Consider the following 57,671-nt stretch of genomic DNA (forward strand, 5'->3'; position numbering starts at 1 on the left):
CAACGATTTCAGGCCAAACTCAAACAGCGCGCGCCGATTGAGTACCGGCACGCGCTGGCTGCTTAGCCTTTTTTCACTTGTCTACTTGACAGGGGTATGACCATAAAGCAAGCCTTTTAAATCATTGCAGCTTAAGCCAAGTATTTTTACATCGAGGCTGCTCCGTTAAGTCCAACTGGACCGGAGCAGTCTCTTTTCCTTTGCTTGTCAGCAGACTTCCATGTAAACTAGACAACAGATGAAATGAGTAATTAGAGGTGACAACGGTATGAACAAGCAGACGAAAACAAGAGTGGCCATTGCAGGGCTGGGAGGTATTGCTCGCAAGGTGTATTTGCCCTTACTGACTGCACACGAAGGTGTAGACATTATAGGTGTCATGAACCGTTCGCAGGAGCCGGTTAGTTCTATTATGGAGCAGTACAGGCTGCCGAGAGGGACGACAGATGTAAAGGAGCTGCTGGCGTGGGAGCCGGAAGCTGTATTTATACATGCCGCGACTGAAGCTCATTTTGATCTGGTTATGGCGTGTATTGAAAAAGGAATTGCGGTGTATGTGGATAAACCGTTGTCCTATGATGTTCGTCAAAGTGTGGAGATGACTGCGTTTGCGGAGGCACAAGCCGTACTGCTGGCGGTAGGTTTTAACCGACGTTTCGCCCCGCATTATGTAGCTGCTAAAGCGTGGCTGGAGGAAGTGGGCGGTTTCAGTCAATGTGCGGCAATTAAACATCGAACGGGATATGATCGGAGACCTGCGGAACAGACGGTCTATGATGATTTGATTCATATGCTTGATTTGCTATTATGGCTGGGCGGCGATGATTATGAGCTGTTGCATAGTAAACTGGATACGACGAGTGAAGGATACATGGACGCTTCGTTCGGTTCCGTACGTTTGGGAAATGCCTTTGGCAGCTATAGTATGAGCAGACAGGCCGGGGCTGACATAGAGAGAATGGAGCTGCATGGGGCGGATCGATCTGCTGAAGTAACCAATATGGAACAGGCTGTTTTTATGGAAAAAAGCAAGCTGCCACTAACGAAAGCTTTCGGAAGCTGGGACACAATTTTGGAAAGACGAGGATTCACCGGAGTTGTAAATCATTTTCTGGAGCATATTCATCGTCCGGAGGAGTGTGCTATAAGTGCTGGAAAGGTGCTGGAAAGCCATATGCTGGCAGACGAACTAATTAGTCATCTGAATGACTAGTGCCCAACTGACTGAACGAAAAACAGCGATCATAACGATCCAGACATCAAGAAACAGATTGAAGGAGAAATGAATGAATGGTAGAGGATAACCGTGGTAAGCAGCTAGAGGAAGCCATCATCGAAAATTATAAGCAGGAAGAGGACATGATGATTCTGGTGTTTGCGCAATGGTGCATCAATCATGGGCTGGAGCCGGAGGAATTATATCGTGCAGCGTATCCGCAGCAGGATAGCAACGAGCGTCTGCTACGAGTACGCAAGCTGACTGTATCGCGTGAAGAAGCGGGCGATATTCCGCTCGATACGGTATTGGGGGTACTATCCATGTTCGGAAACGAGGACTTGGCCATGGTTGTATCTGAGGCGGCTGCCCAGCTTCCGCAGGAACGAAAATAAGGCCAGCCGGAATAAAGGAAGTACTATAATAACAGTAATATGGAATCAACTGCTTGATTTAGGATCTTGTTGATAGGAGGGTAAACTGACGATGGAAGATGTAACGGTGCCAAGCACCTGTAAAGGCTGCGAAAGAGACATCACGATATCGGAAGAACAAATTACCAGAATTCTAAATAACATGAGACCCAAAGTGGAATGTGTGAACGATGAGGTGTATGAGGCCAGACTGTTGGCCTGCTCACAATGTAAAGACTTAATGGCTGGGCATACATGCGGCATTAGCGGTAGCATTGTCCGTGTCCGTGCCTTGGCAGCCACGCAAAGCTGTCCCAGTTACAGTGGTTCACGCTGGTAGGGAACAGCCTAATCGAATAAAAGCAATCACATCCCAGTCTGCCTTAATGGCAGGCTTTTTGGTTTGATTGAACCTTTTGCTTAAGATTGACAAATAATAGACAATAAAATATATTAAACGTGTAAAATGACTTTGTTTAGTTATTAATGTTTATATTAATCAAATGATTGCTGGACTTGATGAAAACGCAAAGATTAAGTTGTAAAGAGATCGGCAGAAGGAGCTATATTTTTGTTATTTTGAAAGCGTAGTCATGTATGCGAATGATGCGGGAATTTTTAATATTTTGAGGGAGGGCTTGTTGTGAAGGGTTCTATTATTGTCAATATCGATGAAGAACAAGGCGTTATTAACAAGAATATCTACGGGCAATTTGCCGAGCATCTTGGAAGATGTATTTATGAAGGCTTATGGGTTGGACAGGAATCTCCGATTCCGAATACGAACGGAATTCGTAATGATGTGGTAGAAGCGCTTAAAAAGCTAAATATTCCTGTGCTGCGTTGGCCAGGGGGCTGCTTTGCTGATGAATATCATTGGAAAGACGGTGTCGGACCGAAAGAAAACCGTAAGAGAATGGTAAATACGCACTGGGGCGGTGTGGTTGAAAATAATCATTTTGGTACTCATGAGTTTTTTCAGTTGTGTGAGCTGTTAAATGCAGAGCCATATATTTGTGGAAATGTAGGCAGTGGTACAGTGCAGGAAATGTCGGAGTGGGTAGAGTACATAACCTTTGACGGGGAATCGCCTATGGCTGCATGGCGTCAGGAAAACGGTCGTGAAAAACCATGGAGGCTTAAATATTTTGGAGTGGGCAACGAAAACTGGGGCTGTGGCGGTAACATGCGTCCAGAATATTATGCCGATCTGTATCGCCGCTATCAGACATATGTTCGTAACTATGGCGATAACCGCATTTATCGGATTGCAGGCGGGGCAAATGTGGATGATTATCGCTGGACCGAGGTGCTGATGAAAGAAGCTGGTCATCTTATGGATGGCTTGAGCCTGCATAACTACACGGTCCCGGGTACCTGGGAAGCGAAACGGCAAGCACTCGGTTTTGATGAAGCGGAATGGTTTGAGACGATGAAAAAATCATTACGTATGGATGAATTGATTACCCGCCATTCTGCCATCATGGACCAATATGATCCTGACAAACGAGTCGGACTGATCGTCGATGAATGGGGAACCTGGTTCCTGACCGAGCCGGGTACCAATCCGGGCTTCCTGTATCAGCAAAATACGATGCGGGATGCGCTTGTAGCCGGGCTGCACCTTCACATTTTCCATCATCACCATGACCGTGTGCAGATGACGAATATTGCTCAAATGGTCAATGTTTTGCAAGCGATGGTTTTGACCGAAGGTCCTGCTATGCTGTTGACGCCGACGTATCATGTATTTGAAATGTTCAAGATGCATCAGGATGCACAAGCACTTGCTACTCATACAAAGCTAGGAAATTATGAATACGACGGGGATTCCATCCCACAAGTAAGCGTGTCCGCTTCTAAGGCACAGGATGGCTATATTCATGTTAGCTTATGCAATGTCCATCCGGGCGAGTCGGCAAATTTAAATCTGGAGCTGAGAGGACTGCAAGAGGTTAAGGGGATCAGTGGTGTTGTCCTTGCCAGTGATGAAATGCAGGCACATAATACGTTTGACCAGCCAGAGCGTGTAAAAAAGGAAACTTTTACGTCCTTTCAGCAGCAAGGCCAGCATTTGGATGTTACATTACCACCGATGTCGGTAGTAATGCTGACGATTGCTCCGTAACAATGGCTGTGATATGTAAGCAGGTCCCGCTTTATAATTGAATTTTTGATAAAGAGAGCGTTCAGCGAACGCTCTCTTTTAGCTATAATTGCTCGCGGTGAATCACCCTGAATTCCTTGGGCGACATACCAAAGCGGGAACGGAATACACGGTGAAAATAGGTGTAGTTTGCAAATCCGGACGATTCTGCGGCTTGTTCCAGTGACATAGGGCTGAAAATAATTCGCTCTCTCGCCATGTTGAGTCTAATGTCCAGCGTGTACTGCATAATACTTGTATCGAATGTTTCCTTGAACAGATGCACGGCTCGGGATACACTGATACCGACGTGAGAGGACACGTCATCCAGTTTGAAGTTGGATGATGCATTTTCCTCAATATAATTTTTAATCTGATAGGCGAGATAGTTATGATGTGTAGCAATAGGATGCTCAGACAGCATACGGTCGAACTCCAAACATAAAATGCGCATGTAATAGCTTGATATTTCCGAGTAAGGATTGGACATACGTCGCTGCTCTATTACAAGTTGGCGAAATAGGCCGAGTAGGGCTTCTGTGAGTTGCACCTTAATTCGGTTCGGCCGTTTGTGATGATTCCACCACTCATCTACCCAGGAGCCACCGAAAAAAATGTGATAATCTCCGCTTTCCACGATCTGTTCACCCATGGAATTCAACTCACTGTGAATATCCAGTTCATAAGGCTCGGTAGGACTGAACAGCAACAGGTCTCCTGCCTCAATTCGTGTCATTTTTCCATTAATGCGGGCCTGGCAGCGCCCGTCTGTCTGCAGACGAAACAAATAATTTTTAATCCCATCAGGCTGGTTTGAATAAAAGGGTTTACGATGGAAGGAATAGCCTGCGGTAAGAACCTGACAAGACTCAACGATAGACATGAAGACGACTCCTTTGGGCATTTGGCTGTTTCAAATATTGACCAGATTGTTCATGTTTTAATCATATTATTCATTTTAAACGAAACCAAAATAGAATACTATGTGAACTGTAAAGCTTACATGCTAGATCAGAAAGCACATGTTGGAGGCCAAGGAGTGTGAAGGCGTGGAACGAATGAAGGCCGGGATTATCGGTTGCGGTAACATTAGCTCCGTATATCTTGAAAATCTCCAATACAGCCCGCTTATTGAAGTGATAGCTGTCGCTGACTTGCTGGAAGAGAGGGCCGATGAATTCAACATTGAAAACGTATACAAAGTTGTGCTAATGCCGAGCTGGCTTACCGTGTGTTAGAAAGCCATGCATGCTTTTCAACGCTCTTCATTTGGAAGGAAAGCATATTACGCTGGAGAGCATGTTCGAGCCAGACGAGGCTTTGTATTATGGAGCAGATATAACGGTAAAACCATCTTAATAAAAGAGGTGAAGGCAATGGCTAAAGTAGGATTGCAATTGTACACAGTAAGGGAAGATCTTGAACAGGATTTTGAAGGTACGTTGCGCAAGGTAGCTGAGCTTGGCTATAAAGGGGTAGAATTTCATACCTTTTTCGGACGCAGTGCCAAGGATGTCAGAGCGCTTTTGGATGAACTGAATCTGGAAGTTGTCGGGACTCATATCCAATATACCCGCTTGCTGGAGCATTTGGATGAGGAGATTGCTTATCACAAGGAATTGGGCAATAAGTACCTGATCGTTCCTTATTTAACTGACGAGCAGCGCCAGTGGGATGAACTTTTTGCTAATCTGAATCGTATTGGTGAAAAAGTAAAGGAACAGGGTCTGATTCTGGCTTATCATAATCATGATTTTGAATTGACGGAGAAAATCAGTGATCGCCCGGTATTTGATGCTTTATATGATGCAGTACCCGCTGATATGTTACAGGTCGAAATGGATACTTGTTGGGTATACTATGGAGGCTATGATCCTGTGGAATACATCGGACGTTATCGTGGGCGCTTGCCTATCATTCACTTAAAGGATATGGCACGTGACGAACAGCAAAAAGCAGTTACCGTAGAGCTTGGCAAAGGAGAAGTACAGCTTCAGGCTATTACAGACGCCGCTATTCAGGCAGGTGTGGATTGGATCGTCGTGGAACAGGATTTCAGTTCAAATCCTCCAATCGAAAGCATTGAAACTAGCTTTAAATGGCTCCAACAATACGCAGCTCAGGGAGGAAATATTCATGTCTAAAACACTCAAAATCGGGATTATTGGTTGTGGGGGCATTGCGAGCGGCAAGCATTTGCCGAGTCTTGCCAAGCAAAAGCGTGCAGAGATCGTCGCTTTCTGTGACATCATTCCGGAACGCGCTGAGGAGGCCGCAGAGAAGTTTGGTGCTGAAGGCTCCCAGGTTTATAGTGATTACCGTAAGCTGCTTGAAAATAATGACGTTGAAGTCGTACATGTATGTACGCCCAACGACTCGCACTCGGAAATTACGGTCGCTGCACTTGAGGCAGGTAAGCATGTGCTGTGTGAAAAGCCGATGGCCAAAACTGCCGAGCAGGCACGGGAAATGCTTGCTGCGGCCAACCGTACAGGTAAAAAGCTGTCCATTGCGTATCAAAACCGTTATCGCGATGATAGTTTGTATCTGAAGCAATTGGTTGAGCAGGGAGAGCTTGGTGAAATTTATCTGGGCAAAGCCATCGCTCTGCGTCGACGCGCGGTTCCGACATGGGGAGTATTCTTGGATGAAGAGAAGCAAGGCGGTGGCCCGCTTATTGATATTGGTACGCATGCACTCGATCTGACACTCTGGCTGATGGATAATTACAAACCTAAAAGTGTAATGGGCTCAACCTTCCATAAGCTGGGTGATCGTAAAAATGCGGCGAATGCCTTTGGACCTTGGAATCCAGAAGAATTTAAGGTGGAGGACTCTGCTTTTGGTTTTATTACAATGCAAAATGGAGCTACGATTGTATTGGAATCCAGCTGGGCATTAAACGTTGTGGAATTTGGCGAAGCCAAGACACTGCTATGTGGTACTGAAGGCGGAGCCGATATGCAGGATGGATTGCGCATTAACGGAGAAAAGAATAGCCGCTTGTTTGACACGAAAATAGATCTGGACGCAGGAGGTGTGGCCTTTTATTCCGGAGAAACAGAAAATGAAGCGGACCGCGAAGCCCGTCTGTGGATCGAATCCATTCTGGACGACAAAGAGCCGCTTGTGAAGCCGGAACAGGCACTGGTTGTTACTGAAATTTTGGAAGCCATCTATGAATCGGCACGTACGGGAAAAGCAGTTTATTTTGATTGAACTCGTAAGTATCCCGAAATAGGCCATCATTATAATGAAAGCCGCTTTTTTCACATATGATACAGGGAGGGATTTCTTTTGAAACTTGGAGTATTTATGGTGTTGTTCGGCGGACGCTCACTGGAGGAAGCGCTGGATTATGTAGCTTCCCAAGGACTGGATGCTGTAGAAATCGGTACAGGAGGCAATCCAGGGGATAAGCACTGCAAGCCGGATGAGCTGCTGGGCAACGAAACGGCGCTCAAAAACTTCAAAAAAGCAGTAGAGTCCCGCGGACTCACGATTAGTGCGCTTAGCTGTCATGGCAACCCTCTTCATCCACAAAAACAATTGGCCCAGGCAGATCATGAAACGTTTCTTAAAACCGTTCGATTGGCGGAAAAGCTGGAAGTTCCCGTTGTAAACACTTTTTCCGGCTGTCCAGGTGATCATGAGGATGCGAAGTATCCGAACTGGCCGGTGGCTCCGTGGCCCAATGATTTTCAGGAAGTACTGAAATGGCAATGGGAGAACAAAATTATTCCTTATTGGAGTGAAGCGGGGAAATTTGCCGCAGATCATCATGTGAAAATTGGACTGGAGCTACACGGGGGCTTTTCCGTTCATACGCCAGCAACCTTGCTTCGGCTGCGTGAAGCGGTCGGAGAGGTCATTGGTGCCAATCTGGATCCGAGCCATATGTGGTGGCAGGGTATTGATCCGGTGCAGGCGGTTCAAATTTTGGGTAGAGCAGGAGCCATTCACCATTTTCATGCCAAGGATACGACGATTGACCCGATCAATGTGAATAAATACGGTCTTACCGATATGCAGGAATATACAAACATGTTGGATCGCGCATGGCAGTTCCGTACTGTGGGTTATGGGCATGATGTTAAAACTTGGGCGGATATTATCAGTGCTCTCCGTCTGGTGGGTTACGATTATGTGGTAAGTATTGAGCATGAAGATGGTCTGATGTCTGTAGAGGAAGGTTTTACTAAGGCCGTCCACAACCTCCGTCAGGTTCTAATTGAAGAGCCGCTGAGCGAGATGTGGTGGGTCTAACCTAGTAGGGGGAAATATTAATGATTAACGTCACCATTTGGAATGAATTTCTGAACGAGAAGCTGAATGATGAAGCAAAACAGGTGTATCCGGACGGGATACACAAGGCATTGGCAGACGGCCTGGCCGGTGACGGATTTGTTATCCGAACGGCTACTTTACATGATGATGCTGAGCATGGTTTAGGAGAGGAAGTCCTGAATTCCACAGATGTGCTGCTGTGGTGGGGGCATAAAGCCCACGAACAGGTGAGTGATGAAGTTACAGCTCGTGTTGTAAAGCGAGTACAAGAAGGCATGGGCTTGATCGTGCTGCACTCGGGCCACTTTTCCAAGCCATTCAAAGCTCTAATGGGGACCAGTTGTAATCTGAAATGGAGAGTTGCAGGCGAACAGGAGATTATCTGGTCCGTAAATCCGTCACACCCCATTGCAGAGGGAGTAAATACCAAAATTTTGTTGGAGCACGAAGAGATGTATGGGGAGTTCTTTGATATTCCTACGCCGGATGAACTGGTATTTATTAGTAACTTTGAAGGCGGTGAGGTATTCAGAACAGGCTGTACTTTCCGTCGAGGCAGCGGTAAAATATTTTATTTCCGACCTGGTCATGAAACATATCCGACCTATTACCAGCCTGATATTTTGAAGGTCATTGCCAATAGCATAAGTTGGGCCTGCTCGACAGGCATTATAAATCCAATATATGGTAGAAGCGAAGCGGTGAGATCTCTCGGTGGAGTGTTGGTATAATGACATTCATCATGTCACGATAAGCTCTATAATGAAATTGATCGACAGGCGGAATCCCAAAGAGATTCCGCCTATTTTTTATTTAACGATTTAGACATATACCTGTTGCTTTTGTTGTTGTATAATCAGCTTTGGTCATGGCAACTTTATCGGAGCAGGTATTTAATTTAAGAAGAAAGTGTTTTCTTTCGGGATAAAGTATGCTAAAATGATATATACTAACAAAAGGAAAGCTTTATCAAACCGAAATGCAAAAGAAGGTGAAAAATTTGGAGGGTCAACCGCAATTTACAAAAATGTGTCCGCGTTTTGAAACCGCCTTTTCATGTTTGGGAAAGCGCTGGAACGGATTGATTATTCAATCCATGATGAGCGGCCCCAAGCGGTTTAAGGATATTTCCAATCTGATTCCCACAATGAGTGATAAAATGTTATCAGAGCGGATGAAAGATCTGGAAAACGAAGGGATTCTTACGCGTCATGTATACCCGGAAACTCCTGTCCGTATTGAATATGAGCTTACAACCAAAGGCCGTGCACTTCAGCCAGTAATGGAGCAGATTCAATTTTGGGCCGAGGAATGGATTAGATGAGTACCAAACTAAATAAGCGTTTTTCATAGCAAAACAGCCTTTTTCTAGAAAAAGGCTGTTTTTATTTTGTGAGTAGGGTTATTTACGCTTCACGGTAATGATCAATATAGATAAGCAAGTACGCTTAATAGCTTTTGGCGTGTCCCGCAATCGAAAATAATCCGGTTGCCGAGCGGCGTGGGATCCGAGTTTGAATATCGAGTGCGGCTGTACGGAATGTACCTAAACAGGAATAGCACAGTCTTCCCGCATAAATGGGGGATTGGCAGGATTCGCAAGGATAATCAAGCTGGTTGTATGTGGAGGGAAACTTGCCTGCTCTTACCCAGTCTGTGAGCAAATTCATGGGTGTTCCGGTTGCATCACTAAGTTGGTGGGTGTGTGTAGCAGGGTGCTTCCACAAATAGTTGGAACAGCGGTCAAAGAATACATTTTCTTCTTGGATACAAGTATTGCACAGGTTTCTAAGATTTTGACGGAAAACCGAACCGCATTTTGGGCAATTAGAAGTATGTATCTCCATAGAAACCAGTCCTTTGTATCAAAATGTAGTGAAATCTTAAAATTTATTAGTTATATATTACTATGACTTTATACCTATATCAATCTTTATTTATCAATGGCTGATTTTTAAGTGTATGCAAAACTCTTTATTGACATGACCTTGTTACTTATGTATTATCGCTTACATAAAGTTACTTATTGAAAAAAAATAAACCGATGAATGATAAGGGGGCTTTTAAATGATACCAGCTTTATTTTTGGCCCACGGGTCACCGATGCTTGCTATTGAACAGACCGACTATACTGCTTTTTTAGAGAGATTAGGGAAGAGTATTCGTCCGAAGGCTATTGTTATTTTCACTGCCCATTGGGAGACGCAGGTACTGACAATCAGCTCGATGGATGACGTATATGATACAATTTATGACTTTGGCGGGTTCCCGCCGGAACTGTATGCGGTGAAATATTCTGCACATGGTTCGATAGAACTGGCTAATAAGCTGAAAGAATTATATGAACAAAAGGGCGTTGACGTACAGACGGACCAAGTAAGAGGACTGGATCATGGGTCCTGGACACTATTGCATCGTATGTATCCTGAGGCAGACATCCCGGTCGTTCAGATTTCTGTAAATCCATATCTCTCGCCCAAAGCACAATATGCCATTGGTGAAGTACTCCGCGGGCTCGGAGAACAGGATATTCTGGTCATTGGCAGTGGTGTAACTGTTCATAACCTGCGTATCGTCAAATGGGGAGAAACCAAAACAGAGCCTTGGGCCATTGATTTTGATGACTGGATTATAGATAAGGTGCAAAATGGGGATATAGAAGCTTTGGATCGTTATGAAAGTGAAGCGCCGTATGCCCATCAGGCGGTACCAAGAGCAGAGCATTTTGTGCCTTTGTTTATTGCAATGGGGGGTGGAAATCCAGCGAACAAGGCTAAGGTCATCCACAGAAGCTATGAGATGGGTAATTTAAGTTACCTGTGCTTTCAGTTCTAAAGGTGGGATGGAGCATGGAGGCACATCGCTAGTTGCTTTTTGGGGAGAATAGGAAATAAAATAAGGGAGTGTTTTATAGCCAAAATGGCATAGAACACTCCCGTTTGCATTAGAAAAGATTAACTAAATCCGGCAAATCTCACGTGGACACAATTCACAATGACATACGCCTTGCAGCATTTCCAAATCCTTGACAACAATCATGCCATTATCATACTCAACTGCATTTTTCTTGCGCAGATCGCTTAGCATCCGGTTTACACTTTCCCGGGTGGCACCGATCATATTGGAAAGGTCAGTATGAGTAATTTTTTTATGAATCAGGATATAATCACCGTGAGGCTCACCATAGGTGTTGCATAATCGAATAAGTGTTGAGCAAAGAGCTCCGGGCTTACCATACATCATCAGGTCGCGGAACTTGGTCTGAGTAATGCGGTGATGCGACCCCATCCATTTCATAAAATCAATGGCAAAATCACAATGCTGGCAAATGAGCAGCTCCAGGTCTGTATGATCAATTACGCCAATATCGCTGTCTTCCAGTACCTCAGCAGAAAAGGAATGTTTAGTGCCGAAAAATGGATCAGCTTGACCCACAAGATCGCCACTTTGGTACATATATAGAATAAGTTCCTTACCCTCATCCGTTGTTTTCGTTACTTTCACGCGTCCGCGTTTGATATAAAACAGCTTATCCGCTGTATCTCCTTCCCAGAACAGATGCGAACTTTCTGGCATAACTCGATCTTTCATCATCACTTGCAGCCGGTTGAAGCTGGCCTCCGAGAAGCAACAGGTGTTACCGCGAGCTTCCATTACGTTAGTAGGGTTTCTCATCGTCCATTTCCCCTTTGTTTCCTATGTTTTTTTATCTGCAACTTGATCAATTCAAATTCATTATATACCTGCGCTATGAGTTTTTGGGGCAAGAAGAGGGGGTAAAAGTGGCAGAATTTCAAACTTTGTGATTTAATTCACTTCATCAAATAAAATTTTAAATAGATTGTGAAAAAAATCACAAAATATCTTGGAAAGCTGTGTTACGATCAGTGCGTGAACAAGAGATAGTACACGAGATAACAGGAGGATGAGGGAAATGGCTGTTAAAAACGAGGTTATCCAAAAAGAGCAAAGCGCAGAGCAGTATATTCAAACACTGATTGACCGGGCGAACCGGGCACAGCAAGCTTTCATGAGTATGAATCAGGAACAGATTGATGAAATCGTACAAGCTATGGCACTCGCAGGGATGGATAAACATATGCATCTGGCGAAGCTGGCTGTTGAAGAAACAGGACGCGGTGTGTATGAGGACAAAATCACCAAAAACATGTTTGCAACAGAATATGTCTATCACAGCATCAAAAATGAAAAAACCGTCGGTGTCATTGAAGATAATGATTTTGACAGTTTTCAAAAGATAGCAGAGCCGGTCGGCATTATTATGGGGATCACTCCAGTGACAAACCCGACTTCGACTACCATGTTCAAAGCGTTGATTGCCATTAAAACACGTAACCCAATCATTTTCGGTTTCCATCCATCCGCTCAATCGTGTAGTGCGGAAGCGGCCCGCGTCTTGCTTGAAGCAGCCGTTAAACACGGGGCTCCGGCTGATTGTATTCAATGGATTGAAGCTCCTTCGATGGATAAGACAAATTCACTTATGAATCACCCGGATGTGGCGCTGATTCTGGCAACTGGTGGATCAGGCATGGTTAAGGCGGCATATAGCTGCGGTAAACCTGCTCTGGGTGTAGGTCCTGGTAACGTACCTTGCTTCATTGAAAAGACAGCGGACATCAAGCAAGCTGTGAACGATCTGATCCTCTCAAAATCTTTTGATAACGGTATGATCTGTGCTTCCGAGCAAGCGGTTATTATCGAAGAGCCAATCTTCGAGCAAGTGAAAAAATTGATGATCGCTAACGGTTGCTACTTTGTAAATAAAGAAGAAGCAGCTAAGCTCACTCAAGGAGCTATGAATGTAGAAAAATGTGCAGTGAACCCGGCTATCGTCGGACAGTCCGCTGTAAAAATTGCTGAAATGAGCGGTATCACTGTACCGGCAGGAACCAAAATTTTGGTTGCTGAGATTGAAGGGGTAGGAACAAAATTCCCATTGTCTGCGGAAAAATTGAGTCCCGTATTGGCTTGCTATAAAGTTAAAAATGCTGAACAAGGTATTCAACGCGCTGCTGAAGTCGTGGAATTCGGGGGCATGGGCCACTCGTCCGCTATTCACTCGAACGATGAGGATGTTATCGCTCGCTTCGCAAACCGTTTGCAAACAGGCCGTATCATTGTAAATGCACCTTCCACGCATGGTGCGATTGGTGACATCTACAACACCAACCTTCCATCGTTGACGCTCGGTTGCGGTTCGTACGGACGTAACTCAACTTCGTCGAACGTATCGGCAGTCAATTTGATTAACGTGAAAAGGGTGGCGAAGCGGACGGTGAATATGCAATGGTTCAAAGTACCTTCCAAAGTTTATTTTGAAAAAAATTCAACTCAATATCTTGCTAAAATGCCTGATATCACACGTGTAGCCATTGTCACAGACCCTATGATGGTGAAACTCGGCTACGTGGATCGTGTCATTCATTATTTGCACCAACGCCAAACGCCGGTAGCTATCGAAGTTTTCTCTGAAGTAGAGCCAGATCCATCGACAGTTACGGTAGAACGTGGTACTGAAATGATGAGACGTTTCCAACCGGATTGCATTATCGCACTGGGCGGCGGCTCCCCAATGGATGCAGCTAAGGGCATGTGGCTGTTCTATGAATATCCAGATACAGATTTCAATAACCTGAAACAAAAATTCATGGATATTCGCAAACGGATTTACAAGTACCCACGTCTGGGCCAAAAAGCACAATTTGTAGCTATTCCTACAACCTCGGGTACAGGTTCGGAAGTTACTTCTTTCGCGGTAATTACAGACAAAAATCTGGGCAATACCAAGTACCCGCTGGCTGACTATGAGCTGACTCCTGATGTGGCAATTATTGACCCTGTGTTTGTATATTCGCTGCCTAAAACGGCTGTAGCGGATACAGGTATGGACGTTTTGACACACGCTATTGAGGCTTATGTGTCCGTGATGGCAAATGACTACACAGACGGTCTGGCAATTAAAGCCATTCAACTGGTGTTCCAGTATCTGGAGCAATCGGCTCTGTCCGGCGATAAGCTGGCTCGTGAAAAAATGCATAATGCTTCCACGCTCGCAGGGATGGCGTTTGCCAATGCATTCTTGGGTATTAACCATAGTCTTGCGCACAAATGGGGCGGACAGTACCATACAGCACATGGTCGTACAAATGCCATCTTGATGCCGCACGTCATTCGCTACAATGCGAAAAAACCGACAAAATTCGCTTCGTTCCCTAAATATTCGCATTTTGTTGCGGATGAGCGTTACGCAGAGATTGCTCGTATACTGGGATTGCCTGCTCGCACCACTGAAGAAGGAGTTAACAGTCTGATCGAAGCAATCCGCAAGATGAACAAAACACTCGGTATTGAGGAATCGTTCCAACAACTCGGTTTCGATCCGAAGGATTTTGAAGCACGTGTAGACTATTTGGCAGACCGCGCCTTTGAGGATCAATGTACAACTGCGAATCCAAAATTGCCGCTGGTTAGTGAATTGGCTGACGTATACCGCAATGCCTTCTACGGACGTTTTGACCAATAATATATAGGTACGAAGAGGCTTGTAACAAAGCATTTTCCCGTTCAATACTAATGCAGGCTCTCTATAATAGAGGGCCTGTTGGTTTGGGAAGGGAGGTGAGCGGCAAGGCTAAAGATATAGGCGTGAAGCTAGGGAAAATAAAGTGATAAAAATCACTAGTATTGTGATTTATATCACATACTACACCCTGTCATTATTCTACAATAAGGGTGTAAGAAAGGTCCCGACACTGAGCGTAAGGCATCGGTGAAAAGGCCGGGCTCAAGAGATTAATTTATAGTGAAAAAAATCACAAGTCCGGAAGACCAAACAATTGGAGGGATTTACATGTCGGTGATTGAGAGAGATTTACAAGAGCAACAATCTGGCTGGAGAGGTTTTAAAAAAGGAAAATGGACTAAGGAAGTCAACGTCAACGATTTTATTCAAACTAATATTTCACCTTATGTTGGCAATGAAGAATTTCTGGTTGGTCCTACCGCTAATACTACTGCACTGTGGGATATCGTATCCGATCTTACTAAAAAAGAGTTGGCAAACGGCGGCGTACTCGATGTAGATGTAAATACGCCATCTACTATTACTTCACATAAACCGGGTTATTTGGACCGGGATAAAGAACAAATTGTTGGTGTGCAAACTGATGCACCATTCAAGCGTTCCTTGCAACCTTTCGGTGGAATTCGGATGATGATTGATGCATGTAAAGCCTATGGCTTTGAAGTGCCTGAAAGTATTATCGATATCTTTACGCATATCCGTAAAACACACAACCAAGGTGTGTTTGATGCTTACACAGATGAGATGAGAGCAGCTCGTAAAGCTGGTATTATTACTGGCTTGCCAGATGCATACGGCCGTGGTCGTATTATTGGTGACTACCGTCGTGTAGCTCTGTATGGAGCAGACTTCTTGATCCAAGATAAAAAGCTTCAATTAAAGAGCCTCGAAGTTGACTCTATGGAAGAGGACGTAATTCGTCTTCGTGAAGAAATTTCCGAACAAATTCGTGCTTTGAATGAATTGAAACAAATGGCTGCTGAACATGGCTTTGATATTTCAAAACCAGCCAACAATGCGAAAGAAGCTTTCCAATGGGTATATTTTGGCTATCTAGCAGCGATTAAAGAACAAAACGGTGCAGCAATGTCCCTGGGACGTGTATCCTCATTCCTTGATATTTATACTCAACGTGATCTTGAAGAAAACGCGCTGACAGAAGAACAAGCTCAAGAACTGGTCGATCATTTTGTTATGAAACTGCGTATTGTTAAATTCCTGCGCACACCTGACTACAATGAACTGTTCAGTGGAGACCCAACATGGGTAACAGAATCTATTGGTGGTATGTCTGTCACTGGAGAAACTCGTGTTACCAAGAACAGCTTCCGCTTCTTGCACACTTTGTACAACTTGGGACCTGCTCCAGAGCCTAACTTGACTGTGCTGTGGTCAGAACAACTGCCTGAAGGCTTCAAAAAATATTGTGCAAAAGTTTCTATTGAAACCAGCTCCATTCAATATGAAAATGACGATCTGATGCGTCCAATCTATGGCGATGATTATGGTATTGCTTGTTGTGTATCCGCCATGAAAATCGGTAAACAAATGCAATTCTTTGGTGCTCGTGCCAACTTGGCTAAAGCTCTGTTGTATGCAATTAACGGTGGTAAGGATGAAAAATCCGGCGTTCAAGTAGGGCCTGAATTCCCAGCCATTACAAGTGAAGTACTGGATTATGAAGAAGTGTTAAGCCGCTTCAAACCTATGATGGAATGGCTGGCAAAACTGTATATGAACACACTGAATGTGATTCACTACATGCATGATAAATACAGCTACGAACGCATTGAAATGGCGCTGCATGACCGTGATATTCTTCGTACCATGGCTTGTGGTATTGCGGGTCTGTCAGTTGCTACTGACTCCCTGAGCGCTATTAAATTTGCAAAAGTAAAACCAATCCGTAACGAAAAAGGGATTGCCGTTGATTTTGAAATCGAAGGCGAATACCCTTGCTACGGTAACAACGATGATCGTGTAGATACCATCGCAGTAGAACTGGTAGAGACCTTCATGGGTATGATTCGCAAGCACAAAGCTTACCGGAATGCGGTGCCTACTCAATCTGTCCTGACCATTACTTCCAACGTGGTGTACGGTAAGAAAACGGGTACAACACCGGATGGACGTAAAGCAGGCGAACCGTTTGCGCCAGGCGCGAACCCAATGCATGGCCGTGACAAAAAAGGTGCTTTGGCATCTCTGAGTTCTGTAGCCAAGCTGCCTTATGAACACAGTTTGGACGGTATTTCGAATACTTTCTCCATCGTGCCTAAAGCACTGGGTAAAGAAGAAGAAACACGTAAAACGAACCTCGTTTCGATGATGGACGGCTACTTCGGAAGCCATGCGCATCATTTGAACGTCAATGTATTTGCTCGTGAGCAACTGCTGGATGCAATGGAACACCCAGAAAATTATCCACAGCTTACGATTCGTGTATCGGGCTATGCTGTTAACTTCATCAAGCTGACTCGTGAACAACAGTTGGATGTTATTAACCGTACATTCCACGGTACAATGTAATTAGGCTTCACCTATCATATATTACAACGACGCACGCATAGCGGATGCGGGAAGGATGATGCAACATGTTGAAAGGTCACATACACTCATTGGAAACCTTCGGGACCGTCGATGGTCCCGGCATCCGCTTCGTGCTTTTTATGCAAGGATGCTTGTTAAAATGTCAGTATTGCCATAACCCGGACACTTGGGCTCTAAATGAGGGTAATCCGATGACACTGGAGGAGGTATTGGCTGAAATAGAACCGTATTTAGCTTACTACCGGTCTTCAGGGGGCGGGTTGACCGTATCCGGTGGAGAACCGACATTGCAAGCTCATTTTGTAGCAGAGCTGTTCAAGGAAGTGAAGCGTCGCTGGAATTTGCACACGACGTTAGACAGTAACGGTTTTAATGACGCAGGCCGTATCCAAGAACTGCTGAACGTAACAGACTTGGTGCTACTGGATATTAAGCATATTGACAACGACAAACATATTAAGCTAACAGGCAAGTCCAATGATCGTATGCTGAGTACAGCGCGCTGGTTGTCTGAGCAAGGGCGCAAAATGTGGATTAGACACGTATTTGTGCCGGGTATTCATGATGACGAGCAAGATCTATTGAATTTGGGTCGGTTTATTGGAACATTGAACGGAGTCGAAAAGTTCGAGATTTTGCCTTATCACCAGATGGGTGTATACAAATGGGAAATGCTTGGCAAAGCGTATCCGCTGGAAGGGGTTCCGTCTCCTACTGAAGAAGAAGTTCAACGTGCTTATCGACTCATTGAAGAGGGCCGTCTGGAGACCGCAGAGAAAAATACGGTTTGTCGTCCATCGTAATAAAGATGGCTCAAAAGTTACTTTCTGTTTACGAAGCCGCCGCCACATCAGATCAGATGGGCGGCGGTTTTTTGTTGTTGAATTTTTTGAATTCGTAGGAGGAAGTTCCCTTTTTTTCATGTTCAGCAAAATTCCCAGCAACTTTTTGGTAACTGTCGCGTCTAATAGTATGACTTTTTACGGGAATGATAATAATTTGGGATAGAAGGAGACAGACAATGAATTTCAAGAAGTGGACCATGCTCACCGCGCTTGCGGTAGCTCAGGTGGCCGCAGTAGCCCCTGTAGGAGCAGAAGCAGCAACAACGACCGTTCAATCTACCGATTCGGTTAGCGGACAGCAGGCTCAGGCCAATGTCGCAGAATCCGGCGTTCAGAATAGCATCGGAGGTCAAGATAGCACGGGAACATCAAACGACACGACAACACCTGATAATACAGGCGTGACCAATGATCCATTGTCTGGTTTGCCTACGGGTACAACCAACGGATCGAACGTATCCAGTGATGTATATGGTGGGGATGGAACGATTACCAATCCTGGTGGCTCTCCAACATCCATGGCTGCAAATCAATTGATTTTGTATTTGAACAGCGCAAAAATGGAACAGAATGGACAGGTGTACACAGCGACTCAGCCCATGACAGTCAAGAATGGCGTTTCCTATGTAGCTATCCGTTCACTTGTCAGCCGCGTCGGATTACAGTTTAGTTATGACACTGCTACCAAAGAAACTGTAATCACCCAGGGAACAAACGTGCTGCGCTTCAAGACGGACAGCAAGGTTTACACCGTTAACGGTGAAGCTAGACAAATGAAGGGTCCGGCTTTCCAACAAAAGAACGTTTTTATGGTCCCATTGACCTCAATTACACAGGCCTTAAATATTCCTTATACTGTGAATAATACGACTAAACAGGTTATTATGGATTTGAATCAAAAACCCAAAGCTTCCTTCACAGTTCAGCAAAAAGATATCTACGCGGGCGAAACCCAGGTTACGTATTTGACGAAGGAATCTTCTCCTACAGGTCTTCCGATTGTGAATCAACGTTGGGAAGGCAAGCAGGACGTATTTCAGGAGCCAGGTACATATGTAGTTACCTATTCCGTTCTTGACTCCGCAGGGAACTGGAGTGATCCATATTCTGTTACGATTACGGTAAGACCGCCGAATCAGCCGCCAGTGGCTCTGTTTACAACTGACAAAAAAGAATACAAGATGGGTGAAAAAATCACCATCACGGATTTGAGTACAGATGATGAAAATGCGATCACCAAGCGTGATTGGGTGAACAAGAAACTGGCGTTTTTCGAGCCAGGTGACGTGACTATCACGCTGACCGTAACTGACAAGCATGGTGCAACAAGTAATGTAAGCCAAACGATTAAAATTACGAATGAATTGCTATACAAGGAAGATGATTTCAACAAAATCTTTACTCCTTATGGCGATAAATATAGTGTAGATGGTAGTCAGATACCTACTATGGCTACTATTCCAGTGACCAGTACGTCTGCCCCACGTCTTCTGATCCGTGCTAACAGTCCAGAACGGGTATTCCAGGATGGTATCGTGTATCAGGAAACGGGATCAGGCAGTACGCGCATACTTGTCCATCACGTGAATGAAACGGGCAGAGATGTGAAAATGTACGTTATTGCAACCAACAATAATATTACGGCTGCCAATCTGAACGTCGAAAATTCCGGTTTTGCCGGACCTTCTGAGTTTGCAACGGCTGCAGGTAAAATTTCGATTCAGCGTTACTTTCAATCCATGCAGGATGGAAGCAAACGTTCCAGCACAGTTCTGAATCCGGGCGAAAGCCGCATTATTTTACAGGATTTGAATGCGCAAAAAATTAAGCAAAAACAGGTCATTTCTCTCTTATCTGACTTGTATACGGATCAACCTATTCAATACACGGTTGTTGTGTTAGATGCAAATGTAGATCCGTTGACTGCGCTGCCTACTTTGGCAAAACTGCCTAAGGATGGCATTCATAACCGTGGAACGTATGCGAATTCGGATGTTACGCTTCAATATACGGAAGAGGTTGGTAAAACAGCTCAGCGTATTGTTCTTGGCGATAATAAAGTAGACCCGAACCTGCTTGGCACAGACGGTCTAGACGGCTCTTCTGCTTCCAATGCCGGTAACTTTGGTGTTGTATATAAAGTTAAACTGGATCATGTAGCGCCGTATTCCCTGATTGCTTTCAATCCACGCGGTGGTGAATATGCCGGCTATGCGATGGTAAACAATCAGGTTGTGGGGATCCCAACGAATGGCTCCGTACAGGCTCCGAATGAAATGAGTGTGCTGTATCGTACGGGTCATATTGAGGAAAGTGTAGAGATGTATTTCACTGCAGCAGCAGGAAGTAACCTGCCAGTTTCCGTGGTCGTTATGCCATTGCCAGCTATTAAAAACTAATATGAAATAACCGGTGCTGTTCACCGGCTTAGACCACTTGAGTCCATCATTCACCGTTTAAAAGTCAGATGTCACTTGCAGAATATAGACGTTCTCCTGCTGCGGAATCGTTTGCAGTCATGGAGAACGTCTTTTTCTTATTTACAGGTGCGAATACCTCTTATAATATTGACTTTAATCGTGGTATAATAAATAGATGCAAGCCTAAGCCTGCATCAGAAAGCCTGAAACTACAGACAGGGGAGGGTGAAACGCATGCTGACAAAGGATGAAATCATCTCAACAATGTCCGCTCAAGGGCTGCGTATTACAGATCAGCGCAAGACGCTGGCCACGTTATTTTCCGAGAATGAAGGGTATTTGTCTCCCAAAGACGTTTATGAATATATGGGTAAAAAATATAGTGGACTCAGCTTTGATACGGTTTATCGTAATCTACGTGTAATGCAGGAGTTGGGTGTGCTTGAGCAGGTATCTTTTGAGGATGGAATGAAGTTCAAGGTAAGCTGTAATGAGCACCATCATCACCATCATATGATTTGCTTGAGCTGTCAAAAAACTTTACCGATTTCTTTTTGCCCAATGCAGATGACGGATACAACGGATCAGTTCCAAATCGTTGAGCACAAATTTGAAATTTTCGGTTATTGCAAAGATTGCCAACAAAAAAACGGGCATAATGAGAGTAATTCTGATGGAGGATTCAGACAGACGAGCAGTCACACTCACAGCCACGGGGGCTATTAAAATGAAAATCACCACACGCAGAGTGGTTCAGGCTCCGATTAAGTTTTATCGTTCCTATATTTCACCGTTAAAGCCTGCTACCTGCCGGTTTTATCCAACATGCTCGGCGTATGCGTTGGAGGCGGTAGAGGTGCATGGTGCGCTTAAAGGCTCATGGCTAGCCGCCAAGCGTATAGCCAAGTGCCATCCCTTTCATCCGGGCGGGGTAGATTTGGTTCCACCTGTCCAAAAACGGTTGGATAAATCCGGTGAAGACCGGTTGGTTGACCGTGATGAGAAGGTGCTGGGAAGGGGCTGACTTGACATCGCTGCGTGGATTTGGTTATATTTTGGTTAATATTGTTTTCCTATGAAGGGATGAGTAAGGTAAGAGTCCAGTACAGAGAGCCGGAGTTAGCTGCAAACCGGTCTGGAGCGAAGCCTGAATATGGTCCTGGAGGAACCTTTTTCAAGCGTATTTGCCACCGTTTTTAGTACAAGCGTGGGGTAATCGTAAGGGAAAGGCGTGATCCAGCGTTAATGGGCGGTCAGATGTGACCGGTGAAGCCTGTAGTCTGCGAGGATACAGGGAATTTGGGTGGTAACGCGTGAGGTGACTCTCGTCCCATGGGGGCGGGGGTCTTTTTTGTGCCCAATTTGTGTTGAAATCATGAATTGGAGTACCCATCATGGTAGCAGGCCTGAAATGGCTGCCATGAACAAAACAGGAGGAATACACATGTCCAATGAGAACACATTTTATATTACGACACCGATCTATTATCCCAGTGATAAGCTACATATAGGTCATGCCTACACGACGGTAGCGGGTGATGCGATGGCTCGCTACAAGCGGCTACGGGGTTATGAGGTTCGTTATTTGACAGGAACGGATGAACATGGTCAGAAGATTGAGCAGAAGGCGAGTGCAGCCGGTAAAACGCCGCAAGGTTTCGTTGATGATATTGTGGCGGGTATTCAAGATCTGTGGCGTAAGCTCGACATTTCCAATGACGATTTTATCCGTACCACAGAAGAACGTCACAAGACAGTTGTACAGGACATTTTTGACCGTTTGCTGAAGCAAGGTGATATTTACAAGGGAGAATATGAAGGTTGGTACAGCATTCCTGACGAGACTTACTACACTGAAACTCAACTGGTTGACGTGGTAAAGGACGCTAAAGGCAATGTGGCTGGAGGCAAAAGTCCGGATAGTGGACACCCAGTAGAGCTGGTCAAGGAAGAAAGCTACTTTTTCCGTATGAGCAAGTATGCTGATCGGTTGCTGCAATTTTATGAGGAGAACCCGCAGTTTATCCAGCCGGAATCCCGTAAAAAAGAGATGATTAATAACTTTATCAAGCCAGGTCTGGAGGATCTGGCAGTGTCCCGCACAACCTTTGACTGGGGCATTAAAGTGAAGGATGATCCGAAGCATGTCGTATACGTATGGATTGATGCGCTTTCGAACTATATTACAGCCTTGGGGTATGGCTCTGCTAATACTGAGCTGTACGATAAATTTTGGCCTGCAAATGTACACATTGTAGGTAAAGAAATTGTACGCTTCCACACGATATATTGGCCGATCATGCTGATGGCACTGGATCTTCCGTTGCCCAAAAAGGTATTTGCACATGGCTGGCTGCTCATGAAAGACGGTAAAATGTCGAAGTCCAAAGGCAATGTCGTAGATCCGGTAACGTTGATTGATCGTTATGGTCTGGATCAGCTCCGGTATTACCTGCTGCGCGAGGTGCCTTTCGGAGCAGACGGAACCTTCACACCAGAAAGCTTTGTTGATCGGGTGAATTCGGATCTGGCAAACGATCTGGGCAATTTGTTGAATCGTACCGTAGCGATGGTAGACAAATATTTTGAGGGCAAGGTTCCAGCTTATGAAGCGAATGTAACAGCATTCGACGGAGCTTTGGAAGAGATGGCAACATCGACTTACAGTAAAGTAGAAGAAGCGATGGAAAACATGGAGTTTTCCGTGGCATTGACAGCGATTAGCCAATTTATTAGCCGCAGCAACAAGTATATTGATGAGACGCAACCATGGAATTTGGCTAAGGATGAGAACAAACGCCGCGAATTGGCATCCGTCATGGTACATTTGGTAGAAAGCTTGCGTATCGCTTCCATCTTGCTACAACCGTTCTTGACGCAAGCTCCCCATAAAATTTGGGAACAGCTCGGTATCAGGGAGGGTGAGCTGACTACATGGGATAGTGGCAAGCAGTTTGGACGTATCCCAGAAGCAACGCAGCTGGTCAAAGGAAATCCAATTTTCCCGCGTCTGGACTCGGAGCAGGAGGTTGCTTTCATTGTGGAAGCCATGACGGGAGGCAAGAAGCCGGAGGAAGCTATAGCTCATGTTCAACCACAAAATACGACTGAGGCAGGACAGGAGATACCAGAGGCGAAGGGAGAGATTGGCATTGAAGATTTTGCCAAGGTAGAACTGCGAGTCGCACAGGTCATTGCCTGTGAGCCTGTGAAGAAGGCTGACAAGTTGTTGAAGCTCCAACTTGATCTCGGTTATGAGCAGCGCCAGGTTGTATCGGGAATTGCCAAGTTCTACACGTCAGAGGATATCATTGGACGCAAAGTGATCTGTGTGACCAACCTTAAGCCTGTGAAACTCCGGGGAGAGCTGTCACAAGGTATGATTTTGGCAGCATCGTATGGAGATCAGCTTACGCTGGCCACCGTACCGGAAGGTATGCCGAATGGTGCGATTGTGAAGTAAAATTAATAGCGTATGTCCGGGCGGCTTTATGCCCGGGCCTGCGCTTTTTGGCTTGCATCATATTTTGCTCCCTCCTCACGTATGTTGTAGTAAATAGGGCTTGTTTGACCGTGTTTACTTAAGACAGGTAGGAGGATATGAAGATGACGGATGTTAACGCCGGGTTGGCGATCATAGCCGGGCTGGTTTCTTTTTTTTCACCGTGCTGTTTGCCACTGTATCCCTCTTATTTATCGTATATGACGGGGATGTCGGCCCATGAACTGGCTGAAGGACGGCATAAGGCAGAGGTACGTTACCGTACGATGGGACACACGCTTGCTTTTGTACTGGGTTTTTCGGTCGTTTTTTATTCACTCGGTGCAAGCGTCGGGTTGCTTGGAGAATGGTTTGGAAATTATGGGGATACGCTAAGAGTGTTAGCGGGGGTGCTAATTTTAATCATGGGTCTGGTGTCACTTGGTGTGGTGCGTCCTTTGATCTTAATGAGGGAGCATAAGCTTCGTTGGACATGGAAGCCTGCCGGTTATGCCGGTTCCTTTGTGATCGGAATTGGATTTGCGGCAGGCTGGTCTCCCTGTATTGGTCCCATGCTAACGGCTATTATCGCATTGGCGGCAGTTGAGCATCATACCTGGTTCAAGCTGATTACAGGCTACGCGCTTGGCTTTGCGATTCCTTTTTTTGCATTGGCTTTGCTGGCAGGTTCTGTTCGGCTATCCTCTCGTTATACCTCAATCATTATCAAAACAGGCGGCATACTGCTTGTTATCACTGGTATTTTGCTGGTGACCGATCATATGACGGATATAACGCTGTTTTTACAGCGTATTACCCCGGATTGGATGCTGATTATGTGAAATACTCAATACGGCTTAATGGGAAATGTTCAAAAATGCGCTCTGTGATAAACTCACGCAGTGCATTTTGCTGTTCATCCGGATAAACATATTTGTTTTGTCCCCAACGACCCCATTTTTTCTTGCGCTTCTCCATGTCCATTTCGAGCTTGGTTTTCGGGTAACGTTTTTCAATCACAGCTTTGGACGTTTTGGTAAAGCGGTGCTGAATTAATTCAAACGTCAAATCTGTAGTGGCATGCTGGGGCAAAGTTTCTCCCAATCTGCGCAGCAACTCGCTATAGCCTTCTTCCCATCCGTCATACCAGATGATAGGGGCAATGATAAAGCCCAGCGGATAACCGGCTCGAGCTATTTTACCCGCTGCTTCAATCCGCTCCTCAAAACGTGAAGTGGCAGGCTCAAACTGTTTAATAACATAATCGGAATTAATGCTAAAACGGATGCGGGTATGACCATTATGCTTAATATCCAGCAAAGGATCGACATGATGATATTTAGTAACAAAACGCAGTCGGCCATATTCCTCATCTGCCATAAAACGAATCAACTCTCCGAGTGATCCGGTGATATGCTCCAGACCAACAGGATCGGAGGTACAAGCTGCTTCAAAACGGGTGATTTCAGGGACACGTTCTTCAATATAGGCTTTAGCTGCGTTCAGAATATCGTCGGTGTTGACATACACGCGAATATACGGTTTTGCACCCAAAGTTGTTTGTAAATAACAGTAGTGACAGTGTCCCATGCAACCAGTCGAAATGGGGATAGCGTATTCAGCTGAGGGCTTGGACTGATCAAAGGTTAACGTTTTGCGAATGCCTACGACCAGTGTTTTTTTGGCCATTCGGTACTTTTCAACTTCAGTTTCACCCGGCAAATTGGTAATCCGGTTGTGAGAGGTGGTCATCCGATACGGAATATCCTTGGCTTTTACCCAATCCATAATACGCTGGCCCTTGGGATAATTCAGTGCGTCTGGCTCAAAAAACACCAGATCGGGCAGAAACGGCTTCGTTCCTCTGCTTTGGACAGGAGTACGTTCAAGCGTAGACATGGGTAACGCTCCTTTCCGAATAAAACTCAAGACTCAGGTGTCCATCATAAGCTCATGCCGCAGGATAAACGATACAGGGACGACATCACTAGTGTGTCCGGCTTAAATTGAACAAATCATGGCAATAGCTGTGAGCCAAGGTAGGAGACTTGCCAATAGACAATGATAACATGTATCATTACATATGTAGGTTTAACGCAGGAAATGAAGGCGGTAGCGCCCGTTCAATTACAGAAAAGAGGGAAGCAAGTGCCAACGCCAAGCATGGAAGATTATTTGGAGCGCATTTATCAGCTGATTGATGAGAAAGGCTACGCTCGTGTCTCGGATATCGCAGAGGGTCTGGAGGTTCATCCTTCGTCCGTTACCAAGATGATCCAGAAGCTGGATAAGGACGATTATCTTGTATATGAGAAATATCGGGGACTGATTTTGACGCCCAAAGGGAAAAAGGTTGGAAAACGGTTAGTTGACCGTCACCAGCTATTGGAGCAATTTCTGGATATGATTGGGGTTGACAAGGACCTGATTTATAAAGACGTGGAAGGTATTGAGCACCATTTGAGCTGGGATTCTATCACCCGTATTGAAACATTGGTCGAATATTTCCGCCGGGATGAAGATCGTTTGCGCCAGCTTCACGATATACACAAGGAATTGAGTGGGGATTCCTAAAAGCATTGTCCGTAAGGACAGATGCTTTTTTTATTTGCTCTGACCGCAACAAACGCCCGGTTGTTAGCGTCTATCCATTATATAGCAGGACAAGATAGGGGTTAAAATTAACTGGGTTAGCGGAGGATTGTAACAAAATGAATTGGAAGAAAATAGGGGCATCGGCTGCTGGTTTACTCTTGGCAGTACAGACGGCCATTATGCCCGGAGTTCAAGCGGCTCCAAACGGAGATATTGAGATTATATTGGACGGGCAGTCTCTGCAAAGTGATGCGGCACCGTATATTGTACAGGGAGCCAATGTAACGATGGTTCCTTTGCGGGTGATTAGTGAGGGATTGGGCGCTCAGGTGAATTGGTCGGAATCATCTGGTATGGTAACGATTACAGCGAAGGACAAAAATATTTCGATGGAGAACGGTGGACAGAGTGCAACCGTGAATGGTAAGTCTGTTCGATTGGACGCATCTGCCCGCATGGCGAGTGGAAGAGTTATGGTGCCGCTGCGTTTTGTCGGGGAAGCGTTGGGTTTAAAAGTAGATTGGCAGGCAACAGAGCGAGTTATCACGTTGAGCAGTGGCAAAGAAGGTGTATCTACAGGTGGAAACACTTCTGCGGGAAACAACACTACTCCAGATACGTCTGCATCTGTCAATCAGGAAAGTGGAAGTAAGGATCAGGGTGTCAGCGATGCTGAGCAGGTGATTCCTGCTTCACCGTCTACCTCTACGAGCGCGGACAGTTCAAATTCTGCAAACGGAAATGTCGTTCAAGTGAAGGCTTCGACCTCCATGCGTGGAGCCTGGATTTCTACGATTAATGGAGATTGGCCTTCTTCGGCGGCCCGAAGTAGTGCCGATAAGCAAAAGCAGGAGTTTACTACAATGCTTGATGATTTGCAGGGCATGGGCATTAATGCGGTGTTCGTTCAGGTTCGTGCCAGTGGGGATGCACTCTATCCGTCCAATCTGGTTCCGTGGAGCAAATATTTGACGAACACTCAAGGTAAAAATCCGGGCTATGACCCTTTAAAATTTATGATCAGCGAATCGCATAAGCGAGGAATGGAATTTCATGCCTGGTTTAACCCGTTCCGCGCTAACTCTACAGGAACAACCAGCGGATTGGCTACAAATCATGTAGCTAACCAGCATCCAGATTGGATTGTTAAGAATGGCAGCCAGTTGTATATCAATCCGGGGATTCCTGCCGCTCGTGAGCATGTCATTTCTGCAATTATGGAAGTGGTGAACGGATACGACATTGACGGCGTTCATTTGGACGATTATTTCTACCCTTACAGCGGAACTTTTGATGACGATGCGACCTTCAAAGCATATAATGCTAACAAAATTTCGAACAAGGGCGACTGGCGAAGAGATAATGTGAACAGTTTTGTTCGAGACTTGGGCAAAACCATTCATGCAAGCAAGTCCAAGGTTCAATTCGGAATTAGTCCTTTCGGGGTGTGGCGCAACAAGTCCCAGGACTTAACCGGTTCAGACACAAAGGCAGGCGTTACAGCATATGATACGACTTTTGCAGATGTACGAACCTGGATCAACAAAGGCTGGATTGATTATGTAGCTCCACAAATTTACTGGAGTATCGGTTTCCCGGCAGCGGGTTATGACAAGCTTGTCGCATGGTGGTCCAATGAGGTCAAAAATTCAGATGTTAAGCTGTATATCGGTCACTCACCATATAAAATCGGCACGCCGGAAAAGGGATGGCAAACTGCTCAAGAGCTCATTAAGCAGCTTGAACTGAACGAAAATTATAAGCAGGTCAAAGGGGATATTTACTTTAGTGCACAGCATTTGCGCAAAAATCCTTACGGACTCATTCAACTTCTTCAAAATTATTATCAAATGTGATAAAAATTGGATCAAATAGGTTCTATATAGGCCTCCGTTCTCATACATAAGCAGTAGAACTGCTTACTCCCAAGAGAACGGAGGTTTTTTGATCTATGCTGATCAATGCTGTGTTCCAGGGTGGAGGGGTTAAGGGTATATCGCTGGCAGGTGCAGTTAAGGCTGCAGAAGGGCATGGAACAGTATTCAATCGTGTAGCCGGTACATCATCAGGGGCTATTGTCGCTGCTTTATTGGCAGCTGGATACTCAGCAGATGAAATGAAAGCCGTGATAGAGAAAACCCCCTTGGTCAAGTTGTTGCGGCGTTCTCCGGTGTTTAACATCAAGTGGATTGGACCAGCTACTCGTATCTTCCTGAAAAAAGGGCTTTACTCTGGGGAAGCACTGGAACACTGGGTACGTGAGCTATTGCGGGCCAAGGGAGTGCGTACGTTCGCGGATTTGCCCCCTGGCAAGCTGCGCATTATTGCATCAGACATCACGAATGGTCGCATTTTGGTGCTGCCTGAGGATATCAAACGTTTTGGGATCAATCCCTCTTCACTGGAGGTCGCCAAGGCCATTCGAATGAGCACAAGTATCCCCTATTTTTTTGATCCGGTGATGTTAAGACTTGATTCTGCACTTGCCAAGGGGAAAACCTTTTCCCAGCAATTTGTTTTTGTTGTTGATGGAGCTTTACTAAGCAATCTGCCTTTGTGGCTGTTTGATGAGCCTGTGAACGAACGTGAAGCAAAAACGATTCCAACGGTAGGATTTCAGATGGTGGGCAAAACGGGGACGGAAACCAAGGTTTCTTATATCCGGGGGCCATTGACGATGCTGCAGGCTATTTTTGATACGATGCTATCGGCACACGATGAACGATATATTGAGCAGGAGAACCGATACCGGACAATTAAAATCCCAACGTTGGGTATCCGCACCGCGCAATTCAACATTTCTCCTGAACAGAGTAATTTGTTGTATGCTTCCGGTGTGCAGGCAGGGGAAGCCTTTTTCCACAAATGGAGCATCGCATCCTATCAACAGCAGTACAGCAAGTATCAGTTGATGAAAAATACAATGTACGCCATGAAATAGCCACTAAAAAGGAGCCTCTCCCCGGACATACTTCATTACACGGGGGTGGCTCCTTTATACTACTGCATTATAAATGATCTTTGCCTGACTAATGATACTTTGGCTGCTCTTCTTCATTTTTGCCCTTAGAACCTTCAATAACATGAAAAGGGTACACTTTGCGCTTGCTCGGAGTCTGCTGCTTGCGTGAGTTGGCTGTTTTGGCCATCGTACGCGCAGAGGGCTTGATTTTGGGAGAACCGCTTCTTCGTCCCGGCAAGTATTTGTATAGCAGAAAAATAACTGTAAAAACAAGCACGGGAATCAGTAAACTCACGAGAAAGCCCAAGCTTCCTTTCCATACCATATCCACAATTCCATATGCACCTAAAGCAAGGGTAAGCCAGAAAATAACCGCATGTCTGTTCATCATTTACTCATCCTTTCACAGGATCAAGAACCGGACTGTTGAAGGTCTCCTTTGCAGGCACATTTTCCAACTCAGCATCCAATTCAAGCATACGCTTGAAAGAAGCAATGGATACCTCCACTTGATCATCGGTCGGTTCTTTGGTGGTCAGCAGTTGTAGCCATAGACCGGGGTAGCCCAAATAACGAAGTACCGGAATCTCCCGCATGGCATTGGTCAGCTTGAGAAATTCAAAGGAAAGGCCCAACACAATCGGAAGCAGCAGAAGCCGTTGTCCCATACGCTCCCACAGATTATCATACGTAAACAGGGAATAGACGAGTACCCCGATAATCACAGTGAGCATAATAAAGCTGCTTCCGCAACGGTAATGCAGTCGGCTATATTTTTGCACGTTGGCTGGAGTTAATTCTTCCCCTGCTTCAAATGCAGTAATTACTTTATGCTCCGCACCGTGATATTGAAACAGGCGTTTGATCAATGGAGTTTGGGAAATGCCCCATAAATAAGCCAGCAGCAGAATCAGCTTAATAGCCCCTTCGGCTAGATTATGCAAAATCTGTTCGTGAAATAAATTTTTAAACAGGAAGTCTTCTACGACAACAGGAACGAGGGTTAACACAATTTTGCCGAACAAAAAGGATAAAATGCCGACCGCCGCCACACCAATGATCATACTTAGGCTCCAGCGGGATTCTTCTTTTTTCTTTTGTTCCGCACGTTCTTCTGGGTCGAGCTCATCATCTGCATAGGCATCGGCTGAATAATTCAAATGCTTGGTACCCTTGGCGCTGGAATCAATGATACTTACAATTCCCCGCAGCAACGGTATTTTACGAAATTTGGATACCCAGGATTGCTCTTTGCGTGGTACTTCCAAATATGTGATTTCGCCGGTTTTGCGGCGAACTGCCGTGACATTGACACGCTTGCCGCCGAACATGACACCTTCAATAACTGCCTGACCACCGTAACTTACAGGCTTGGATGCTTGTGACAACCGTCTCACCTCTCTTTACACGTGCTTTTTTGTATATTGTATCGAATTTGGGAGGGAATATCTAGTTGCGGCAAATGGATAGGTGGAATATAGAGCGCTCCAAGCTCGGATCATCCTTCCGATCGCTGTTATTCCCAGATTTTTTTGGATTGAATAAAAGATGTAGAGGTTAAAATCCGTGAATAAAGGCGAACGCTAGCGCTTCTTCAGGACGATTCCGAGCTTTCCGCTGCTACCCGCCTCTCGATTTGTTTTTGAGTGGGGGAGTAAAATCGTGTTTTAAACCTTTATGAGAAGCATGTTGCTGCTCTAATGTGTGCTTTAATTCTTTTTATTTTTCCCTGTATTTGATGAATATGGAAATTGAATTCGTTATTCAGCTACAAGGCTTTTAGCCCCTTTTTAGCTTTTTCCGAATCTAAAGCATTTCGGTTGTGGAATATTTACGAGAGCGGTGTCCCCGTATTAAATTCCTTTATCAGATTTGTGAAAAGCCTGATATTACTAACCTTTAACCGTAACAAGTGATGTTTTTAAATTCGGCATGGCATTCTAGCAAAAAGTCAATTAGGACTGCCTTTACCATAACAAGCAGTGCATTGAAATTAGGCCCATCATTTCTGAGTGAGTACAGTTGGTTATACTAAAACTGTAACAAGTAATGTATTAAAAACTATTTTTAGACTCAGAGCTTTTGAGTATTGAATAATGGATGTAAGTACGTCTCTTAACTAAGTCCGTCAAAGGAAAAAGTTAGCACAAGCGCATAAAGCAGCGGAGAGAACGGAATCGTTCTGAAGAAGCGACAGCGATTCGGAAGAGTGATCCGTTCGCATAGCGACCACATGTGCACGTAGTCCAAGTCATCACCAATTCTCCACCACACCAGCCCACCATGTAACAAGAACTCACCACGTTTCAGTGTTAAACCCACTCCTTTGGAGCATACTACCTATCAAATTGGGAATACATGAATCCGACGCAAATGAAGCCTTTCCATTTGACAACAAGTACTTTTTTAGTGGAAATAAGCATTGCATCAGAAAAGGAGAGCAAAAGATATGAGTGAAACCTACTCTGTACCCAAGGTAAGGCATGATCAGGAGCAGTCTCGTGAATCTCAGGACCAACGTGACCATAACAATAACAGCATTAGGGGCAGACAACAGTCAGGTAAAATACATACCCCGCTCATTCCCTTCGCACTTGAGCTCGGTTTTTTTGCAGGTTTGCTCTGGGGATTGATACGCTGGCTATTTTATGCGTTGCACTTTACGGTAGTAGCGCCCGGTTTTTTGGCAGAGCCGTTTTTCAAGCATTCGTTCATGAAAACAACAGCGGGGCATCTGGTAGGCTTGCTGTTTTTTATCGCATTATCTGTTATAGCGTCATTAATATACACATTGATGTTTCGCCGATTTAAGGGACCTATGCCCGGCATTGTCTACGGTCTGGTCTGGTGGGTTATTTTATTTGTATTAACGGGTCCCAAGCTCGGGATGATGAATCCTCCTTATCGGCTAACATGGAATTCCATATATACGGAAGTTTGCGTGTTTTTGCTGTGGGGGTTGTTTATCGGCTACACGGTTGCTGTGGAGTATACGGATGAAAGAATGCGCGAGCCTGAGAAAGCTGGGGACTGAACGTAACAAAAACTTCTCAAGCGCCTATCCCCTGTGTTAAAATAGCATTTGGTTATTTGACAGAGGGGAGCGGAATGAAAGATGAAGAATGACCGGGTGTTCAAGCTGCGGCAGGCGCTGGGCGAGCATAATCTGCGTGCTATGCTGATTACTAGCCCTGTCAACCGCCGATATTTGACAGGCTTCACAGGTTCGGCGGGTTATGTGCTGATCACGGAATCCCATAGCTACCTGCTAACCGACTTTCGTTATATGACGCAGGCGACCGAACAAGCTAAAGGATTTACGGTGGTGCAGCACGCTGCGCAGGTCATGGAAACAGTGAAAGAGTTGCTGTCCTCCCATCAGATCAGTGAAACAGGCTTCGAGCAAGACGATGTATCTGTTGCTACGCATAAAGCTTACAGCGAAGATTTGTCGCCTCTTACGCTGGTTCCGGTGTCAGGCATAGTGGAGAAGTTGCGGGTGTACAAGGATGCAGAAGAGCTGGAAGTGATGCAGCGGGCAGCGGATTTGGCAGACGCCACATTTGCACACATTTTACCTTACATCAAACCGGGTGTCAGCGAGCGTGAGCTGGATCTGGAAATGGAATTTTTTATGCGCAAGCAAGGAGCTACGTCTTCTTCATTTGACACGATTGTGGCATCCGGGGTTCGTTCCGCATTGCCTCATGGGGTAGCCAGTGCCAAGTTGGTACAAGCGGGCGAGCTGATTACGTTTGACTTTGGCGCATTGCTGGATGGCTACTGTTCCGATCTGACTCGTACAGTAGCTACACAAGGGGATTTGGCGCCTCAGCTGCGTGAAATCTATGATATTGTGCTCAAAGCGCAGCTTCACGCACTGGAACATATTAAGCCTGGCATGACGGGCCGCGAAGCGGATGCGCTGACCCGCGATATCATTGCAAGTCATGGCTATGGAGACAATTTCGGACATAGTACAGGCCATGGTCTGGGTATGGAAGTTCATGAATCCACACGTCTGTCGAAGGCCAGTGATGATATACTGGAGCCGGGCATGGTTGTAACGGTCGAGCCAGGTATTTATGTACCAGGATTGGGCGGCGTGCGGATTGAGGATGATATCGTTATTACAGATAACGGCATCAAAGTATTAACACATTCAAGCAAAGAATTTACAGTCGTTTAATAACGATAACAGTCCTGTAGGAGGGGTATTTTAGTGATTAATGTTAATGATTTTAAAACAGGTTTGACCGTCGAGGTAGACGGAGATATTTTTACGGTGCTGGACTTCCAACACGTAAAACCGGGTAAAGGTGCAGCGTTTGTACGCTCCAAGCTGAAAAACTTGCGTAACGGCAATACCGTTGAACGTACATTCCGTGCGGGTGAGACGATTGGTCGTGCCCAAATCGAAAATCGTGGTGTATCTTACCTCTATGCAAGTGCAGATGATCATACATTCATGGACAACGAAACTTACGATCAGTTCACATTGTCCAGCGATCAGCTGAAATGGGAGCTTAATTTCCTGAAAGAAAATATGAATGTAAATATTGTCAGCTATAACGGAGAAATTCTGGGGATTAACCTGCCTACGAGCGTAGAGCTTAAAGTAGTTGAAACCGAACCGGGTATTAAAGGTAATACGGCTACAGGTGCTACTAAAAATGCCAAACTGGAAACAGGTCTGAATGTTCAGGTTCCTTTGTTCATTAACCAAGATGACGTATTGTTAATTGATACTCGTGACGGCAAATACATGTCTCGCGCATAATTTTTTTCCAGTTTTTGGAATCCTCTGTCCTTGTTAAGGGCAGGGGATATTTTTATAACGACTTATGTTTAAAAAACATTGGCTCCGCATAGCACTTTCGTATTATACTGTACTAAAGTTATGTCGCAGGATGTCACGTTCGAGTCGGTTGTGCCATCTCAAGGTTACATACTGTTGAGTCTGAGGGAGTGAATATCGTTGTCTTTGTATGTCATGAAATTCGGAGGCAGTTCCGTCGGTGATACGGAACGCATGAAACGCGTGGCAAAACGCGTTGTTGAGAAACAGAGTGAAGGGCATCAATGTGTAGTGGTCGTTTCCGCAATGGGAGACACGACAGATGAACTGATTGACCAGGCCAAATTGCTGAATGAGCAGTTGCCTGCACGTGAGTTGGATATGCTGATGACGACAGGTGAGCAAATTTCGATCGCATTGTTGTCAATGGCTATTCAGCAGTTGGGTCATGAAGCGGTATCGTTTACGGGATGGCAAGCTGGTTTCCGTACGGAATCTGACTTTGGTCGGGCACGAATTACGGACATTCAGCCTCAGCGTGTGCTGGATGCATTGAGCAGCAACAAGATTGTCGTTGTAGCCGGTTTCCAGGGGATGTCTGCTGAGGGAGACATTACGACGCTGGGACGTGGAGGTTCTGATACGACGGCGGTTGCGCTGGCGGCAGCGATCCAAGCCGATGCATGCGAAATTTACACAGACGTAGACGGTATTTATTCTACAGACCCACGGATTGTGAAGGTTGCTCGTAAGCTGAAAGAAATTTCGTATGATGAAATGCTGGAATTAGCCAATCTAGGTGCGGCTGTGTTGCATCCCCGTGCGGTAGAATATGCCAAACATAATCGGGTACCGTTGATTGTGCGGTCCAGTTTTAACCATAATGAAGGAACGGTCGTAAAGGAGGATGCAGTAATGGAGCAGGGCGTTGTAGTCAGTGGGATTGCATATGATAAAAATGTAGCAAGAATCAGCATTTTGGGCGTCGCCGATATCCCTGGTGTACTGGCAAAAGTATTCGGAACACTGGCGGCAGCCAAAATTGATGTAGATATTATTGTACAGAGCGGGGTTGAAGCTGGCAAAGCGGACTTCTCCTTTACAGTAGCTTTAACGGACTGTGAAGCAGCACTGAAGACGCTGGAAGGTATTCGCGGCGAGCTTCCATACCGTGAAGTGACGTCTGAGGAAAACCTGGTGAAAGTATCCATTGTGGGCGCAGGCATGGTTAGCCATCCGGGGGTTGCGGCGCAAATGTTCTCCGTGTTGGCGGAGCAAGGCGTTAGTATTAAAATGGTAAGCACATCCGAAATTAAAGTATCGTGTGTCATTGAGGCTGGTAAGCTTCACGAGGTTATTCAGGCGCTGCACACAGCGTACAACCTGGATACCGAGGAGCAAGCATTTGTGGGTGGACCGAAGGATCGTCGTTAACAAAATTACTGTGTATAGGCACAGTGTAGTATACGTTTCCTATTTATAGTTTTATAATCATAGAATATTGTGGTAGTAGGTTAAGAGGTTGTCCAACAGTATGAGTCTGACTGTGGGGCAGCCTCTTTTTGCTGTAAATCTATCTTTTCTGCCCAAGGGTATCCCTTTGCCGACAAGGCTTTGAGATGCTCTTTTTTTATTTCTGGAAATAAAGCAATGGGGCTTGAACAAGTGAAGGAAAGGCCTGTTAAGTGCTGATAGAAGCATTGAAATTCTCGACTAGGTTTTCGATATATTTTCGGCATAAAAAGCGAGAGTCAGCCATAGACTTGTCTTAAAGAAAAAGGACAACTGTGAGGGGGCGGCATCGGTATGGAATGGCTGGAGTTATTTCCCGAACCGTTGCACGGTATACTCGGAAAGCTTCCAGAAACGGTATTTAAGCAACTGGAAGAAATTCGGGTCCGGGAAGGAAGACCGCTGGAAATTAACACAAATGGTGAACATCATTTTATAACATCTGCGGGTCGACTGACTTTGAACCATGTGGAAGCCTATCATCCTAACCGGGAGGATGCCCATCGTTTGCTGGATTTTATCAGTAATCATTCCCTGTATACCATGGAAGAGGAGCTGCGCAAAGGCTTTATTACGATCCCCGGCGGTCATCGTATTGGGCTGGCGGGAAGAACCGTGCTTAGCAGGGGACGAGTGGAGCATTTGAGGGATATAAGCAGCTTTAATGTAAGAATTGCCCGAGCAATTCCTGGTATAGCTGATCGGATATTGCCTTATGTAGCGGATCAAAAGTTCGGGAAAATCCGGCATACCCTCATCTTATCCCCTCCTCAGCATGGCAAAACGACTCTGCTTAGGGACTTGGCTCGGCAGCTCAGCTACGGAGGGGTGGGAAGTAATGGAGGACGACGAAATGGACTCAAGGTAGGCATTATAGACGAACGTTCTGAAATTGCTGGCAGTCACAAGGGCATACCCGGATTTGATGTCGGACCTCGCACCGATGTATTGGATGGATGTCCAAAAGCAGAAGGTATGATGATGATGATTCGCTCGATGTCACCGGATGTGCTCATTGTCGATGAAATCGGGCGACCTGAGGATGCCGAGGCGGTGCGTGAAGCGCTTCATGCGGGCATCGCAATCATTGCCTCTGCACATGGCCGTGATGTAGCCGAAATGGCAACCCGCTCTGCTTTGGCCGGGCTAACTACAGGGCAGGAGCTATTTCAGCTCTATGTCATGCTGGAGAGGACGAGCCGGGGCGTCTCCTTTCGGCTGGCAGATGCCAAGCAGCGTCGGCTGACACTGCCTGTAGATGGGCAGAACGGGGGCATATCCTATGCTTAAGCTGCTGGGAGCCGCGTTGGTTATACTGGCTGCTACGCTGGCAGGCTGGCAGCGGGCAAGGCAGTTTGCGATGAGGCCGCGGCAGATCAGGGAGCTGATTCTCGCGCTGCAAAGACTGACCACCGAGGTATCCTACGGGGTGTCCCCGCTGCCGGATGCTTTCGCCAAGACGGGAGAGCCGCTGCGGGAACCGCTGCGAACCTTGTTTAAGCAAGCCTCACGCTGGATGCACCCCTCTTTTGGCCTGACCGCCAGGGAAAGCTTGCATAAAGCGATTGAAGATTCGTGGAGCCGTTCCTCTATGCAGCAGGCCGAGAAGGAGGCGATGCGGCAGCTTGCTTACAGCCTCGGAACCAGCGACCGTGAAGACCAGATCAAGCACATTGCGCTAACTATCCAACAGCTATCCCATGAAGAAGCGCAGGCGCAGGCAGATCAGGTGAGATACGAGCGCATGAGCAGAAGCCTGGGACTGCTGATCGGAGCATTGATCGTCATTTTGATCTATTAGCGGGGTGCTCGAATGAATTTAGAAGTGAACGCGATCTTCCAGATTGCCGGAATCGGCATTATCATCGCCATGATTCATACCGTACTTAAGCAAATGGGCAAAGAAGACATGGCCCATTGGGTAACGGTTATCGGTTTTGTTGTGGTGCTGTTCATGGTGGTGCGAATGCTGGATAACCTTCTGCAAGAGATCAAATCAATCTTTCTTTTTCAGTAGGTGGATACATGGAAATCATTCAGGTGGTGGGATTTGCACTCATTGCCACAGTCCTCATTTTGGTCATTAAGGAACAGAAGCCGATGTTTGCCTTTTTAATTGCAACCGCTGCGGGAGTGGTGATCTTCTTGCTGCTGATTGGCAAGATCGGGTCCGTAATTGCCGTGCTTGAGCGGCTGGCGAGATCTTCAGGTATGGACATGATTTATTTTAAAACCGTACTGAAAATTATCGGAATTGCTTATATCGCCGAATTTGGAGCGCAGATCGTTCGGGATGCGGGGCAGGACGGCATTGCCTCCAAAATTGAGCTTACGGGAAAGGTACTCATTATGGTGCTTGCCATCCCGATTATCAGCATTATTATTGACACGATTCTGAAGCTGATGCCCGCCTGAGGGGGTGATGCCATGAAAAGGCTGGGGGGCATGCCGAAACTAAAAGTAATTGCGGTTTTGCTGCTATGTCTCTGGTGTGCCTCGGCTGCGGTCCTCTTTGCAGATACACCTACCAACGAATGGATCAGGCAACAGGCGGAGCAAATGCCTAAAGATGAGGTTGAACACTATTGGGATGGGCTAATGCAGCAATACGGCGGATTTTTCCCTGATCAGAAAACGCCTTCTTTCATGGACATGCTTCTTCCGGGCGTTGAAGGATTTAGCATTAAGGGTGTACTGAGCGCTATCGCTGATTTTTTCATTCATGAAATCCGGGTAAATGCCAAGCTGCTCGTCACCATTGTCATGCTCAGCATTATGAGTATGGTGCTGGAAACGCTGCAAAGCGCTTTTGAAAGCAAGCAGGTCAGTAAAGTCGCCTACGCAATCGTGTACATGGTCATTATCATCCTGGCGATTAACAGTTTTAGTGTAGCCATTGGTTATGCCAAAGAAGCCATTGACAGCATGATTCACTTCATGATGGCGATGTTGCCCCTATTGTTTACCATGTTGGCCTCCATGGGTAACGTCGTAACGGTTTCGGTCACACATCCGTTGATCGTTTTTATGATTAACACGGTCGGGACAGTCATTCATACGCTGGTGTTCCCGCTGCTCTTCTTCTCCGCCGTGCTGTATCTGGTCAACTCGCTGACAGGCAAATACAAGCTGACCCAGTTAGCCGATCTGCTGCGGAACGCTGGAGTAGCGGTGCTGGGAGTGCTTCTGACCATTTTTCTAGGAGTCATTTCGGTACAGGGCTTGACATCGTCGGTTACGGACGGATTAACGATCCGCACAGCTAAATATATTACAGGTAGCTTTGTTCCGGTGGTAGGCAAGGCGTTGGCAGATGCGACAGATACGGTCATTTCGGCATCGCTGCTCGTTAAAAATGCCATTGGCCTCGTAGGAGTCATTATTATTTTGTTCCTGTGCGCCTTTCCTGCACTCAAGATTCTCACGCTGGCTCTCATCTATAAAGTAACTGCTGCCATCATGCAGCCTTTGGGAGAAACGCCCATAGTGAAATGTCTGGATGCGATCGGCAAGAGTATGATTTATGTTTTCGCGGCGCTGGCGGCAGTGGGCTTAATGTCCTTCCTTGCGATTACTGTGATGCTCGCTGCAGGCAATATGACGGTCATGATGAGGTGAACGAATGCATGCAATCCAACGGGAGGGAGGGGGAGTGACGTGACCTGGCTGGGAGGCTGGCTTAAGGAACTGGTGCTGATTGTGCTGCTGGCTTCTTTTGTCGATATGATCTTACCGAGCCGATCCATGGAAAGGTATGTCAAGCTCGTGCTCAGTCTGCTTATTCTACTGACGCTGCTCTCTCCGGTCGTGCACCTGCTGAGCACCAGTCCCTCGGAGATTTTGGGGCAAGCATTTGATCTTCAACGTCAGGCGGAGATGGGTCGGAGGGAACCGACATTGGAGGAGATTTTAGCAAAAGGCAACAAGCTGAAGCAACAGCAGGAGCAGAGCTCCATGCAATGGGCTGGCAAAGAGGTAGCCAAGGAAATGAAAGCCCAGTTGGAGCAGTATACCGGCTTACCCATTCAGTCGGTTCAAGTTACCCTCGCACAGATCGAACAGAAGGAATCGGGATTAAAGACTGGAACAGGCGTTCAGTCGGTTGTGGTTAAATTAGCGGAGCAGCAGACAGAAAAAGAAAAGAAAAGTACGAATGTCTCGCCTGGTGCGAACTCCAAACCAATAATGGTGGAGCCTGTTGCTGAAAAAACAGTCCAAATCCACGTAGATCCAATACCTTCGAATGCTTCCGATCAAGCGGGAGGTACACAAGCGAATAACCGGAATTCTGCCGAAAGTGCTAAAGACGCAGCAGCAACGAATACACAAGCTTTTGGCTTAATTACAGAACTGCTACGCGAAAAATGGGGGATCGACAGTAAAAATGTTCAGGTGCTTCTTTCACAGAACGGGACACATGAATGGTAACAGGAGGTGAGCAGAAATGGGCAAATGGATGAAAAAGCTGGAAAAATGGATGGGCGGAGGGGAGGAGGGAGCCAAAAGGTTTAATTCATTTCGCTGGCTACTTATTCTAGGTCTGATCGGTGTAGCTATTATGCTATTTAATTCATTCGTAAATGTAAAAAAGGTGGACCCGGAAAACGTAGGGCGTGAACCGCCTGGCGTGATGAAAAATGAGCCTGTACTAGAGACAACGGCAGGGGAAGAGAGTTCTTTTGCCGGGATCGAGAAGGCTTTTGAGGACAATATGAAGCAGATGCTGGAGCAGATTGTAGGTGTGGGAACGGTCGATGTCATGGTTACCGTAGACTCCACCGAAGAGGTTATCGTTCAGCGCAATGTGAAGGATATGCAGGAAGAAAATAACGAAACGGACGCCAATGGCGGCCAACGGCATACCACCCAATATACACGCGATGGAGAGATTGTCACCTATGAATCATCAGGAGGTCAGCATACCCCGATTGTTACCAAAAAAGTAAAGCCGCAGGTGAGGGGAGTGCTCGTTGTGGCCATGGGGGCAGAAAACCCTACGGTGAAGCAGCTCATTATCGATGCTGTACAGAAGGGACTTAACGTACCTTCCTACAAAATCTCAGTTGTACCGCGTAAGCAGGGATAATATGGGACTTAAATAGAAAGAAGTTAATATTTTAAACCATTAATGAATATGGAGGACGGAACATGAATAATAAAAGACAAACCGTTTGGCTGGTGTCCATGCTGAGTTTAATGGTGGTGCTGTCTGCGTATTATTTGTTTACAGAGGACTCAAGCCCGACAAACCCGCCAGTGGCAGACAGTGAGCAAGTGAGCAAGGATAAGCAGGAAACCGCAGAGGAAGCAACTTCGAAGGCAGAAGAGCAATTGAATGAGCTAAAAGTGAATGAAGTAGTGACGAATGGGGAAGTTACTGGCGATGCAGCAGCTTCTTCTACGAAGTCGGACACAGGAACAGAAACCTCAAAGGGTGATAAGGATACGGCAGCTAACAGTACTACTGAGGCGACTGCATCTGATCCAAATACTACTGAGGCCAAGACGGACACAACCGCAAAAAGTGACGATACAACAACCTCTTCCGCCAAAACCGACCAGCAGGTACTTGATCAAGTAGCCACGGAGCAAGAGGCCAAACCTACAGCAGCAGCTGTGATTGATAACTATTTGCTGGAACGGGATGTGGAAAATCAAAAGAAAAACGACGAGCTAACAACGGCAATGAACGACAGTACACCAAAGAAAGCCGCAGAGGCGCAAAAGGAATTACATGTGCTGGAAGATAAACAGGCCAAAATTACCGGAATCGAAGAAGAACTTCAACAGCAGTTTGCCAATGCGGTCGTGCGTGAGGAAGATGCTGATAAATACAAAGTAGTCGTTCTGAGTGAAAAATTGGACGCCAAACAAGCAGTAACCATTGTCGATAAAGTCATGAAAGAACTGAATGTAACGCAGGACAAAATCAGTGTGCAGTATGTTACACAATAAGACAAAAATCGCGAAAAAGCCCGGATTTCTGCATAATCCCGGGCTCTTTCTATTTTTAATGATTGTGATATAATACATAAAGCTGTTTCAACAATGTAATCAGCAACCAGCAAAATGCTGAAGGAGTGATTAATAGAGATGTTTAAATTAAGCGAGATTAAGGAATTGATCAAGCTGGTGGATGAAACGTCTGTACATGAGCTTGAAATTGAAAATGAAGGAACTCGCCTGTTGATCCGTAAACCGGGCAAAAGCGAGATTGTTACAGTACAGGCTCCTGTGACCGCACCTGCTTATACAGTCGCACCGCAAGCTGCTATTCCGAATCCACAAGTACAGTCCGATGTTGGACATGCAACTGCTGGGGAAACCAAGGAATATGCAAGTAATCTACATAAAATCGTATCTCCGATGGTAGGCACTTTCTATAGTTCTTCATCCCCGGATGCGGCTCCGTATGTGAGTATCGGCAGTAAAGTAGGCGATAAAACAACGGTATGTATCATTGAAGCGATGAAACTGATGAACGAGCTGGAAGCTGAAGTGAAGGGCGAAATTGTGGAAATTTTGGCCGAAAACGGACAGCTGGTCGAGTATGGCCAGCCATTGTTCCTTGTGAAACCGGAGTAAAAAGCTTGCTCGGGCCCGTTTTTTTGAAGGGTTCAGCAAGATTGCTCCTAGGGAGGATAAAGTCATGACATTTCAAAAAGTATTGATCGCGAATCGTGGAGAAATTGCGGTTCGTATCATTCGCGCTTGCCGCGAAATGAATATTTCAACGGTTGCCGTATATTCGGAAGCCGACAAGGATTCGTTACATGTGCGTCTCGCAGATGAGGCTTACTGTATTGGGCCGACGCTGTCCAAGGACAGCTACCTGAATTTTACGAATCTGATGAGTGTTGCTACATTGACTGAATGTGATGCCATTCATCCAGGTTACGGATTTTTGGCCGAAAATGCCGACTTCGCTGAAATTTGCGAATCGTGCAATATTACGTTCATTGGTCCTTCTCCCGAAGCGATTAACAAAATGGGAGACAAGGCCGTAGCCAAGCAGACGATGAAGGATGCCGGAGTTCCGGTTATTCCGGGTTCGGACGGGCTGGTCGAGGATTTGCAGGATGCGATTAGCATCGCACGCGATATCGGTTATCCGGTAATTATCAAGGCCACTGCAGGTGGCGGCGGTAAGGGTATTCGTATTGCTGAGGATGAGGATAACCTTATTCAGCAAATTACTACGGCCCAGCAGGAAGCGCAAAAAGCGTTTGGCAATGCGGGTGTGTACCTGGAAAAATATTTGACCGGTATGAAGCACGTAGAAATCCAGATCATAGCGGACAAGCACGGCAATGTCGTGCATTTGGGCGAACGCGACTGCTCTGTACAGCGCCGCCGTCAGAAGTTATTAGAGGAGGCACCATGTCCTGTACTTTCACCGGATGTGCGTGAAGAAATGGGTCAGGCAGCCGTTCGTGCAGCTTTGGCTGTGCAATACTCTGGTGCGGGTACGCTGGAATTTTTGCTGGGCCCGGACAATAAATTTTATTTTATGGAAATGAATACACGTATTCAGGTAGAGCATCCCGTCACGGAGATGGTGACCGGTGTAGATCTGATTAAGGAAATGATTTCGGTCGCTGAAGGGCATTCACTGTCCTTTACACAAGAGGATGTCACTATCAATGGATGGGCGATAGAGTGCCGTATTAATGCCGAGGACCCGGATCGCAATTTTATGCCCGCACCGGGTAAAATCGGATTTTATCTGCCACCGGGCGGTCCTGGGGTGCGCGTAGACAGCGCAGCTTATCCGGGTTATAGCATTCCTCCTTATTATGACTCCATGATCGCCAAACTGATTGTGTGGGCACCTACACGGCAGGATGCGATTGCCAAAATGAAGCGGGCTTTGGCTGAGTTTGCCGTTGAGGGTATACCAACAACGATTTCTTTTCATCAGCGTTTGCTGGAGCATCCGACCTTTATTAAAGGCGATTTTGATATTAAATTTTTGGAGGAAAACGAAGTTTAATCGGTATATTTCCTCAGTTTGTCATAATGAACGCCAAATGATATAGTATGGATAATAAGTGAGCATGTCTGCTTTGATATCCAAAGCTGGAATGAAACTTATTTTGACCGAAAGGTGTTGAAGGTATGAGCACAGTGCCAACCGAATTCGAACGTACAGAAATTGGGGAGATTCAAATTGCCCCGGAAGTTATTGAAGTCATTGCCGGACTGGCTACCGTTGAGGTACCAGGCGTAGCGGGAATGAGTGGTGGATTTGCAGGCGGGTTTGCCGAGCTGCTGGGCCGCAAAAATTTGTCCAAAGGTGTAAAAGTGGAAGTCGGACAGCGTGAAGCGGCTGTAGACGTCTCCGTCATTATTGAGTACGGTAACCGTCTGCCTGAGGTGGCTGCTGCTATTCAGCATAATGTTAAGCGTTCCATTGAAACCATGACAGGTCTTAACGTTGTTGAAGTGAACGTGCAAATTCATGATGTTCAATTCAAAAGTGCCGAAAAAGTAGAAGAGCCGGAAGTTCTGGGCGCCGGACGGGTTAAATAGAGCGATACTTTGTACAAACCCCCGACCCTATTGGGTCGAGGGTTTACTCTAATTTAAGGAGGCTGTGCGTTTCGTGGCCAAAGTTATGGACAGACTTCTGCTGTTCTTGTACAGCTTGAGTATCGGAATTATTTCCATTCTCGCCATCCTCCTCCTGAGCGGGGCCATTCCGTATGCTTTAAGTATTGAGGATGAGCGAGTCGTATGGTTTGCCAGCTTGATTATTGCAGGAGTCCTGCTGCTATTGAGTCTCCGGGTTTTTTATATCTCTATTCGCCGGAATCAATCCGTGCAGCATTCTATTGATCAACGAACGGAATACGGCGACATTCAGATTTCGGTGGACACCATTGAAAATCTGTGTCTCAAAGCGTCATCCCGATTTCGAGGGATGCAGGATTTGAAGGCACGCGTTCGCGTGCTGGAATCGGGACTTGATATTACGATTCGGGCGGTTGTAGACGGGGAAAGCTCCATTCCGGTGTTAACCTCCGAGGTACAAAAGGGCGTACACGATCATGTGGAAGAAATTACAGGTATTCCTGTGTCCAATGTGTCCGTGTACATCGCCAATGTTTCTCAGTCACCAAGCTTTAAGAGTCGTGTGGAATAGAGGTGATTTTCCCTGATGCCCTGGAAAGAAATATGGGGAAGTTACAAGGGCCGGATCACGGGGATTACGGCCGGGATTTTTTTTGGTTTTATTTATTTGTGGGCAGGCTTTTGGAATATGTTGTTCTTTGCATTGATGGTGTTCATCGGATATACGCTAGGAAGGCGTAGCGATTCAGCGCTCGGTTCCCTCCTCCCTTGGAAGGAATGGAGCGACTGGCTGTCGCAGCGTTGGCGTCCTTTTAAATGAACCCTGTGATACGTGTTCTCCAAAATAGAGCTGTAGCTTCTTTGCGCCCAACGTTTTGGAGATGCGTTCACAGGTTTTTTTGTGAAAATGGTTAAAATGAAAAATAGATACAGGCAAGCGTAGGAGGCAGGGCATGAAAAGACGTCTGGCGAGGGAATTAGCGGTACAAAGCATGTACCATATGGAAATGAATGAAGTGGATGCAGCAGCAGCGGTAGATATGTTGCTTCAGGAAGCCGCTGAGGAGAACGAAGCGGAAGTTGTTATTAAAAACGCAGCAGTGTTGAGAGCGTATGTTTTGGAGCATGTGCGCGGTACGTGGGAGCATAAGGAAGCCATTGACGGGCTGTTGGTGGATTATCTTAAAGGCTGGCAGATCAGCAGACTTTCACGCGTGGATCGTCAAATATTAAGACTTGCCGTATATGAAATGATTTTCCGTGAAGATGTTCCGGCCAAGGTGGCAGTCAACGAAGCTATCGAATTGTCCAAGCATTTTGGTACCGAAGAGTCGGGCAAATTTGTTAATGGAGTGCTGGGACGAGTGATACAAGAGCTGGAACAATTAAAAGCACGTTTTTAAGTTGACACTACTGAATCAGGTTGGAGAGTGATTAAATATGTCAGCACCGATCATTGATGGTAAACAAATCTCTCAGGATATTCGCGCAAGCATTCAGCAAGAGGTCATTCGTCTGAAAAATCACCAGTTTCAACCCGGATTGGCTGTTGTGCTGGTAGGTGAAGATCCTGCTTCGCAGGTGTATGTTAAAAACAAGGAAAAGGCGTGCCATGATCTCGGTTATTATTCCGAGGTTCATCGGTTGCCAGCAGATACTTCGCAGGAAGCATTGCTGAAGCTGGTGGATAAGCTAAATCATCAAAGTAATATTCACGGAATTTTGGTACAGCTGCCGCTGCCCAAGCACATTCATGAAAAAGCTGTCATTGATGCCATTGCTGTGGAGAAGGACGTGGATGGATTTCATCCGGTAAACGTAGGCAATTTGGTCATCGGTGATGATAGCCTGTTGCCTTGTACTCCCGCTGGTGTTATTGAGCTGATTAAGCGTGCAGGAGTGGAAATAGCGGGTAAACATGCGGTGGTTATTGGTCGCAGTAACATCGTGGGTAAGCCAGTATCCTTATTGTTGCAGCGGGAAAATGCTACGGTAACGATGTGTCACTCCCGCACAGCGAATATCACCGAGTTAAGCCGGCAAGCGGATATTTTGGTCGTTGCCATCGGCAAAGCCAATTTTATTGATGCATCGTTCGTAAAGCCCGGCGCGGTAGTTATCGATGTTGGAATGAATCGTCTGGATAACGGAAAGCTGGCGGGTGACGTTGATTTTGAGAGCGTGAAGCAAGTGTCCGGTCCGATTACGCCTGTTCCCGGCGGAGTAGGTCCAATGACGATTACGATGCTGATGCAAAATACGCTCGTAGCGGCCAAGCGTTCGCACGGTTTGGCATAAGGACGGTTGTCTGTGGCTGAACAGCGTATTTACTCCATAAAGGACCTGAATCGTTATATCCGGATGAAACTGGAAACGGATCAGGTGCTGTCCGACGTATGGATACGCGGGGAAATTTCTAACTTTACGCATCATTCGAGTGGTCACATGTATTTTACACTCAAGGATGAGGGGAGCCGCATACGTTCGATTATGTTTGCGACCCATAATAAGCGGCTCCCTTTCGTACCTAAGGAAGGTACGCGTGTTATTGCCCGGGGAAACGTGTCTGTGTACGAACGGGATGGACAATATCAATTTTATGCGACCCAAATGCAGCCTGACGGCATCGGAAGCCTTTATCTTGCTTATGAGCAGCTTAAACAAAAGCTGGATGCCGAAGGACTATTTGATACTGCTCGCAAGCGTCATTTACCGGCTCACCCGACAACGATTGGCGTGATTACATCACCGACCGGGGCGGCTGTGCGGGATATTATCACTACGCTTCAACGGCGATACCCGCAGGCAGGAATTGTGCTGTACCCAGTGCTTGTACAAGGCAAAGGGGCTGCACCCTCCATCGTCAAGGCGATTGAAGCCATCAACCGCATGCAGGAGGTGCAGGTGATGATCGTCGGGCGGGGTGGCGGTTCGCTGGAAGAGCTGTGGGCATTTAACGAGGAAGCGGTTGCGCGCGCTATTTATGCATCAGTCATCCCGGTGATTTCGGCGGTCGGACATGAAACGGATTTTACCATTGTCGATTTCGTAGCCGATTTGCGTGCGGCTACGCCAACCGCAGCGGCCGAGCTGGCTGTGCCTCATCAGGGAGAGCTACGGGATCAGTTGCTCCAGCGGGAGCAGCGGTTGCGCAACGCCCTAAGGCAGCGGCTGGAAACCAGCCGTGAACGCTTGGCCCGGCTGCAGCGTTCGCCGGTGCTGCTGCATCCGCGCCGCTACATGCTACAACATGCCGAGCGAATGGACATGCTGCATCAGCGGCTGATCCGCGCAGCAGGCAATCGTACGCGCTTAAACGCAGAAAAAAACGCCCGTATGCGTCAGGTACTAGAGCGTTTTAATCCGCGTGAACAAATTCGTTCTGCGCGCAAGCAGACAGATATGGCGCAGCGTCAGCTGGAGTCAGCGATACGTGCAATTACGAAGACGGGACGGCAGCAGCTGTACGCGGGCATTCGCCAGCTGGATGCGCTGAGCCCACTCAAGGTCATGGCCCGAGGCTACAGCTTGGTATATGATGAGCATGAAAAACGGCTGATCAAGTCGCTTAAAGACGTACAGCCGGGAGATTCCATCAAGATTAAAGTGAGTGACGGGCAGTTGGACTGCCAAGTATGGGGAATGAAGGAGGACGCGAAGCACGGTGGCGAATGAAACGGAACTGAATTTTGAAGCGGCCATGGCCGCTCTTGAAGAAATTGTCGGGCAACTGGAGCACGGAGACGTTCCTCTGGAGCAAGCCATTGATCTGTTCCAGCGTGGCATGAAGCTATCTCAGCTTTGCAATCAGAAGCTGGAACAGGTGGAACGTAAAATTGAAATGATCGTGGAAGAGGATGGAGATTTGCGCAAGAAGCCATTTGGTGGTGGATTGGATGAAAACGGTGGTGAAGGGGTTGAATAGACCGTCATTCAAGGAATATTTGACCAGGACTTCAGACGCGGTTTTGTCTGCGTTGACCGAGCAGTTCCCTGCCCATTGGAACATTCCCGCAGTTCTTCGAGAATCTATGAGTTATTCTCTCACCGCAGGCGGAAAACGGCTGCGGCCTCTGCTTGTGATCGCGGCTGCCGAAGCGTTTGGCGGAAGCAGGGAGGCTGCGCTGCCGGTGGCATGTGCAGTAGAAATGGTACATACGTATTCTCTCATTCACGACGACTTGCCAGCTATGGATGATGATGATTACCGTCGGGGCAAACTGACGAATCATAAGGTATACGGCGAAGCGGTTGCTATCCTTGCGGGAGACGCATTGCTGACCCATGCCTTTTACAGCGTTGTACAAGCAGGTCGGCTTCACGGGGTTTCACCCGATACGCTACTGTCCATCGTGGAGGAGCTGTCCGAAATGAGCGGGGCACGGGGCATGGTGGGTGGTCAGGTCGCGGATATGTCCGGCGAGCAGGGGTTGACAGGAATCGAGGAACTGGAGTACATCCACCTCCATAAAACCGCTGATTTGATCATTTTCTCCCTCTTGGCAGGTGGACGGATCGGCGGAGCGGACAACAATCAGTTAGAAGCGCTTCGCCAATTTGGACGCGATCTGGGTTTGGCTTTTCAAATTCAGGACGATATACTGGATCTTATAGGCGATGAGAGCAAAATGGGTAAAAAAACGCAAAGTGATGTTGAACAGGAAAAGGTGACCTATCCGTTTTTTATCGGTATGGAGGCGTCTCAGCAGCAAGTAGAGAAGCTCACGGCATCTGCCAAAAAGGCTTTATTAGAAGGCGCTATACCGGATTCGTCGCGTTTGCTTGAGATTGCAGATTACTTGATGAAGCGTGATCATTAGTACGGTTAATTAGTACGGTTAAAGCGGCTTTGACTTGTCTACGTTTAAGCAAGGTCACAAAGTGTGATATAATACTTGTTAACTTTACACATTAAACTTGAAGGAAAGCGGGGAGATATGCGTGCTGCTTCCACACATAAAGCAACCAGGCGATCTGAAATCACTGTCGGTTGAGGAGTTGGCTTCTCTAGCCGAGGAAATCAGGAGCTTTTTGATTGAGAAGCTGTCCGTGACTGGGGGGCATCTGGCATCGAATCTGGGAGTGGTTGAGCTCACAATCGCCCTGCATTACTGCTATAACAGTCCGAAGGACAAGATGATTTATGACGTTGGACATCAGGCCTACGTGCACAAAATATTGACAGGGCGAATGGATCGGTTTGATACTCTTCGTCAGCGTGATGGACTTTGTGGTTTTGTAAAAAGAAGCGAGAGCGAGCATGATGTCTGGGAAGCCGGTCATAGTAGCACGTCTCTGTCAGCGGCGATGGGAATGGCTTTGGCACGAGATTTGAAGGGCGAGGACAATAAAGTTATCGCGATGATCGGAGACGGAGCATTAACTGGAGGCATGGCCTTCGAAGCGCTGAACCATATCGGTCATGAACGTAAAAATTTGATGGTCATTCTGAATGACAATGAAATGTCGATAGCGCCGAATGTTGGAGCCATGCATAATTATTTGAGCAAAATCCGCTCGGATCGTCACTATTTGCGGGCGAAGGATGAGCTGGAAGTTTTGTTGAAAAAAATACCCGCTATTGGCGGTAAACTTGCCAAATCGGCTGGCCGTGTCAAGGACAGCCTTAAATATATGATGGTTCCAGGCGTGCTGTTTGAGGAGCTGGGCCTGACGTATCTCGGTCCGGTTGACGGACATGATTTGTCGAAGCTGATCGAAACCTTCCAACAGGCCGATAACGTCACAGGTCCTGTGTTAGTGCATGTTGTTACCACAAAGGGAAAGGGCTATAAGCCTGCCGAGGCAGATTCACACAAGTGGCACGGAATCAGTCCGTACAAAATTGAATCCGGTCAGGTCCTCAAGGCTGTGGGCAACCCCATGTATACGGAGATTTTCGGACGGACGCTGATTGAGCTGGCTCAACAGGATGAACGTATTGTAGCGGTTACGCCTGCCATGCCTGGTGGTTCAGGACTGGTACCGTTCAGTAAGGAGTTCCCTACACGGATGATTGACGTCGGCATTGCGGAGCAGCATGCGGCTACGCTGTGTGCTGCGTTGGCAATGGAGGGGATGAAGCCGGTATTTGCGGTATACTCCACTTTTATGCAGCGTGCTTATGATCAAATTGTACATGACATTTGCCGTCACAATGCGAATGTGATGTTTGCGATTGACCGTGCCGGTTTTGTCGGGGCTGATGGGGAGACGCACCATGGCGTGTTTGACGTGGCATTTTTACGTCATATCCCCAATCTTGTGCTTATGATGCCTAAGGATGAAAACGAACTGCGCCATATGATGAAAACAGCGCTTGACTACGAGGAAGGCCCTATTGCTTATCGCTATCCGCGTGTGAATGTGGTGGGGGTACCGTTGGATGCAGAGCTGAAAGCTATACCTATCGGTAGTTGGGAATTTCTGCGCAAAGGTGAGGGCTACGCTGTAATCGCTTCAGGCCCGATGCTTCAGGTGGCGACAGAGGCTGCGGAGGCGATGAAACGTGAAGGCTTGCAGGTGGGTGTCGTCAATGCCCGCTTCCTCAAGCCTGTGGATGAAGATATGCTGCGTGAGCTGGCCCACCAGCATACGAAGCTGATCGTTCTGGAAGAAGCTTGCGAAGCGGGAAGCTTGGGTAGCGCCGTGCTGGAATTTTACGCGAAAGAAGAAATTCAAAATGCACAGGTGCGTCTTATGGGGATTCCCGATATGTTCGTGGAACATGGCTCCATTAAAGAGCAGCGCGCTGAAGTGGGCCTCACCGTTGATGCCGTGTGCCTCAAGCTCCGCCAATGGGCCGCTGAGCCAGCTTATGGCATGGGACAATCGGTATAAGGGGAACCTGGAGCGAAGACGATAATAATTATAAAAAAGTATGACAACAGCAGCTTGGCTGCCTAAAGGGAGATTAATATGTCTGTTCCGAAGGAACGCATTGATGTATTGCTTGTAGAACAAGGTTTTTTTGAAAGCCGCGAAAAAGCCAAGGCCGCTATTATGGCAGGCCTGGTGCTGGCGGACAGCGAGCGGATCGAGAAGGCGGGTATGAAGGTGCCACGCGATAGCGAGCTTAAAGTTAAGGGATCGGTGCATCCGTATGTAAGCCGTGGGGGATTGAAGCTGGAAAAGGCCATTCGCCAATTTGCGCTGGACATGAACGGTAGAACAATGCTGGATATCGGCTCATCCACCGGTGGATTTACGGATTGTGCGCTTCAACATGGAGCGGAATACGTGTATGCAATTGACGTGGGCTATAATCAACTGGACTGGTCGCTTCGTAATGATGAACGGGTATGTGTAATGGAAAAAACAAATTTCAGGTATATGACACCTGAAGATTTGAGTGGTCCGGTTCCTAACTTCGCAAGCATTGACGTTTCTTTTATTTCGTTACGCATTATTTTACCGCCATTGCTTACATTGTTGAAACAACCTGCTGATATTGTAGCTCTGATTAAGCCGCAATTTGAAGCTGGCCGCGAAAAGGTCGGAAAATCCGGTGTAGTTCGTGAACCTGCCACGCATAAACAAGTGTTGCAGATCATCCTGATGTTTGCGCAAGAGCTTGGCCTCTCGCTGCAAGACTTGGCCTATTCCCCTATTACGGGTGGAGAGGGCAATATTGAGTTTTTGGCGCATTGGCGTTTGGACGAGGCTCCGGTTACAGAATTACCGCTGGAGAAAATCGATTTTAATCCACTGATTGAACGTATCGTTCAGGAAGCAGGTCAGACTTTTAACAATGGACCGTCGCGCAAGTAACATTCAGGGGTTCTCATGAGTTCGGTGAACTTAAGGGAACCCCTTTTTGGTGTGGGGGATTGATTGTCGAACTCACGTTCGCCTATAATAAGGAGTATAGTGAAAAGGAATTTTACGTCTTGTCCTAGAATATGTCCATGAGGTGATCGATTCATGGACACGCGATATGATACGGTTATTATTGTTGTGATCGGGGTGATATTAGCAATATGGGCTTTATATAGCCTGCGTGCATGGTTAGAGGAGCCGGAACAACTTGTATTAAAGACGATACCGATTAATGAGGATTTGGACGAAGGGCCTGTTGTGGATCTACTTGAAAACGCGGGTTATGAAGTGGTGGGCGGAAAAATGAAAATACCGCTTGCTTTTAAAGTGAATGGAAATACCGTGTATAGTCGTTTGTTTATAGACTACGTGGCTGTACGAAACGGTTCGACATATATAGTTACAACGTCACGCCGGAAGAAACCAATGGAGTGGAGCGGTCCTGAATTGCGGGACAGGCTTTTACCGTATTTGCTACTCTATCCGGGTTGTGCGGGTGTATTGTACGTCGATACGGACGAGCAAAGTATTCGCCTTATTACATTAGTGGAAGACCTCGAAGAAGAGGAATATGAAGATTAATCCACAGGAGGATTATATGAAGGGTCAACGACATATCAAAATCAGGGAAATTATTTCACAACAGGAGATTGAGACACAGGACGAGCTGGTTGAAGCATTGCGCAAGGCTGGTTTTCAGGTGACTCAGGCCACTGTATCACGCGATATTAAGGAACTGCTGCTCATTAAGGTTCCAATGGACGATGGCAGATATAAATATTCTATGCCTTCAGATCAGCGTTATAATCCGGCGCAGAAACTGAAACGTACGTTGGTTGACAATTTTCTGCATATTGACTATACAACGAACCTGATTGTAATGAAGTGTCTACCGGGAACAGCCAACTCCATCGCTGCTTTACTGGACAATATTGAATGGCCTGAGGTTATGGGTACGATTAGCGGGGATGACACCATTTTGATTATTTGTCGGTCCGAAGAGAACAGCGAAGCGATCGTGAATCGTCTTATGGGCTACATTTCCTAATTGCATATCAGACGTTTTAATTTGTACATCATGAGGTGAAAGAACGATGCTGGTCACTTTGTCTATACGAAATTTGGCAGTTGTAGAGGCTGTTGATGTTCATTTTTTTAAAGGCTTTCACGTCTTGAGTGGAGAAACCGGTGCTGGTAAGTCCATTATTATTGATGCGCTCGGTCTGATTGCAGGCGGCAGGGGTTCTGCCGATCTTGTACGCTACGGGTGTGATAAAGCAGAGATGGAAGCCTTATTTGAACTGCCGGCCAAACATCCAGTGTGGAATACGCTGGAGCAGCAAGGCATTAAAGCCAATCCGGAGGAGCATTTGCTGATCCGGCGCGAACTCACAGTCCAAGGGAAAAGCTCTTCACGAATTAACGGTCAGATGGTTAATTTAACAATGCTGCGTGAGGTAGGCGAGCAGCTGGTCAATATCCATGGACAGCATGAACATCAAAGTCTGCTACGTGCAGATCGTCATCTGGCGCTGCTGGATACTTTTGGGGATTCCGTCATTGGTCCGGTCAAAGCGCTTTATCGAGAGCGCTACAATGCTTTTGTCAAAGCTGAAAAAGAAGTACGGGAATTGCAAAGCTCTAGCCAAAAGGCTTATCAGCTATTGGATATGTACCGATTTCAATTGGAAGAGATCGCTGCAGCGGAGCTGAAATTGGGTGAAGATGAATTATTGGCAGAAGAACGGGTCAAGCTATCCCATAGTGAGAAAATGATGGATGGGATATCTGGAGCCTACGAATTGCTAAGCGGCCGAGGTGGGCTGGACGTGATCAATAATGTGTTGTCCAGACTAAATGATGTCCAAAACTACGATAGCAAAAGTCTTCAGCCAATTGCCGAACAGATTCAATCTGCTTTTTACCAGTTGGAGGATGCGGCATTTCAATTACGTTCGTATCGTGAGGATATTGAATTTAATCCGGGCAAGCTGTATGAAGTGGAGCAACGTTTGAATCAAATTACCAGTTTACAGCGAAAATATGGTGATAGTATCGAGCAGATTTTGGAATACTATAGCCGTATTGAGCAGGAAACCGACTTGTTGGAAAATAAGGATGAACGGCTGGAACAATTAATCGCAAAGCGGGACCAGTTGCTTGCGGATTTGCTGGAAATTGCGGAAGAGCTTACGGAAGCCCGTGAAATTTGTGCGGAAGAGCTTGCAGAGCAAGTGGAGCAAGAGTTAAAAGACCTTCAAATGGAAAGAACGTCACTCAAGGTGCGTATTGATCCGATTGAAGATCCACGAGGATATGAATATAAGGGACTACGTGTAAGACCTACCAAGCAGGGCATTGATAATGCGGAATTTCTCATTTCCCCCAATCCCGGTGAGCCGCTTCGTCCACTTGGTAAAATCGCTTCAGGCGGTGAATTGTCACGTATTATGTTGGCAATGAAGAGCATTTTTGCTCGTCATGATCAAATTCCGGTACTCATTTTTGACGAGGTGGATACCGGGGTAAGTGGTCGTGCGGCCCAGTCCATTGCTGAGAAGCTGTATCGTTTGTCTTCTGTCTGTCAGGTGTTTTCCATTACTCATTTACCGCAGGTGGCATGCATGGCAGATCACCAGTATCTCATTGAGAAAAATGTTCATGATGGACGGACCATGACACAAATTGAGGGATTAACCGAAGAAGGGCGTGTCAAAGAATTGGCACGTATGCTGGGTGGCGTGGAGATTACCGAAAAAACGTTGCATCACGCACAGGAAATGTTGAATTTGGCGGAAGGAAAGAAAGCCTGAAAAGAGCGGCTGGCGTAATGATTAACAGTTATAAAAGCCTGGGGGCAAGGTTACCTTATAGGTACGCAATTGGCGACCACCTTTACTCGTCAAGCGAAAGAAGCAAAGGGAGCGTGACAGCCATTGAATTTTTACTCCAGGATCAAATTGCTCGGTCTTTTGCTTGTTTTTCTTATGTGTTCTATCGGTAACGCTAAGTATGTGCATGCAGCGCTGCCTCCACATGCTTCTTTGGATTGGTTTGGCTCTAAAAGCACGAGGACGGCTCAAGAAAGCGTGATTCCCGATTTAAAGGTATACCCGGGAGGACAGACGATCGGGGTCAAGGTAAAATCATCAGGAGTGCTTGTCGTCGGCCACCATGTCATCCAGGAAAGTAATGATCGCAAGGTGTCACCTGGAGAGACAGCAGGAATTCGTCTAGGGGACCGCATTACGCATATGAACGGCAAGCCGCTGAATAGCCTGGCGAAGGTTGCGGAGGCTGTAGACGAAGCAGGCAAGAACAAGAAGCCGCTCGACATAACGCTTTGCCGAGGGCAGCAGACGATTTCCACCAAGCTAACACCAGCTTATGATTCAGATGATAAAGCGTGGCGGCTTGGATTGTACATTAGAGACTCGGCTGCGGGTGTAGGTACATTAACGTTTTATGCACCAGATCAGGGGGTATACGGGGCTTTAGGGCACGTAATTACAGATATGAATACTCAAACCCCTATTGTTGTGGGAAGCGGAGAGATTGTGCAATCCAATGTGACGTCAATTGCAAAAAGCCAAAGTGGGGAGCCGGGGGAAAAACGCGCTCATTTTCTTAAAGATCATCGGATATTAGGTAATATTGAACGTAATACGAACTTCGGAATTTTTGGGAAAATGTCCGATGAGCCGCAATATGGGTTGTATTCGAAGCCTATTCCCGTGGCTCTTGCCAATGAAGTAAAGGAAGGACCCGCAGAAATATTGACCGTACTGGAAGGTCAGCAGATTCAACGGTTTCAGGCAGAAATTGTACACATTTCTCAGCAGGATAAGCCGGCAACCAAAGGACTTGTGATCCGTATTGTAGATCCAAAGCTGCTGGAGAAGACTGGAGGAATAGTGCAAGGCATGAGCGGTAGTCCAATTATCCAAAATGGCAAGCTAATCGGGGCAGTGACACATGTATTTGTAAACGATCCGAAATCAGGCTACGGTTGCTTTATCGAATGGATGCTGCGTGATGCAGGAATCATGCAAAATAACGTGAGCATGACAACTAATCTTAAGGCGAGCTAATGGCCTTAAGATTTTTTTTGTCGAAAAGCGGGGAATTAGCTCATAATAACAAGATAAAAAATTAATTATAATGGAAATGATAAAAAAAATAAATAAAAATAATTTTCGACAGAAGGAATTCATAATTCGATGTCGAAATCATATACTCCGACAAGAAATATTTATATACTGTAAATAGAAATACCAACGGAATAACACTCAATAAGGAGGAAGTACATTGCAAAAAATTGAGGTATTGTTGGCTGATGACAACCGGGAATTTACGAATTTGCTTGCTGAATATATTTCCGATCAGGAGGATATGGAAGTTACAGGAATCGCCTACAATGGTGAAGAAGTGCTTCAACGCATCGCAGAATCCCGCAACATACCTGATGTACTTATTTTAGATATAATTATGCCTCATCTGGATGGCCTTGGCGTACTGGAGCGTTTGAGAGAAATGAACCTGACTCCACAGCCGAAAATCATCATGCTGACTGCATTCGGTCAAGAAAATATTACACAGAGAGCCGTACAGCTCGGGGCATCTTATTATATTTTAAAGCCGTTTGACATGGAAGTGCTTGCCAACCGTGTCCGCCAATTGGTGGGGCCACAGCTAGTCAGCAACAGTCCGGTGACCGTTTCATCCATTCGTTCCAACGTTGTGCCGATGGGCAAGACGAAAAATCTGGATGCCAGTATTACGGCCATCATTCATGAGATCGGTGTACCAGCTCATATCAAGGGCTATCAATATTTACGTGAAGCCATTACGATGGTGTACAACAATATCGAAATTTTAGGTGCGATCACCAAAACATTATATCCAGCAATCGCCGAAAAATTCAAAACGACGGCATCCCGCGTGGAACGCGCCATTCGTCATGCCATCGAGGTAGCATGGACACGTGGTAATATCGACAGCATCTCTCATCTATTCGGCTACACCATTAATATCTCCAAATCGAAGCCAACCAACTCAGAGTTCATCGCGATGGTCGCTGACAAACTGCGGATTGAGAATAAGGTATCTTGAAAAGGTTAGGAAAACTGATACAGCAAGGGATTTCGGGGATTGGCATTTTTCAATATCAAATGTAGGGATCGCTACTTATATCAACAGCCGCCCCGATACCGATGAACTTCTAAATAGCAGATCAACTAATACCACTCTTTATTGGGTCATCCGAGACCAATAAAGAGTGGTATTTTTTATGAACGATTTTGAATTTCCTCTGCCACCATATCAAGTATCTACTTGAGGCAGGCGAGTTTAAGCTTGTGAACCAATAAGCACTAAGCATCCTTGGATGGAAGGGGTGAACAAAATGAAGTGAAATATAAAAAAATGGATAAAAATTTAAAAAAAAC

The 57,671-nt window shown here is 46.3% G+C and carries 56 protein-coding genes, 1 pseudogene and 1 other annotated feature; of the genes and pseudogenes, 51 read left to right on the plus strand and 6 right to left on the minus strand.

The annotated features are described in order from the left end of the window. Positions 1-268 precede the first annotated feature (268 nt). The 4 genes from LCF57_RS00480 to LCF57_RS00495 all read left to right on the plus strand — a co-directional run bounded on the left by LCF57_RS00480 (position 269) and on the right by LCF57_RS00495 (position 3,757). On the plus strand, positions 269-1,213 hold the full coding sequence (locus tag LCF57_RS00480) for a Gfo/Idh/MocA family protein (protein ID WP_225998966.1): 945 nt from the start codon (positions 269-271) through the stop codon (positions 1,211-1,213). 77 nt (positions 1,214-1,290) lie between these two features. Beyond that, positions 1,291-1,611: a hypothetical protein gene (locus LCF57_RS00485; RefSeq protein ID WP_225998967.1), complete on the plus strand. Its 321-nt coding sequence runs from the start codon at positions 1,291-1,293 to the stop codon at positions 1,609-1,611. Positions 1,612-1,702: 91 nt separating this feature from the next. After that, positions 1,703-1,969 carry a DUF6171 family protein gene (locus tag LCF57_RS00490; RefSeq protein ID WP_225998968.1) on the plus strand — a complete coding sequence of 89 codons (267 nt, stop codon included), beginning with the start codon at positions 1,703-1,705 and terminating at the stop codon, positions 1,967-1,969. A gap of 303 nt (positions 1,970-2,272) precedes the next feature. After that, positions 2,273-3,757 (plus strand): alpha-N-arabinofuranosidase, encoded by a 1,485-nt coding sequence (locus tag LCF57_RS00495; RefSeq protein WP_225998969.1) that lies wholly within the window; start codon positions 2,273-2,275, stop codon positions 3,755-3,757. 82 nt (positions 3,758-3,839) lie between these two features. Here LCF57_RS00495 and LCF57_RS00500 read toward each other — a convergent pair whose 3' ends face one another. After that, on the minus strand, positions 3,840-4,658 hold the full coding sequence (locus LCF57_RS00500) for an AraC family transcriptional regulator (protein ID WP_225998970.1): 819 nt from the start codon (positions 4,656-4,658) through the stop codon (positions 3,840-3,842). A 166-nt stretch (positions 4,659-4,824) separates the two neighbouring features. Between LCF57_RS00500 and LCF57_RS00505 the strand changes: the two are divergent. The 6 genes and pseudogenes from LCF57_RS00505 to LCF57_RS00530 form a co-directional block, all read left to right on the plus strand. Continuing rightward, a pseudogene (locus tag LCF57_RS00505) lies at positions 4,825-4,980 on the plus strand (gfo/Idh/MocA family oxidoreductase); the annotation flags it as partial. Between the two features lie 171 nt (positions 4,981-5,151). Further along, positions 5,152-5,919 carry a sugar phosphate isomerase/epimerase family protein gene (locus LCF57_RS00510; RefSeq protein ID WP_225998972.1) on the plus strand — a complete coding sequence of 256 codons (768 nt, stop codon included), beginning with the start codon at positions 5,152-5,154 and terminating at the stop codon, positions 5,917-5,919. After that, complete coding sequence (locus LCF57_RS00515; protein ID WP_225998973.1) at positions 5,912-6,994, plus strand: Gfo/Idh/MocA family protein; 1,083 nt, start codon at positions 5,912-5,914, stop codon at positions 6,992-6,994. The genes LCF57_RS00510 and LCF57_RS00515 overlap by 8 nt, the downstream gene beginning before the upstream one ends. Before the next feature lie 78 nt (positions 6,995-7,072). Then, on the plus strand, positions 7,073-8,041 hold the full coding sequence (locus tag LCF57_RS00520; RefSeq protein WP_225998974.1) for a sugar phosphate isomerase/epimerase family protein: 969 nt from the start codon (positions 7,073-7,075) through the stop codon (positions 8,039-8,041). Between the two features lie 20 nt (positions 8,042-8,061). Then, a complete protein-coding gene (locus LCF57_RS00525; protein ID WP_225998975.1) occupies positions 8,062-8,793 on the plus strand; it encodes a ThuA domain-containing protein in 732 nt (243 codons plus the stop codon). Between the two features lie 248 nt (positions 8,794-9,041). Continuing rightward, positions 9,042-9,386: a winged helix-turn-helix transcriptional regulator gene (locus tag LCF57_RS00530; RefSeq protein WP_043891085.1), complete on the plus strand. Its 345-nt coding sequence runs from the start codon at positions 9,042-9,044 to the stop codon at positions 9,384-9,386. A 124-nt stretch (positions 9,387-9,510) separates the two neighbouring features. Here the strand turns inward: LCF57_RS00530 and LCF57_RS00535 are convergent, their stop codons facing one another. Then, complete coding sequence (locus tag LCF57_RS00535) at positions 9,511-9,789, minus strand: hypothetical protein (protein ID WP_225998976.1); 279 nt, start codon at positions 9,787-9,789, stop codon at positions 9,511-9,513. Between the two features lie 340 nt (positions 9,790-10,129). Between LCF57_RS00535 and LCF57_RS00540 the strand changes: the two genes are divergently transcribed. Next, positions 10,130-10,897, plus strand: a complete 768-nt coding sequence (locus LCF57_RS00540) for a dioxygenase (RefSeq protein ID WP_225998977.1) — start codon at positions 10,130-10,132, stop codon at positions 10,895-10,897. Between the two features lie 123 nt (positions 10,898-11,020). On the opposite strand, the gene LCF57_RS00545 is transcribed toward LCF57_RS00540, so the two are convergent. After that, a complete protein-coding gene (locus LCF57_RS00545; RefSeq protein WP_014599995.1) occupies positions 11,021-11,737 on the minus strand; it encodes a Crp/Fnr family transcriptional regulator in 717 nt (238 codons plus the stop codon). A 259-nt stretch (positions 11,738-11,996) separates the two neighbouring features. On the opposite strand from LCF57_RS00545, the gene adhE reads away from it, so the two are divergent. From adhE to LCF57_RS00585, 8 genes are all read left to right on the plus strand, one after another. Further along, entirely contained in the window at positions 11,997-14,609 is a 2,613-nt protein-coding gene (adhE, locus tag LCF57_RS00550; protein ID WP_152378690.1) for a bifunctional acetaldehyde-CoA/alcohol dehydrogenase, read from the plus strand. 327 nt (positions 14,610-14,936) lie between these two features. After that, entirely contained in the window at positions 14,937-17,198 is a 2,262-nt protein-coding gene (gene pflB / locus LCF57_RS00555) for a formate C-acetyltransferase (RefSeq protein WP_225998978.1), read from the plus strand. Positions 17,199-17,263: 65 nt separating this feature from the next. After that, positions 17,264-18,022: a pyruvate formate-lyase-activating protein gene (pflA, locus tag LCF57_RS00560; RefSeq protein WP_225998979.1), complete on the plus strand. Its 759-nt coding sequence runs from the start codon at positions 17,264-17,266 to the stop codon at positions 18,020-18,022. Positions 18,023-18,240: 218 nt separating this feature from the next. Then, complete coding sequence (locus LCF57_RS00565; RefSeq protein WP_225998980.1) at positions 18,241-20,463, plus strand: copper amine oxidase N-terminal domain-containing protein; 2,223 nt, start codon at positions 18,241-18,243, stop codon at positions 20,461-20,463. A 255-nt stretch (positions 20,464-20,718) separates the two neighbouring features. Further along, positions 20,719-21,210, plus strand: coding sequence for a Fur family transcriptional regulator (locus tag LCF57_RS00570; protein WP_225998981.1), 492 nt, complete (start codon positions 20,719-20,721; stop codon positions 21,208-21,210). Between the two features lies 1 nt (position 21,211). After that, positions 21,212-21,508 (plus strand): membrane protein insertion efficiency factor YidD, encoded by a 297-nt coding sequence (gene yidD, locus LCF57_RS00575; protein ID WP_225998982.1) that lies wholly within the window; start codon positions 21,212-21,214, stop codon positions 21,506-21,508. Between the two features lie 42 nt (positions 21,509-21,550). Beyond that, positions 21,551-21,820: a binding site (T-box leader), on the plus strand. Positions 21,821-21,928: 108 nt separating this feature from the next. After that, the gene (gene metG / locus LCF57_RS00580) at positions 21,929-23,947 is read left to right on the plus strand and encodes a methionine--tRNA ligase (protein ID WP_225998983.1); all 2,019 of its coding nucleotides are present in this window, start codon (positions 21,929-21,931) and stop codon (positions 23,945-23,947) included. Between the two features lie 143 nt (positions 23,948-24,090). After that, positions 24,091-24,807 carry a cytochrome c biogenesis CcdA family protein gene (locus LCF57_RS00585; RefSeq protein WP_225998984.1) on the plus strand — a complete coding sequence of 239 codons (717 nt, stop codon included), beginning with the start codon at positions 24,091-24,093 and terminating at the stop codon, positions 24,805-24,807. On the opposite strand, the gene splB is transcribed toward LCF57_RS00585, so the two are convergent. Continuing rightward, a complete protein-coding gene (gene splB / locus LCF57_RS00590; protein ID WP_225998985.1) occupies positions 24,800-25,864 on the minus strand; it encodes a spore photoproduct lyase in 1,065 nt (354 codons plus the stop codon). The two genes, LCF57_RS00585 and splB, sit on opposite strands and share 8 nt — an antisense overlap. A 249-nt stretch (positions 25,865-26,113) precedes the next feature. On the opposite strand from splB, the gene mntR reads away from it, so the two are divergent. The 3 genes from mntR (at position 26,114) to LCF57_RS00605 (ending at position 29,501) form a co-directional block, all read left to right on the plus strand. After that, positions 26,114-26,539, plus strand: a complete 426-nt coding sequence (mntR, locus tag LCF57_RS00595) for a transcriptional regulator MntR (RefSeq protein ID WP_007430946.1) — start codon at positions 26,114-26,116, stop codon at positions 26,537-26,539. Between the two features lie 137 nt (positions 26,540-26,676). Further along, positions 26,677-28,416 (plus strand): family 10 glycosylhydrolase, encoded by a 1,740-nt coding sequence (locus LCF57_RS00600; protein ID WP_225998986.1) that lies wholly within the window; start codon positions 26,677-26,679, stop codon positions 28,414-28,416. A gap of 95 nt (positions 28,417-28,511) precedes the next feature. After that, entirely contained in the window at positions 28,512-29,501 is a 990-nt protein-coding gene (locus tag LCF57_RS00605; RefSeq protein WP_225998987.1) for a patatin-like phospholipase family protein, read from the plus strand. Between the two features lie 88 nt (positions 29,502-29,589). Here the strand turns inward: LCF57_RS00605 and LCF57_RS00610 are convergent, their stop codons facing one another. Both LCF57_RS00610 and LCF57_RS00615 read right to left on the minus strand, forming a co-directional pair. Beyond that, a complete protein-coding gene (locus LCF57_RS00610) occupies positions 29,590-29,910 on the minus strand; it encodes a hypothetical protein (RefSeq protein WP_225998988.1) in 321 nt (106 codons plus the stop codon). Between the two features lie 7 nt (positions 29,911-29,917). Next, on the minus strand, positions 29,918-30,910 hold the full coding sequence (locus tag LCF57_RS00615; RefSeq protein ID WP_225998989.1) for a DUF1385 domain-containing protein: 993 nt from the start codon (positions 30,908-30,910) through the stop codon (positions 29,918-29,920). A gap of 1,061 nt (positions 30,911-31,971) precedes the next feature. Between LCF57_RS00615 and LCF57_RS00620 the strand changes: the two genes are divergently transcribed. From LCF57_RS00620 to spo0A, 29 genes are all read left to right on the plus strand, one after another. Beyond that, positions 31,972-32,556: a YqhR family membrane protein gene (locus tag LCF57_RS00620; RefSeq protein WP_225998990.1), complete on the plus strand. Its 585-nt coding sequence runs from the start codon at positions 31,972-31,974 to the stop codon at positions 32,554-32,556. 81 nt (positions 32,557-32,637) lie between these two features. After that, a complete protein-coding gene (locus LCF57_RS00625; RefSeq protein WP_225998991.1) occupies positions 32,638-33,711 on the plus strand; it encodes a M24 family metallopeptidase in 1,074 nt (357 codons plus the stop codon). A gap of 33 nt (positions 33,712-33,744) precedes the next feature. Next, on the plus strand, positions 33,745-34,302 hold the full coding sequence (gene efp, locus LCF57_RS00630; protein WP_010345630.1) for an elongation factor P: 558 nt from the start codon (positions 33,745-33,747) through the stop codon (positions 34,300-34,302). Positions 34,303-34,500: 198 nt separating this feature from the next. Beyond that, on the plus strand, positions 34,501-35,754 hold the full coding sequence (locus LCF57_RS00635; RefSeq protein WP_225998992.1) for an aspartate kinase: 1,254 nt from the start codon (positions 34,501-34,503) through the stop codon (positions 35,752-35,754). Positions 35,755-36,126: 372 nt separating this feature from the next. Continuing rightward, positions 36,127-37,122, plus strand: coding sequence for a stage III sporulation protein AA (gene spoIIIAA / locus LCF57_RS00640; protein WP_225998993.1), 996 nt, complete (start codon positions 36,127-36,129; stop codon positions 37,120-37,122). Further along, positions 37,115-37,633 (plus strand): stage III sporulation protein SpoIIIAB, encoded by a 519-nt coding sequence (spoIIIAB, locus tag LCF57_RS00645; protein WP_225998994.1) that lies wholly within the window; start codon positions 37,115-37,117, stop codon positions 37,631-37,633. The genes spoIIIAA and spoIIIAB overlap by 8 nt, the downstream gene beginning before the upstream one ends. Before the next feature lie 12 nt (positions 37,634-37,645). Further along, positions 37,646-37,849 carry a stage III sporulation protein AC gene (gene spoIIIAC / locus LCF57_RS00650; RefSeq protein ID WP_010345636.1) on the plus strand — a complete coding sequence of 68 codons (204 nt, stop codon included), beginning with the start codon at positions 37,646-37,648 and terminating at the stop codon, positions 37,847-37,849. Between the two features lie 8 nt (positions 37,850-37,857). Beyond that, positions 37,858-38,247, plus strand: coding sequence for a stage III sporulation protein AD (spoIIIAD, locus tag LCF57_RS00655; RefSeq protein ID WP_225998995.1), 390 nt, complete (start codon positions 37,858-37,860; stop codon positions 38,245-38,247). A 12-nt stretch (positions 38,248-38,259) separates the two neighbouring features. Further along, positions 38,260-39,450, plus strand: a complete 1,191-nt coding sequence (gene spoIIIAE / locus LCF57_RS00660) for a stage III sporulation protein AE (RefSeq protein WP_225998996.1) — start codon at positions 38,260-38,262, stop codon at positions 39,448-39,450. A gap of 39 nt (positions 39,451-39,489) precedes the next feature. Then, complete coding sequence (gene spoIIIAF / locus LCF57_RS00665) at positions 39,490-40,260, plus strand: stage III sporulation protein AF (protein WP_225998997.1); 771 nt, start codon at positions 39,490-39,492, stop codon at positions 40,258-40,260. A gap of 16 nt (positions 40,261-40,276) precedes the next feature. Further along, complete coding sequence (spoIIIAG, locus tag LCF57_RS00670; protein ID WP_225998998.1) at positions 40,277-40,918, plus strand: stage III sporulation protein AG; 642 nt, start codon at positions 40,277-40,279, stop codon at positions 40,916-40,918. 62 nt (positions 40,919-40,980) lie between these two features. Next, positions 40,981-41,787, plus strand: coding sequence for a SpoIIIAH-like family protein (locus tag LCF57_RS00675; RefSeq protein WP_225998999.1), 807 nt, complete (start codon positions 40,981-40,983; stop codon positions 41,785-41,787). A gap of 138 nt (positions 41,788-41,925) precedes the next feature. After that, complete coding sequence (gene accB / locus LCF57_RS00680; protein ID WP_225999000.1) at positions 41,926-42,417, plus strand: acetyl-CoA carboxylase biotin carboxyl carrier protein; 492 nt, start codon at positions 41,926-41,928, stop codon at positions 42,415-42,417. Between the two features lie 64 nt (positions 42,418-42,481). After that, a complete protein-coding gene (accC, locus tag LCF57_RS00685; protein WP_225999001.1) occupies positions 42,482-43,825 on the plus strand; it encodes an acetyl-CoA carboxylase biotin carboxylase subunit in 1,344 nt (447 codons plus the stop codon). 125 nt (positions 43,826-43,950) lie between these two features. Beyond that, positions 43,951-44,364: an Asp23/Gls24 family envelope stress response protein gene (locus tag LCF57_RS00690; protein ID WP_007430927.1), complete on the plus strand. Its 414-nt coding sequence runs from the start codon at positions 43,951-43,953 to the stop codon at positions 44,362-44,364. 73 nt (positions 44,365-44,437) lie between these two features. Beyond that, positions 44,438-44,977 (plus strand): alkaline shock response membrane anchor protein AmaP, encoded by a 540-nt coding sequence (gene amaP / locus LCF57_RS00695; RefSeq protein ID WP_225999002.1) that lies wholly within the window; start codon positions 44,438-44,440, stop codon positions 44,975-44,977. A gap of 15 nt (positions 44,978-44,992) precedes the next feature. Continuing rightward, the gene (locus tag LCF57_RS00700) at positions 44,993-45,226 is read left to right on the plus strand and encodes a DUF2273 domain-containing protein (RefSeq protein ID WP_007430925.1); all 234 of its coding nucleotides are present in this window, start codon (positions 44,993-44,995) and stop codon (positions 45,224-45,226) included. A 133-nt stretch (positions 45,227-45,359) separates the two neighbouring features. After that, on the plus strand, positions 45,360-45,809 hold the full coding sequence (gene nusB, locus LCF57_RS00705; RefSeq protein ID WP_225999003.1) for a transcription antitermination factor NusB: 450 nt from the start codon (positions 45,360-45,362) through the stop codon (positions 45,807-45,809). A gap of 37 nt (positions 45,810-45,846) precedes the next feature. After that, positions 45,847-46,704: a bifunctional methylenetetrahydrofolate dehydrogenase/methenyltetrahydrofolate cyclohydrolase FolD gene (gene folD, locus LCF57_RS00710; RefSeq protein ID WP_225999004.1), complete on the plus strand. Its 858-nt coding sequence runs from the start codon at positions 45,847-45,849 to the stop codon at positions 46,702-46,704. Positions 46,705-46,716: 12 nt separating this feature from the next. After that, the gene (xseA, locus tag LCF57_RS00715; protein WP_225999005.1) at positions 46,717-48,081 is read left to right on the plus strand and encodes an exodeoxyribonuclease VII large subunit; all 1,365 of its coding nucleotides are present in this window, start codon (positions 46,717-46,719) and stop codon (positions 48,079-48,081) included. Then, positions 48,071-48,331, plus strand: coding sequence for an exodeoxyribonuclease VII small subunit (gene xseB / locus LCF57_RS00720; RefSeq protein ID WP_225999006.1), 261 nt, complete (start codon positions 48,071-48,073; stop codon positions 48,329-48,331). Before xseA ends, xseB begins: the two co-directional genes overlap by 11 nt. Next, positions 48,303-49,226, plus strand: a complete 924-nt coding sequence (locus LCF57_RS00725; RefSeq protein WP_225999176.1) for a polyprenyl synthetase family protein — start codon at positions 48,303-48,305, stop codon at positions 49,224-49,226. Before xseB ends, LCF57_RS00725 begins: the two co-directional genes overlap by 29 nt. Before the next feature lie 121 nt (positions 49,227-49,347). Continuing rightward, positions 49,348-51,246 (plus strand): 1-deoxy-D-xylulose-5-phosphate synthase, encoded by a 1,899-nt coding sequence (gene dxs / locus LCF57_RS00730; RefSeq protein WP_225999007.1) that lies wholly within the window; start codon positions 49,348-49,350, stop codon positions 51,244-51,246. 78 nt (positions 51,247-51,324) lie between these two features. Beyond that, positions 51,325-52,176: a TlyA family RNA methyltransferase gene (locus LCF57_RS00735; protein ID WP_225999008.1), complete on the plus strand. Its 852-nt coding sequence runs from the start codon at positions 51,325-51,327 to the stop codon at positions 52,174-52,176. Positions 52,177-52,329: 153 nt separating this feature from the next. After that, positions 52,330-52,806: a hypothetical protein gene (locus LCF57_RS00740; RefSeq protein ID WP_225999009.1), complete on the plus strand. Its 477-nt coding sequence runs from the start codon at positions 52,330-52,332 to the stop codon at positions 52,804-52,806. 16 nt (positions 52,807-52,822) lie between these two features. Next, the gene (gene ahrC / locus LCF57_RS00745; RefSeq protein ID WP_225999010.1) at positions 52,823-53,272 is read left to right on the plus strand and encodes a transcriptional regulator AhrC/ArgR; all 450 of its coding nucleotides are present in this window, start codon (positions 52,823-52,825) and stop codon (positions 53,270-53,272) included. 46 nt (positions 53,273-53,318) lie between these two features. Continuing rightward, positions 53,319-55,037 carry a DNA repair protein RecN gene (recN, locus tag LCF57_RS00750; protein ID WP_225999011.1) on the plus strand — a complete coding sequence of 573 codons (1,719 nt, stop codon included), beginning with the start codon at positions 53,319-53,321 and terminating at the stop codon, positions 55,035-55,037. Positions 55,038-55,160: 123 nt separating this feature from the next. Further along, on the plus strand, positions 55,161-56,315 hold the full coding sequence (gene spoIVB, locus LCF57_RS00755) for a SpoIVB peptidase (protein WP_225999012.1): 1,155 nt from the start codon (positions 55,161-55,163) through the stop codon (positions 56,313-56,315). Positions 56,316-56,532: 217 nt separating this feature from the next. Then, positions 56,533-57,336, plus strand: a complete 804-nt coding sequence (spo0A, locus tag LCF57_RS00760) for a sporulation transcription factor Spo0A (RefSeq protein ID WP_025717113.1) — start codon at positions 56,533-56,535, stop codon at positions 57,334-57,336. Positions 57,337-57,671 lie beyond the last annotated feature (335 nt).

The sequence above is a fragment of the Paenibacillus sp. BJ-4 genome (assembly GCF_020404765.1).
In the GTDB taxonomy this organism is placed as follows: domain Bacteria; phylum Bacillota; class Bacilli; order Paenibacillales; family Paenibacillaceae; genus Paenibacillus.

Bases quoted from the DNA above. Each gene is read 5' to 3' on its own strand.
- pflB (WP_225998978.1), top strand. From the start codon at position 14,937: ATGTCGGTGATTGAGAGAGATTTACAAGAGCAACAATCTGGCTGGAGA.
- LCF57_RS00620 (WP_225998990.1), top strand. From the start codon at position 31,972: ATGAGTGAAACCTACTCTGTACCCAAGGTAAGGCATGATCAGGAGCAG.
- spoIIIAB (WP_225998994.1), top strand. From the start codon at position 37,115: ATGCTTAAGCTGCTGGGAGCCGCGTTGGTTATACTGGCTGCTACGCTG.
- yidD (WP_225998982.1), top strand. From the start codon at position 21,212: ATGAAAATCACCACACGCAGAGTGGTTCAGGCTCCGATTAAGTTTTAT.
- LCF57_RS00740 (WP_225999009.1), top strand. From the start codon at position 52,330: ATGGACACGCGATATGATACGGTTATTATTGTTGTGATCGGGGTGATA.
- LCF57_RS00690 (WP_007430927.1), top strand. From the start codon at position 43,951: ATGAGCACAGTGCCAACCGAATTCGAACGTACAGAAATTGGGGAGATT.
- LCF57_RS00625 (WP_225998991.1), top strand. From the start codon at position 32,638: ATGAAGAATGACCGGGTGTTCAAGCTGCGGCAGGCGCTGGGCGAGCAT.
- spoIIIAG (WP_225998998.1), top strand. From the start codon at position 40,277: ATGGGCAAATGGATGAAAAAGCTGGAAAAATGGATGGGCGGAGGGGAG.
- LCF57_RS00485 (WP_225998967.1), top strand. From the start codon at position 1,291: ATGGTAGAGGATAACCGTGGTAAGCAGCTAGAGGAAGCCATCATCGAA.
- LCF57_RS00610 (WP_225998988.1), bottom strand. From the start codon at position 29,910: ATGAACAGACATGCGGTTATTTTCTGGCTTACCCTTGCTTTAGGTGCA.
- folD (WP_225999004.1), top strand. From the start codon at position 45,847: ATGTCAGCACCGATCATTGATGGTAAACAAATCTCTCAGGATATTCGC.
- LCF57_RS00480 (WP_225998966.1), top strand. From the start codon at position 269: ATGAACAAGCAGACGAAAACAAGAGTGGCCATTGCAGGGCTGGGAGGT.
- LCF57_RS00735 (WP_225999008.1), top strand. From the start codon at position 51,325: ATGTCTGTTCCGAAGGAACGCATTGATGTATTGCTTGTAGAACAAGGT.
- metG (WP_225998983.1), top strand. From the start codon at position 21,929: ATGTCCAATGAGAACACATTTTATATTACGACACCGATCTATTATCCC.
- LCF57_RS00545 (WP_014599995.1), bottom strand. From the start codon at position 11,737: ATGAGAAACCCTACTAACGTAATGGAAGCTCGCGGTAACACCTGTTGC.
- LCF57_RS00540 (WP_225998977.1), top strand. From the start codon at position 10,130: ATGATACCAGCTTTATTTTTGGCCCACGGGTCACCGATGCTTGCTATT.
- LCF57_RS00490 (WP_225998968.1), top strand. From the start codon at position 1,703: ATGGAAGATGTAACGGTGCCAAGCACCTGTAAAGGCTGCGAAAGAGAC.
- LCF57_RS00700 (WP_007430925.1), top strand. From the start codon at position 44,993: ATGCCCTGGAAAGAAATATGGGGAAGTTACAAGGGCCGGATCACGGGG.
- adhE (WP_152378690.1), top strand. From the start codon at position 11,997: ATGGCTGTTAAAAACGAGGTTATCCAAAAAGAGCAAAGCGCAGAGCAG.
- nusB (WP_225999003.1), top strand. From the start codon at position 45,360: ATGAAAAGACGTCTGGCGAGGGAATTAGCGGTACAAAGCATGTACCAT.
- LCF57_RS00585 (WP_225998984.1), top strand. From the start codon at position 24,091: ATGACGGATGTTAACGCCGGGTTGGCGATCATAGCCGGGCTGGTTTCT.
- LCF57_RS00500 (WP_225998970.1), bottom strand. From the start codon at position 4,658: ATGTCTATCGTTGAGTCTTGTCAGGTTCTTACCGCAGGCTATTCCTTC.
- LCF57_RS00725 (WP_225999176.1), top strand. From the start codon at position 48,303: ATGAAAACGGTGGTGAAGGGGTTGAATAGACCGTCATTCAAGGAATAT.
- LCF57_RS00600 (WP_225998986.1), top strand. From the start codon at position 26,677: ATGAATTGGAAGAAAATAGGGGCATCGGCTGCTGGTTTACTCTTGGCA.
- LCF57_RS00525 (WP_225998975.1), top strand. From the start codon at position 8,062: ATGATTAACGTCACCATTTGGAATGAATTTCTGAACGAGAAGCTGAAT.
- LCF57_RS00565 (WP_225998980.1), top strand. From the start codon at position 18,241: ATGAATTTCAAGAAGTGGACCATGCTCACCGCGCTTGCGGTAGCTCAG.
- LCF57_RS00510 (WP_225998972.1), top strand. From the start codon at position 5,152: ATGGCTAAAGTAGGATTGCAATTGTACACAGTAAGGGAAGATCTTGAA.
- LCF57_RS00515 (WP_225998973.1), top strand. From the start codon at position 5,912: ATGTCTAAAACACTCAAAATCGGGATTATTGGTTGTGGGGGCATTGCG.
- LCF57_RS00570 (WP_225998981.1), top strand. From the start codon at position 20,719: ATGCTGACAAAGGATGAAATCATCTCAACAATGTCCGCTCAAGGGCTG.
- accB (WP_225999000.1), top strand. From the start codon at position 41,926: ATGTTTAAATTAAGCGAGATTAAGGAATTGATCAAGCTGGTGGATGAA.
- spoIIIAD (WP_225998995.1), top strand. From the start codon at position 37,858: ATGGAAATCATTCAGGTGGTGGGATTTGCACTCATTGCCACAGTCCTC.
- spoIIIAE (WP_225998996.1), top strand. From the start codon at position 38,260: ATGAAAAGGCTGGGGGGCATGCCGAAACTAAAAGTAATTGCGGTTTTG.
- spoIIIAC (WP_010345636.1), top strand. From the start codon at position 37,646: ATGAATTTAGAAGTGAACGCGATCTTCCAGATTGCCGGAATCGGCATT.
- recN (WP_225999011.1), top strand. From the start codon at position 53,319: ATGCTGGTCACTTTGTCTATACGAAATTTGGCAGTTGTAGAGGCTGTT.
- accC (WP_225999001.1), top strand. From the start codon at position 42,482: ATGACATTTCAAAAAGTATTGATCGCGAATCGTGGAGAAATTGCGGTT.
- spoIIIAA (WP_225998993.1), top strand. From the start codon at position 36,127: ATGGAATGGCTGGAGTTATTTCCCGAACCGTTGCACGGTATACTCGGA.
- splB (WP_225998985.1), bottom strand. From the start codon at position 25,864: ATGTCTACGCTTGAACGTACTCCTGTCCAAAGCAGAGGAACGAAGCCG.
- LCF57_RS00675 (WP_225998999.1), top strand. From the start codon at position 40,981: ATGAATAATAAAAGACAAACCGTTTGGCTGGTGTCCATGCTGAGTTTA.
- pflA (WP_225998979.1), top strand. From the start codon at position 17,264: ATGTTGAAAGGTCACATACACTCATTGGAAACCTTCGGGACCGTCGAT.
- ahrC (WP_225999010.1), top strand. From the start codon at position 52,823: ATGAAGGGTCAACGACATATCAAAATCAGGGAAATTATTTCACAACAG.
- LCF57_RS00605 (WP_225998987.1), top strand. From the start codon at position 28,512: ATGCTGATCAATGCTGTGTTCCAGGGTGGAGGGGTTAAGGGTATATCG.
- LCF57_RS00530 (WP_043891085.1), top strand. From the start codon at position 9,042: ATGCAAAAGAAGGTGAAAAATTTGGAGGGTCAACCGCAATTTACAAAA.